General features: G+C 57.3%; 65 protein-coding genes and 1 tRNA gene. 36 read left to right on the top strand and 30 right to left on the bottom strand.

Annotated features, from left to right (window positions below; translation table 11 throughout):
* Positions 1 to 286: 286 nt before the first annotated feature.
* On the top strand, positions 287 to 1,081 hold the full coding sequence (locus AC2FLU_RS01815; protein WP_480519239.1) for an SDR family oxidoreductase: 795 nt from the start codon (positions 287 to 289) through the stop codon (positions 1,079 to 1,081).
* A 373-nt stretch (positions 1,082 to 1,454) separates the two neighbouring features.
* Here the strand turns inward: AC2FLU_RS01815 and AC2FLU_RS01810 are convergent, their stop codons facing one another.
* Positions 1,455 to 1,688 carry a hypothetical protein gene (locus AC2FLU_RS01810; protein WP_496809510.1) on the bottom strand — a complete coding sequence of 78 codons (234 nt, stop codon included), beginning with the start codon at positions 1,686 to 1,688 and terminating at the stop codon, positions 1,455 to 1,457.
* A 72-nt stretch (positions 1,689 to 1,760) separates the two neighbouring features.
* Positions 1,761 to 2,288 (bottom strand): efflux RND transporter periplasmic adaptor subunit, encoded by a 528-nt coding sequence (locus AC2FLU_RS01805; RefSeq protein WP_496809509.1) that lies wholly within the window; start codon positions 2,286 to 2,288, stop codon positions 1,761 to 1,763.
* A 133-nt stretch (positions 2,289 to 2,421) separates the two neighbouring features.
* Between AC2FLU_RS01805 and AC2FLU_RS01800 the strand changes: the two genes are divergently transcribed.
* Positions 2,422 to 3,990: a tannase/feruloyl esterase family alpha/beta hydrolase gene (locus tag AC2FLU_RS01800; RefSeq protein WP_496809508.1), complete on the top strand. Its 1,569-nt coding sequence runs from the start codon at positions 2,422 to 2,424 to the stop codon at positions 3,988 to 3,990.
* Between the two features lie 336 nt (positions 3,991 to 4,326).
* Here the strand turns inward: AC2FLU_RS01800 and AC2FLU_RS01795 are convergent.
* From AC2FLU_RS01795 to AC2FLU_RS01780, 4 genes are all read right to left on the bottom strand, one after another.
* Positions 4,327 to 4,403, bottom strand: a tRNA-Arg gene (locus AC2FLU_RS01795).
* Between the two features lie 64 nt (positions 4,404 to 4,467).
* Positions 4,468 to 5,850 (bottom strand): ATP-binding protein, encoded by a 1,383-nt coding sequence (locus tag AC2FLU_RS01790; protein WP_480607419.1) that lies wholly within the window; start codon positions 5,848 to 5,850, stop codon positions 4,468 to 4,470.
* Positions 5,851 to 5,868: 18 nt separating this feature from the next.
* Positions 5,869 to 7,287: a dihydrolipoyl dehydrogenase family protein gene (locus tag AC2FLU_RS01785; RefSeq protein ID WP_496809507.1), complete on the bottom strand. Its 1,419-nt coding sequence runs from the start codon at positions 7,285 to 7,287 to the stop codon at positions 5,869 to 5,871.
* A 3-nt stretch (positions 7,288 to 7,290) separates the two neighbouring features.
* Positions 7,291 to 8,022, bottom strand: a complete 732-nt coding sequence (locus AC2FLU_RS01780) for a TVP38/TMEM64 family protein (RefSeq protein ID WP_496715462.1) — start codon at positions 8,020 to 8,022, stop codon at positions 7,291 to 7,293.
* Between the two features lie 296 nt (positions 8,023 to 8,318).
* Here AC2FLU_RS01780 and rpmH point away from each other — a divergent pair, with 296 nt between their 5' ends.
* The 3 genes from rpmH to yidD are packed head-to-tail and all read left to right on the top strand — an operon-like array spanning position 8,319 to position 9,135.
* The gene (gene rpmH / locus AC2FLU_RS01775) at positions 8,319 to 8,453 is read left to right on the top strand and encodes a 50S ribosomal protein L34 (RefSeq protein WP_005980833.1); all 135 of its coding nucleotides are present in this window, start codon (positions 8,319 to 8,321) and stop codon (positions 8,451 to 8,453) included.
* A gap of 26 nt (positions 8,454 to 8,479) precedes the next feature.
* On the top strand, positions 8,480 to 8,905 hold the full coding sequence (gene rnpA, locus AC2FLU_RS01770) for a ribonuclease P protein component (protein WP_480554814.1): 426 nt from the start codon (positions 8,480 to 8,482) through the stop codon (positions 8,903 to 8,905).
* Positions 8,902 to 9,135: a membrane protein insertion efficiency factor YidD gene (gene yidD / locus AC2FLU_RS01765; protein WP_209505895.1), complete on the top strand. Its 234-nt coding sequence runs from the start codon at positions 8,902 to 8,904 to the stop codon at positions 9,133 to 9,135. The genes rnpA and yidD overlap by 4 nt, the downstream gene beginning before the upstream one ends.
* Here yidD and AC2FLU_RS01760 read toward each other — a convergent pair.
* Positions 9,132 to 10,067 carry an alpha/beta fold hydrolase gene (locus tag AC2FLU_RS01760; RefSeq protein WP_480623446.1) on the bottom strand — a complete coding sequence of 312 codons (936 nt, stop codon included), beginning with the start codon at positions 10,065 to 10,067 and terminating at the stop codon, positions 9,132 to 9,134. The two genes, yidD and AC2FLU_RS01760, sit on opposite strands and share 4 nt — an antisense overlap.
* Before the next feature lie 114 nt (positions 10,068 to 10,181).
* On the opposite strand from AC2FLU_RS01760, the gene ttcA reads away from it, so the two are divergent.
* From ttcA to AC2FLU_RS01720, 8 genes are all read left to right on the top strand, one after another.
* Positions 10,182 to 11,075, top strand: coding sequence for a tRNA 2-thiocytidine(32) synthetase TtcA (gene ttcA, locus AC2FLU_RS01755; RefSeq protein ID WP_480623445.1), 894 nt, complete (start codon positions 10,182 to 10,184; stop codon positions 11,073 to 11,075).
* A 316-nt stretch (positions 11,076 to 11,391) separates the two neighbouring features.
* The gene (locus tag AC2FLU_RS01750) at positions 11,392 to 12,675 is read left to right on the top strand and encodes a putative bifunctional diguanylate cyclase/phosphodiesterase (protein WP_496811773.1); all 1,284 of its coding nucleotides are present in this window, start codon (positions 11,392 to 11,394) and stop codon (positions 12,673 to 12,675) included.
* A 126-nt stretch (positions 12,676 to 12,801) separates the two neighbouring features.
* Positions 12,802 to 14,631 carry a membrane protein insertase YidC gene (gene yidC / locus AC2FLU_RS01745; RefSeq protein ID WP_496811772.1) on the top strand — a complete coding sequence of 610 codons (1,830 nt, stop codon included), beginning with the start codon at positions 12,802 to 12,804 and terminating at the stop codon, positions 14,629 to 14,631.
* Positions 14,628 to 15,365, top strand: a complete 738-nt coding sequence (locus AC2FLU_RS01740) for an MOSC domain-containing protein (RefSeq protein ID WP_496811771.1) — start codon at positions 14,628 to 14,630, stop codon at positions 15,363 to 15,365. Before yidC ends, AC2FLU_RS01740 begins: the two co-directional genes overlap by 4 nt.
* The gene (yihA, locus tag AC2FLU_RS01735) at positions 15,362 to 16,015 is read left to right on the top strand and encodes a ribosome biogenesis GTP-binding protein YihA/YsxC (protein ID WP_480474029.1); all 654 of its coding nucleotides are present in this window, start codon (positions 15,362 to 15,364) and stop codon (positions 16,013 to 16,015) included. Before AC2FLU_RS01740 ends, yihA begins: the two co-directional genes overlap by 4 nt.
* Before the next feature lie 60 nt (positions 16,016 to 16,075).
* On the top strand, positions 16,076 to 16,939 hold the full coding sequence (argB, locus tag AC2FLU_RS01730; protein ID WP_480474030.1) for an acetylglutamate kinase: 864 nt from the start codon (positions 16,076 to 16,078) through the stop codon (positions 16,937 to 16,939).
* A 22-nt stretch (positions 16,940 to 16,961) separates the two neighbouring features.
* Complete coding sequence (locus AC2FLU_RS01725; protein ID WP_496811770.1) at positions 16,962 to 17,648, top strand: ferredoxin; 687 nt, start codon at positions 16,962 to 16,964, stop codon at positions 17,646 to 17,648.
* Positions 17,645 to 18,142 (top strand): SixA phosphatase family protein, encoded by a 498-nt coding sequence (locus tag AC2FLU_RS01720; protein ID WP_480520349.1) that lies wholly within the window; start codon positions 17,645 to 17,647, stop codon positions 18,140 to 18,142. Before AC2FLU_RS01725 ends, AC2FLU_RS01720 begins: the two co-directional genes overlap by 4 nt.
* Positions 18,143 to 18,186: 44 nt before the next feature.
* On the opposite strand, the gene AC2FLU_RS01715 is transcribed toward AC2FLU_RS01720, so the two are convergent.
* From AC2FLU_RS01715 to rplO, 18 genes are all read right to left on the bottom strand, one after another.
* A complete protein-coding gene (locus tag AC2FLU_RS01715) occupies positions 18,187 to 18,978 on the bottom strand; it encodes an amino acid ABC transporter ATP-binding protein (RefSeq protein ID WP_480484762.1) in 792 nt (263 codons plus the stop codon).
* 12 nt (positions 18,979 to 18,990) lie between these two features.
* Positions 18,991 to 20,289, bottom strand: coding sequence for an amino acid ABC transporter permease (locus AC2FLU_RS01710; RefSeq protein ID WP_480607394.1), 1,299 nt, complete (start codon positions 20,287 to 20,289; stop codon positions 18,991 to 18,993).
* Positions 20,290 to 20,292: 3 nt separating this feature from the next.
* Positions 20,293 to 21,525 carry an amino acid ABC transporter permease gene (locus AC2FLU_RS01705; RefSeq protein WP_480624202.1) on the bottom strand — a complete coding sequence of 411 codons (1,233 nt, stop codon included), beginning with the start codon at positions 21,523 to 21,525 and terminating at the stop codon, positions 20,293 to 20,295.
* Between the two features lie 123 nt (positions 21,526 to 21,648).
* Positions 21,649 to 22,665 (bottom strand): amino acid ABC transporter substrate-binding protein, encoded by a 1,017-nt coding sequence (locus tag AC2FLU_RS01700; protein WP_480474036.1) that lies wholly within the window; start codon positions 22,663 to 22,665, stop codon positions 21,649 to 21,651.
* Positions 22,666 to 22,870: 205 nt separating this feature from the next.
* On the bottom strand, positions 22,871 to 23,578 hold the full coding sequence (locus tag AC2FLU_RS01695) for an ATP12 family chaperone protein (protein WP_480554828.1): 708 nt from the start codon (positions 23,576 to 23,578) through the stop codon (positions 22,871 to 22,873).
* Between the two features lie 3 nt (positions 23,579 to 23,581).
* Positions 23,582 to 24,253, bottom strand: a complete 672-nt coding sequence (locus tag AC2FLU_RS01690) for an HAD-IA family hydrolase (protein ID WP_496809504.1) — start codon at positions 24,251 to 24,253, stop codon at positions 23,582 to 23,584.
* Complete coding sequence (locus AC2FLU_RS01685; RefSeq protein ID WP_480554831.1) at positions 24,250 to 25,293, bottom strand: RluA family pseudouridine synthase; 1,044 nt, start codon at positions 25,291 to 25,293, stop codon at positions 24,250 to 24,252. Before AC2FLU_RS01685 ends, AC2FLU_RS01690 begins: the two co-directional genes overlap by 4 nt.
* Before the next feature lie 186 nt (positions 25,294 to 25,479).
* A complete protein-coding gene (locus tag AC2FLU_RS01680; protein ID WP_480554832.1) occupies positions 25,480 to 26,790 on the bottom strand; it encodes a replication-associated recombination protein A in 1,311 nt (436 codons plus the stop codon).
* A gap of 3 nt (positions 26,791 to 26,793) precedes the next feature.
* On the bottom strand, positions 26,794 to 28,179 hold the full coding sequence (locus AC2FLU_RS01675; protein ID WP_480496029.1) for a trypsin-like peptidase domain-containing protein: 1,386 nt from the start codon (positions 28,177 to 28,179) through the stop codon (positions 26,794 to 26,796).
* A 65-nt stretch (positions 28,180 to 28,244) separates the two neighbouring features.
* Positions 28,245 to 28,652: a hypothetical protein gene (locus tag AC2FLU_RS01670; RefSeq protein WP_480554834.1), complete on the bottom strand. Its 408-nt coding sequence runs from the start codon at positions 28,650 to 28,652 to the stop codon at positions 28,245 to 28,247.
* A gap of 109 nt (positions 28,653 to 28,761) precedes the next feature.
* Positions 28,762 to 29,184 (bottom strand): 50S ribosomal protein L17, encoded by a 423-nt coding sequence (gene rplQ / locus AC2FLU_RS01665; RefSeq protein ID WP_480474043.1) that lies wholly within the window; start codon positions 29,182 to 29,184, stop codon positions 28,762 to 28,764.
* A gap of 175 nt (positions 29,185 to 29,359) precedes the next feature.
* Positions 29,360 to 30,376: a DNA-directed RNA polymerase subunit alpha gene (locus tag AC2FLU_RS01660; protein WP_480474044.1), complete on the bottom strand. Its 1,017-nt coding sequence runs from the start codon at positions 30,374 to 30,376 to the stop codon at positions 29,360 to 29,362.
* Positions 30,377 to 30,490: 114 nt separating this feature from the next.
* A complete protein-coding gene (rpsK, locus tag AC2FLU_RS01655; protein WP_170462414.1) occupies positions 30,491 to 30,880 on the bottom strand; it encodes a 30S ribosomal protein S11 in 390 nt (129 codons plus the stop codon).
* Between the two features lie 15 nt (positions 30,881 to 30,895).
* Entirely contained in the window at positions 30,896 to 31,264 is a 369-nt protein-coding gene (rpsM, locus tag AC2FLU_RS01650; protein ID WP_209505862.1) for a 30S ribosomal protein S13, read from the bottom strand.
* A gap of 264 nt (positions 31,265 to 31,528) precedes the next feature.
* A complete protein-coding gene (locus AC2FLU_RS01645; RefSeq protein WP_480901035.1) occupies positions 31,529 to 31,888 on the bottom strand; it encodes a hypothetical protein in 360 nt (119 codons plus the stop codon).
* Between the two features lie 16 nt (positions 31,889 to 31,904).
* Entirely contained in the window at positions 31,905 to 32,549 is a 645-nt protein-coding gene (locus AC2FLU_RS01640) for an adenylate kinase (protein ID WP_267363761.1), read from the bottom strand.
* Positions 32,546 to 33,910, bottom strand: a complete 1,365-nt coding sequence (secY, locus tag AC2FLU_RS01635) for a preprotein translocase subunit SecY (RefSeq protein WP_480474046.1) — start codon at positions 33,908 to 33,910, stop codon at positions 32,546 to 32,548. The genes AC2FLU_RS01640 and secY overlap by 4 nt, the downstream gene beginning before the upstream one ends.
* Before the next feature lie 110 nt (positions 33,911 to 34,020).
* Positions 34,021 to 34,494: a 50S ribosomal protein L15 gene (gene rplO, locus AC2FLU_RS01630; protein ID WP_480496037.1), complete on the bottom strand. Its 474-nt coding sequence runs from the start codon at positions 34,492 to 34,494 to the stop codon at positions 34,021 to 34,023.
* A gap of 320 nt (positions 34,495 to 34,814) precedes the next feature.
* Here rplO and AC2FLU_RS01625 point away from each other — a divergent pair, with 320 nt between their 5' ends.
* From AC2FLU_RS01625 to AC2FLU_RS01515, 23 genes are all read left to right on the top strand, one after another.
* The gene (locus tag AC2FLU_RS01625) at positions 34,815 to 35,849 is read left to right on the top strand and encodes a fatty acid desaturase (protein ID WP_480607377.1); all 1,035 of its coding nucleotides are present in this window, start codon (positions 34,815 to 34,817) and stop codon (positions 35,847 to 35,849) included.
* Between the two features lie 381 nt (positions 35,850 to 36,230).
* Positions 36,231 to 37,181: an FRG domain-containing protein gene (locus tag AC2FLU_RS01620; RefSeq protein ID WP_496809502.1), complete on the top strand. Its 951-nt coding sequence runs from the start codon at positions 36,231 to 36,233 to the stop codon at positions 37,179 to 37,181.
* Positions 37,182 to 37,373: 192 nt separating this feature from the next.
* Positions 37,374 to 38,216 (top strand): 50S ribosomal protein L2, encoded by an 843-nt coding sequence (gene rplB / locus AC2FLU_RS01615; protein ID WP_480474051.1) that lies wholly within the window; start codon positions 37,374 to 37,376, stop codon positions 38,214 to 38,216.
* A gap of 3 nt (positions 38,217 to 38,219) precedes the next feature.
* Positions 38,220 to 38,498 (top strand): 30S ribosomal protein S19, encoded by a 279-nt coding sequence (rpsS, locus tag AC2FLU_RS01610; RefSeq protein ID WP_005980699.1) that lies wholly within the window; start codon positions 38,220 to 38,222, stop codon positions 38,496 to 38,498.
* Between the two features lie 3 nt (positions 38,499 to 38,501).
* Positions 38,502 to 38,882, top strand: coding sequence for a 50S ribosomal protein L22 (gene rplV, locus AC2FLU_RS01605; RefSeq protein WP_209505855.1), 381 nt, complete (start codon positions 38,502 to 38,504; stop codon positions 38,880 to 38,882).
* Positions 38,882 to 39,592 (top strand): 30S ribosomal protein S3, encoded by a 711-nt coding sequence (gene rpsC, locus AC2FLU_RS01600; protein WP_209505853.1) that lies wholly within the window; start codon positions 38,882 to 38,884, stop codon positions 39,590 to 39,592. The genes rplV and rpsC overlap by 1 nt, the downstream gene beginning before the upstream one ends.
* A 12-nt stretch (positions 39,593 to 39,604) precedes the next feature.
* Positions 39,605 to 40,018 (top strand): 50S ribosomal protein L16, encoded by a 414-nt coding sequence (rplP, locus tag AC2FLU_RS01595; protein ID WP_267364819.1) that lies wholly within the window; start codon positions 39,605 to 39,607, stop codon positions 40,016 to 40,018.
* A 236-nt stretch (positions 40,019 to 40,254) separates the two neighbouring features.
* Positions 40,255 to 40,875 carry a 2OG-Fe(II) oxygenase family protein gene (locus tag AC2FLU_RS01590; protein WP_496811769.1) on the top strand — a complete coding sequence of 207 codons (621 nt, stop codon included), beginning with the start codon at positions 40,255 to 40,257 and terminating at the stop codon, positions 40,873 to 40,875.
* 253 nt (positions 40,876 to 41,128) lie between these two features.
* A complete protein-coding gene (locus AC2FLU_RS01585) occupies positions 41,129 to 41,335 on the top strand; it encodes a cold-shock protein (RefSeq protein WP_480474053.1) in 207 nt (68 codons plus the stop codon).
* A gap of 184 nt (positions 41,336 to 41,519) precedes the next feature.
* Positions 41,520 to 42,023 carry a hypothetical protein gene (locus tag AC2FLU_RS01580; protein ID WP_480496043.1) on the top strand — a complete coding sequence of 168 codons (504 nt, stop codon included), beginning with the start codon at positions 41,520 to 41,522 and terminating at the stop codon, positions 42,021 to 42,023.
* Positions 42,024 to 42,225: 202 nt separating this feature from the next.
* Entirely contained in the window at positions 42,226 to 42,432 is a 207-nt protein-coding gene (gene rpmC, locus AC2FLU_RS01575; RefSeq protein ID WP_209505847.1) for a 50S ribosomal protein L29, read from the top strand.
* 4 nt (positions 42,433 to 42,436) lie between these two features.
* Complete coding sequence (rpsQ, locus tag AC2FLU_RS01570; protein WP_209505845.1) at positions 42,437 to 42,667, top strand: 30S ribosomal protein S17; 231 nt, start codon at positions 42,437 to 42,439, stop codon at positions 42,665 to 42,667.
* Positions 42,668 to 42,742: 75 nt separating this feature from the next.
* Entirely contained in the window at positions 42,743 to 43,111 is a 369-nt protein-coding gene (gene rplN / locus AC2FLU_RS01565) for a 50S ribosomal protein L14 (protein ID WP_005621870.1), read from the top strand.
* A gap of 2 nt (positions 43,112 to 43,113) precedes the next feature.
* The gene (gene rplX / locus AC2FLU_RS01560) at positions 43,114 to 43,425 is read left to right on the top strand and encodes a 50S ribosomal protein L24 (RefSeq protein WP_480484776.1); all 312 of its coding nucleotides are present in this window, start codon (positions 43,114 to 43,116) and stop codon (positions 43,423 to 43,425) included.
* Positions 43,418 to 43,978 carry a 50S ribosomal protein L5 gene (rplE, locus tag AC2FLU_RS01555; protein WP_480484777.1) on the top strand — a complete coding sequence of 187 codons (561 nt, stop codon included), beginning with the start codon at positions 43,418 to 43,420 and terminating at the stop codon, positions 43,976 to 43,978. Before rplX ends, rplE begins: the two co-directional genes overlap by 8 nt.
* Positions 43,979 to 43,997: 19 nt before the next feature.
* A complete protein-coding gene (gene rpsN / locus AC2FLU_RS01550; RefSeq protein ID WP_142639784.1) occupies positions 43,998 to 44,303 on the top strand; it encodes a 30S ribosomal protein S14 in 306 nt (101 codons plus the stop codon).
* A gap of 13 nt (positions 44,304 to 44,316) precedes the next feature.
* Positions 44,317 to 44,709 (top strand): 30S ribosomal protein S8, encoded by a 393-nt coding sequence (gene rpsH / locus AC2FLU_RS01545; protein WP_209505841.1) that lies wholly within the window; start codon positions 44,317 to 44,319, stop codon positions 44,707 to 44,709.
* 11 nt (positions 44,710 to 44,720) lie between these two features.
* On the top strand, positions 44,721 to 45,254 hold the full coding sequence (rplF, locus tag AC2FLU_RS01540; protein ID WP_039523384.1) for a 50S ribosomal protein L6: 534 nt from the start codon (positions 44,721 to 44,723) through the stop codon (positions 45,252 to 45,254).
* Between the two features lie 11 nt (positions 45,255 to 45,265).
* The gene (rplR, locus tag AC2FLU_RS01535) at positions 45,266 to 45,625 is read left to right on the top strand and encodes a 50S ribosomal protein L18 (protein WP_010437103.1); all 360 of its coding nucleotides are present in this window, start codon (positions 45,266 to 45,268) and stop codon (positions 45,623 to 45,625) included.
* 186 nt (positions 45,626 to 45,811) lie between these two features.
* Positions 45,812 to 46,381: a 30S ribosomal protein S5 gene (gene rpsE, locus AC2FLU_RS01530; RefSeq protein ID WP_480474056.1), complete on the top strand. Its 570-nt coding sequence runs from the start codon at positions 45,812 to 45,814 to the stop codon at positions 46,379 to 46,381.
* Positions 46,382 to 46,393: 12 nt separating this feature from the next.
* Positions 46,394 to 46,582: a 50S ribosomal protein L30 gene (gene rpmD, locus AC2FLU_RS01525; RefSeq protein WP_480496045.1), complete on the top strand. Its 189-nt coding sequence runs from the start codon at positions 46,394 to 46,396 to the stop codon at positions 46,580 to 46,582.
* Positions 46,583 to 46,716: 134 nt separating this feature from the next.
* Positions 46,717 to 47,544 (top strand): VOC family protein, encoded by an 828-nt coding sequence (locus tag AC2FLU_RS01520; RefSeq protein WP_480520327.1) that lies wholly within the window; start codon positions 46,717 to 46,719, stop codon positions 47,542 to 47,544.
* A 247-nt stretch (positions 47,545 to 47,791) separates the two neighbouring features.
* Positions 47,792 to 48,004 (top strand): DUF1127 domain-containing protein, encoded by a 213-nt coding sequence (locus AC2FLU_RS01515; protein ID WP_209505835.1) that lies wholly within the window; start codon positions 47,792 to 47,794, stop codon positions 48,002 to 48,004.
* A gap of 281 nt (positions 48,005 to 48,285) precedes the next feature.
* Here the strand turns inward: AC2FLU_RS01515 and AC2FLU_RS01510 are convergent, their stop codons facing one another.
* From AC2FLU_RS01510 to AC2FLU_RS01490, 5 genes are all read right to left on the bottom strand, one after another.
* Complete coding sequence (locus AC2FLU_RS01510; protein WP_170609990.1) at positions 48,286 to 48,582, bottom strand: 50S ribosomal protein L23; 297 nt, start codon at positions 48,580 to 48,582, stop codon at positions 48,286 to 48,288.
* Positions 48,579 to 49,196 carry a 50S ribosomal protein L4 gene (rplD, locus tag AC2FLU_RS01505; protein WP_480474058.1) on the bottom strand — a complete coding sequence of 206 codons (618 nt, stop codon included), beginning with the start codon at positions 49,194 to 49,196 and terminating at the stop codon, positions 48,579 to 48,581. Before rplD ends, AC2FLU_RS01510 begins: the two co-directional genes overlap by 4 nt.
* Positions 49,193 to 49,918, bottom strand: coding sequence for a 50S ribosomal protein L3 (gene rplC, locus AC2FLU_RS01500; protein WP_171638102.1), 726 nt, complete (start codon positions 49,916 to 49,918; stop codon positions 49,193 to 49,195). The genes rplD and rplC overlap by 4 nt, the downstream gene beginning before the upstream one ends.
* A gap of 18 nt (positions 49,919 to 49,936) precedes the next feature.
* On the bottom strand, positions 49,937 to 50,251 hold the full coding sequence (gene rpsJ, locus AC2FLU_RS01495; protein WP_008756422.1) for a 30S ribosomal protein S10: 315 nt from the start codon (positions 50,249 to 50,251) through the stop codon (positions 49,937 to 49,939).
* 175 nt (positions 50,252 to 50,426) lie between these two features.
* Positions 50,427 to 52,154 carry an amidohydrolase gene (locus AC2FLU_RS01490; RefSeq protein ID WP_480484782.1) on the bottom strand — a complete coding sequence of 576 codons (1,728 nt, stop codon included), beginning with the start codon at positions 52,152 to 52,154 and terminating at the stop codon, positions 50,427 to 50,429.
* Positions 52,155 to 52,455 lie beyond the last annotated feature (301 nt).

Raw genomic sequence — 52,455 nt, 5'->3', positions numbered from 1 at the left:
TTAGGGCCGTCCTCATCGGAGCCAGCCAGCCGGGCGATCAGATGCTGCGTTTGCTCCGAGGTCGGCAGTGATCCCATAATGAACGATGCTGCAAAGTCTATGAACGGCTGCTGCTATCAGCTTGATCATTGGGGTGCCGCTTTCTATTATGTAATTATCCGAAGAAGAGGAGAGAACTACGATGGACAAACGGCACCGGTAACCCGGAAACCCGCCTACTAGGCGGAACTGCGCCTCTGGCGACCAACGCTCGGACTCCATCGAATTCATACCTTACGGAGCTTTCATGCCCAGATTAAAGAAAAAGACAGCCCTCATAACTGGGGGTGCCCGCGGCATTGGTGCCGCCATCGCAAGCGCCTTCCGCGACGAAGGTGCCGACGTCATCCTGACAGATATCGACGCTAAGACCGGGCAGGCCATGGCCGACCAGATCGGTGCAACTTTCGCGCGCCTTGATGTGGCTTCCGAAGCGGCGTGGGATACGGTTGCAGAACGCTTTCCCGCCCTTGACGTTCTGGTGAACAACGCTGGTATCACAGGGTTTGAAGGGCCGTTCGACGGTGCGCCACCTGCTCATGATCCCGAAAATGCTGCTTTGGCTGACTGGCGGAAGGTCCATACGGTGAACACCGATGGCACATTTCTCGGCTGCCGTTATGCGATCCGAGCTATGCGCGCGAAGGGTGCAGGCAGCATCGTGAACATCTCATCCCGTTCCGGTCTCATCGGCATCCCGATGGCCGCTGCCTACGCGGCCTCGAAAGCCGCTATACGCAACCACACGAAGTCAGTCGCGCTTTACTGCGCCGCGCAAGGGCTGAACATCCGGTGTAACTCTATCCATCCAGCGGCAATCATGACGCCGATGTGGGAACCAATGCTAGGCAACGGTCCGGACAGGGCTGAACGCGAAGCTGCAATGGTGGCAGACACACCCATGCGGCGGTTTGGCGAAGCGAAAGAGGTTGCAGCCCTTGCCGTGCTGCTCGCTTCAGACGAGGCGGCCTACATGACCGGAACAGAACTAACGATTGATGGCGGCATCCTCGCGGGTACTGCTGCAACACCCGGCGATTGATTATAAGGCGGGGCGGGCGATCTTTCGTCCGTTCCCGTGCCTATATTGGGGACATTGCCTCAATCGCAGCGAAATCACGGTTTGTCCCGCAGAACGTGAGTTCGAATCGACGGAAACTTCGCAGTTGCAGCGAACGTCCGGAATGCGGGCTGCGGCTGCAGCATCGGAGCTGGACAGTCAAGGGCAGCTCTGGGGCCGTTCTCGCCGGTGGAAGTTGTTTCTATTGCCCTGATGCTGCGTTGCGCCCGAGGCCAGCTATGAGCCCATCTTCGACATTTGGGCGGGCCGCAGTTTCAGCCGCGAAGGATCGACTTTTCCTGATGTTTCGAAGTGAAGTTGGCCGGTAAAACCGCAATGGGAAACGTTGCACGATTTATTTTTTTAGCTCGATGCTGACACTCACCTGCAATCCCGGGATAAGTATGACCTCAGGATTTGGTATTTCCGCCCAAACCTGCAACGCGCCATCGGAATTCAACTCTGTTCCAACGAAGGCCACTTTTCCGGTCTGCTCATAGCGTTCTCCTGTCGGCAACGCCACGTGAACAGCGAAACGATCCAGATACTCTTCGATGCGCTCCGGGGCGACATGGTGCAACTCCAGCAAAGAGTCATATGGGTGCGCAAACGAAACCAGAGCTGGGTCAACCTGAACAATTTCCGCAAGCGGCTTTCCAGTCTAGGTTTTGAGGTACGCTCCGCGGCTCAAGCGCGGCGAGTCGATGTATCCCGTAATAGGTGCGGTAATCGTTGTGCTGGCCAACTCTAGCTTTCTCAGATCCAGCCCGATCCTCGCCTCGTCAACGGCGACCTTTGCAAGCGCGAGCCTTGCCGACGCATCCTCTAGCTGCACTTGCGTCGCGGTTCCCCTGTCTTCGAGCTTGCTGACACGCGCTACATTTGCCTCGGCTTGGGCCAATTCAATCTGCCGCCTGTCCAAGAGAGCCTGGGCGGCATTCACCTGATGCTCATACACCACACTGCTCAACGAGAAGAGTAATTGGCCAGCCTCGACGCGGTCTCCCTTTGTGAAATGGATATCGGTCAGAAAGCCATTCACCGAATTGGCGACCTGAGATCGCATGCTGGCTTCAATACGCCCCTCAAATCGCAGGTCGGCCAACTTGTCACCAAGTTTATCCACGCTTTGAGCGAGAACCGACGCGGGGAAAATCACAAATAAGGCTAGCAAAATACGGACGGTCAAAATTCTAAGTCTCCTAACGAATGTGGGTATGGAGGTGGGTATACGGTAACCAGTCTATAGCCTAACATAAATCGGATGTTACTCATAAGCCAGGTTCGGGCAAAATTCGGTATTCCATTGAGGGGGAAGCGTAGTGAACACAAAGGTTATAAAAACATACCAACTCCTGGCTTGTGCAGTATTGGGCGCGTCAGCAATTGGCAGCCCGTCCTATGCCCGGCCAATATGTGCGAACCAGACCCTGCCTGAGCTCCCCGATGTTTCAATTGCTTCGGTCACAGAAGTGTCCGCTCCTGCGCCACATTGCAAAGTTTCCGGTGTGATTGGTGGCAAGATCAATTTCGAACTCCTGCTACCGGAAAATTGGAACGGCAAATTTGTTATGGGCGGTGGAGGCGGATTCGTCGGTTCCGTGATGAATACCTCCCTTATCGATGGCTCACTTCAATTGGGTTACGCCACTGTCGGCACTGACACAGGACATCAGGGGCATCCAGCCGACGCCAGTTGGGCCCTCAACGACCTCGAGGCGCTGGTCAATTTCGGACATCTGGCAGTTCATCGAACAGCAGTCACAGCCAAGGCCCTGACCAAGGCTTTTTATGAAAAACCAATTGCTCGCAGCTACTTTACCGGGTGCTCCCGGGGCGGTGGACAGGCAATAATGTCCGCTATGCGTTACCCAGAAGATTTTGACGCGGTTGCGGCTGGCGCCTATGCGGTTGACTGGACGGGAATTGCCGTGCAGGCAACTCAGATCAACCAGGCGATGTACCCAGACCTAAACAATATCGAAGAGGCTGTCATTGGGCCAGAAGCTCAGGCGCTGGTCGAGAGTTCATATCTGGCCGTCTGCGATGGGCTGGATGGGCTCGAGGATGGCATCCTCAATGACCCCCGGAAGTGCGGGTTTGACGTGGCCAGCCTGCAATGCGAAGGCGACAATTCCGAAGACTGTCTGAGCGCCAGAGAAGTTGCTGCGTTCAAGGCGGTCTATGACGGTCCCAAGAACTCCGATGGCGACAGCATGTATTACGGTTTCCCATTTGGCGGCGAAACAGCCGAGGGAGGTTGGAGCCGCTGGTTGACAGGTGGCATGAAGTATCAGGACGACGATGGGAGCTTCCAGGAGGGCGTCGGATCAGGTGGATTTGATGAACCTGTGTCGCCGAGCGCTTTTTTCAGCTTTGGCAACGGCATTATGCAGAATTTCGTCTATCACGATCCCAATTGGACCTATGAGAACTTCGATTTCGGCACCTATGCACAGGATTCTGCCGCGGCTGCGGAGACTCTGAATGCGATAAACCCGGATTTGTCCGCCTACCGCGCTCGTGGTGGCAAGATGCTGCTGTATTCCGGCTGGTCCGACAACGCGCAATCGGGCCTTGCAATGGTCGGGTATTACGAAGACGTTCTGGCTCATGATCCAAGTGCAGCCGACGATATTCGCCTGTTCATGATGCCCGGCGTAGAGCACTGCTTTGGCGGTCCCGGGCCCTCCTGGGTCAATTTTCTGGTTGAGATCGACAAGTGGGCGGAAACCGGAGAAGCGCCTGATCACATTACGGCCCTTTGGCTGGATGACAGCGCTCAGCCAGCCGGTGGCCGACCCGTTTGCGCCTATCCAAGTGTTGCCCAATATGACGGTCGTGGCGACCCCCGGGACCCTGCGAGTTTCAACTGTGGCGCAGGCAACTGAGGTGATACAGGTAAACACCGAAAGTCGGCTTCGTCCCGCGGTCTGTGAGTTCGATCTAATCAAAACTGTGCGCCTGCAGCGAATGGCCGGTAAGCGGACTGCGACCGCAGCATCGGAACTGGATGATGAATGTCTCTTATGGGCCGGAAACAGCAAACCGACACCCAAAAAGAGGAATTAAGCTCTAGCTCCCGCAACTGATCTGCAACTCAGGATCTATTATCGTTTCAAATATGAGAAATTTTTGGGGTGCCTTCCAGTGTCGAACGTTCACCTAGTTTCTGGTCCAACTATGACGGTTGGGTCAGGTTCGTGTGACGTTCAACAATTACCAAGTGGCGGACCGAGGAGGATTCGAACCCCCGACCCCTTGATTCGTAGTCAAGTACTCTATCCAGCTGAGCTATCGGTCCGCGTTGGTGAGGCGCTGTTTAGACCTGTGGTCAAAGACGTGCAAGCCGATTCTTCAAAAAAAAATCAAAAAGTCATGTCTCCGCGCGGAAGCCTTATTTCAAAGATCGTTCCTTCGGGCCCGGTCTCTTTCAGTGTCAGGTTACCGCCATGCCCGCGCACCAGTTCCTGAGAGATTGCAAGGCCCAGGCCAGAGCCTCCTTTGCGGACCCCACCCTGAAACGGTGTGAACAGGTTTTCACGTGCTTTTGGCGGAAGACCCGGCCCGGTGTCGCGAATTTCAAGACACCAGGCGTCCTGATATTCACACCCGTCGATGGTGATATGACCCGGCTTACCCGAAGCTTCCAACGCCTGTCTTGCGTTACGCACGAGGTTCATGATGACACGAAACAACTGCTCGGGGTCGGCGCGGGCGATCAGATCTTCAGGCACTTCGTTCACGATCTCGACGCAGCCCCCTGCGACTGCCAGCTGTTCGCTGGTGGCGACGTCAGCCGCAATTGTCCGTAGGGGCACCATCGTCAAGGTCGGCGCAGGTTCTTCTGCACGGCCGAATGCCAATGTGCTTTCACACAGCGATACAGCACGGGTGATCGAATTCACCAACTTCGGAGCCATTCGCCGGACCAGCGGGTCATCACTGGATTCGATCCTGTCCGTGAACAGCTGCGCCGATGTCAGGATGTTACGCAGGTCATGACTGACCTTTGCAACCGCCCCACCCAGTTGCGCCAGCCGCTCGCGCTGTTTGAGCGCCTGCGTCAGTTCCGTTTGCAACATCTTCAGCGCTTCTTCGGCCTCGCGCAATTCCGTCACTCTGGAATTCGGCGAGATGATGCCGCGCGCATCCTCGGGTGCGCTGGCATAGCGCTGCATATATCCCACTACGCTTTTGATTGGGCGAACAAGAACCACGCGCACCGCAAGGAACAGTAAGGACGCCGTGATGATTGAGATGACAAAGGACAGCCCCAGAATGCGCAGGCCGTAGTCAACCATCGCCATACGCAGGGGGGCGCTGTCGATCGTGACCTCAATCAGCAACCCCGCGCCCTTGACCGGCTCGCCAATGATACGGATGACTTCATTTTCGGGTATGAATATCCGGCTCACCGCATCCCGGATCAAAATCCACGGACCGGCATCCCGTAGATCGAATGTTTTGGTGATTGCCTCGGGAATTGGTGACGACAGCATGAGTTGGCGGACTTCATCCCGACGCAACACAACGTTGTAGACACCGGCATTCGCCAGCAGTTCTGCCTCAAGATCTTCGGCCAGCATATCGTCAGCCAGCAACGCCAGCGATGCGATCTGGGCGCGTTCCAGACGGTTTAGCAGGAAATCCTCGCGGAACCGGGCAATCGACGGGACAAAGATCAAGATTTCGGCCAACATAACGAAGACCGTCGTCAGGATCAGAAATCGGCCCGACAGCGAGTTCAATTTACGCTCCTTTACAGGTCAGGGAATCCAACGCTGAACAAACCTGACCACACGTTTAACTGTCTGATTCTCAAACAGCCTTGGAGAGAAATAAGCGCCAGCAACGCGTTTGTTAAGCTCTCCGATTGTCGGATAGGGTGAAACCATAGCAGCTATCTGCCCCATCTTCAGATTATTGGCCAAAGCCAGCGACCACATGTTTATCAACTCGCCCGCCTGATGGCCCACAATCGTGGCGCCGACGGGCCTGCCCTTCACCACCATGACCTTGATGAACCCTTTGGTTTTGCGCTCGGCCAAAGCGCGGTCATTGTGGTGATAATCAAAGCGCGCAACCTCCAGCCTGTCGCCATGCCGGTCGCGGGCCTGAGCTTCGGTCAGACCTACCTGTGCCAGTTCAGGATCGGTGAACGTTGCCCACGGGATATGCGCCGTTTTCGCCCTGGAGGGCAGGCCGAACAAGGCGGATCGAATGATGATACCCGCATGATACCCGGCAACATGGGTGAATTGCAGCCCCCCCACGACATCGCCAATCGCATAGACCCGGCGGTTTGACGTCCGCAAGCTGTCATCCGTCTTGATTCCGGTTCTGGTGCGGTCAATTCCCGCCGCAGTCAGGTTCAGACGCTCGATATTGGCCTTGCGCCCTACGGCGATCAAAAGGTGAGAGCCCCGGTGAATATCGCCATTCTCGGTCACGATTTCCACAACGCCTTCCCTTCCGCGAATCTGGGCCACCACGGCATTTTCATGGACCATGACACCTTCGCCGCGCAAAGCCTCCAGCACCACGGACGCGGCCTCGGGGTCGCCTTTGCCCAATGCCTTCTGCCCTTCAACAACTGTTACCTTGCTGCCCAACCGGACATGAGCCTGCGCCATTTCCATACCCACCGGACCACCGCCAATGATCAGCAGGTGTTCCGGACGCTCGCGCAGGTCGAAGATGGTTTCGTTTGTTTGATAAGGCACTGTGTCCAGTCCCGGGATCGGCGGAACCATTGGCGACGACCCGGTTGCAATCACGATCCGGCGCGCGGTGATGACATGATCTCCGGCCTGCACCTTGGTCGGGGAGATAAAGCTGCCAAACTCGCGGATCACCTTGACACCCAAACCTTCGAAGCGTTGCTGGCTGTCCATTGGTTCGATCTGGGCAATCACATCCCGCACATGATCCTTCGCCGCCGCATAGTCGATCTGAGGGTTTACATCGGCCACGCCAAACGCGGCGGAATGCGCCTGACCAAAGGCCGCTTTGCCGCTTGCGATCAGCGCTTTCGACGGGACGCAGCCGAAGTTCAGGCAGTCGCCGCCCATCTTGTGCCCTTCCAGAAGGATCACCTTCGCACCCATCTGGCTGGCACCGGCCGCAACCGACAACCCTCCGGACCCGGCCCCAATGACCAGGATATCTGTCTTGAGGTGTTGCATGGGTCAGGCGTCCTTTCCGCCACGCAGGGACTTGATGACAATCGGCAAAGCAGCCAGCACACACAAGCCGACAATGGGGCCAATAACGAAGGGTTCCCACAATAAAGAAACGTCCGGTGTTTCGCCACGGTCGAACACACCGCCCAGCCCAACGCCGATCCAGGTGTAAACGATACCCCCCGGGATAATGCCCAGCGCCGTCGTGATCAGAAAATTGCGAAATTTGACGCCCACCAGCGCAGGCACCAGATTGGCCACAAAGAACGGCACAACCGGGACAAGCCGCAGCAGGAACAGCACCGAGATTTCGTTCTCGCGCAACCTGTCCTTCAGCTTCCCAATCGTCCCCTTTGAGGCATTCAGCCGGGCCGTCAAAGCATTGCCCAACCCCCAGCGGGCGGCCAAAAAGATGGCCGATGCGCCTATAGTGGCCGAAAATACATTGAACACCGTTCCGGCAAACAGTCCAAACAGGAACCCACCGGTCATCGAGGCGACAGCTGCCCCGGGCAGCGAAAACGCGACGATCACGATATAGACGGCAACGAACCCGGCCACCATGGCCCAATAGTTTGCGTCCCGCCACGCCAGCAACGCTTCGCGGTTGTCTCGCAGGGTTTCGAAAGTCAGGTAATCACCCAGCGTGAAAAACCCCACCGCGGCGACACCGAGAATCACCAGCAAGGGGATATGACGCGCCAACCCGTTTCGTGGAGCCTGGCTTGTTTCGGACATCTGGCCTTCCGGTTCTTCTTGTTTCATCTTACGCCCAACATGCGCTGCTTGCGCTTTTGGCAACAGGGGGTTCACGGGGCCTTGATCTATGTGGCCGCGAACGTGACAGTTTCAGACGATAATCGACCGATTTGAAATCTTTTCAGCAATCGGTTTACAGAATTGTTGCAAAAGCCGCGAAAACCGGGCCGTTGGGGTTTGACTTACACTTCGCTTGGCAGTAGAGGACGGGCTTCGAACACTAGGGCCAGGCGAATCCGCGCCGCACCCGACCGCTATAGATTGGAGACGGAGCGATGAAACGCACCTATCAGCCTTCGAACCTGGTTCGCAAACGCCGCCACGGTTTCCGCGCGCGCATGGCCACAAAAGCCGGCCGCAAGATCCTGAATGCGCGCCGCGCCCGCGGCCGCAAATCGCTGAGCGCGTAAAACCGCCCACTGATCAGGGTATGAACATGATGCCGCCGGAGGCCCCTGAGGATGGTAAGAACCACCCCGGGAATACGCCCCCGGCGGCTTCTGTTTGTCTACCCACATCTCTGACGATCCTAAAAAAAAGAGCCGATTTCCTGAAAGCCGCGCGCGCGCGCAGACAGGGAACGTCTTCGATGATGGTGCAGGCCCGCCGACGCGCTCCGGATGAAGCGGTCGGGCTGCGCGTTGGCTTTACCTGCTCAAAGAAAGTCGGCAATGCCGTGGCCCGCAATCGTGCCAAGCGCCGTCTGAGAGAAGTCGCACGGGCGGTCTTGCCTGTGTTCGGTCTTGAGGGATGGGACTATGTGCTGATCGGGCGGGCTGATGTAACCGCCGATCTCCCTTATGACGTCCTGCTGAGCGACTTGCGGTATGCGCTTCGCAAAGTGCATGCGGATCGCAAATGACCTTTCTGTCCCATATCGTCGCCCTGCCCGTTCGCGCGTACCGGCTGATTTTCAGCCCCTGGGTTGGTTTCAATTGCCGCTATCAGCCCACATGCTCGGCCTATGCGCTGGAAGCATTGGAAAAACATGGCGCGATCCGGGGATCATGGCTGGCTGCGCACCGGATATGCCGCTGCCATCCCTGGGGCGGTGACGGTTACGATCCGGTGCCCGACAATACAGACCCTTAAATCAACGCCAGATTGCCGCGGTCGGTGAAGCTGCGGGTCGGAATGACCTCTCGGTCCAGTTTTCCCATCAATGTATGGTGCAGGTCTTCGAAAAACCGGGGCGAATCAAAATACCAGTTGTGTGTCGCAGATGGCCCATCCCCGTATTCATCGCGGGTGTTTTTGAAATAGGACCCGCAATACAGATTAACCGCTTTTTCAGGCCGGTCGTTTGGCATTCCGACACGGCCCAGTCGGCGCGATACTCCGACACGCTTGACCTCTGAGATCGACAAAACCTCGTCAAACGGGCTGTAATAGCATGTCAGCCTTGTACAACGTCGCATCAGAGAGGACGTCTTGGAACTGCCATCGCGGAACGATTTCGCGGATACATCCGCCGCGACAAACGCGATCTGGCTGGTCATCCAGCTGTGTTGCGCGGTTTCGTGGTCGTCATCGGCATAATCCATGGCTTCTCGCACCAAGAACGTGCCCATGGAATGTGCCAGAACATGGACGTTGTACCGGCAATCCGCAGTCTGCATCCGGGACAGCCGCGTGATCCCGTGACTGAACAATTTCTCTGCCGCACGCCGCGCGTCAGCCCGGTCAACGTTATAGCCCAGAACAGATCCATCGCTTGGCCAGTCATAGCTGATGACCACACCGTTAAAGCCATGCATCTCAAGACCGGTGCGAATTTTGCGGTGACGTTCCAGCATCTGGTATTGCTCGGTATTGAACCCGTGCACGAAGACAACAATATGCCCGTTCTCGGTAGCCGTCGCCCCGGCTTCGGCCTGAATCCGGCTTATCCATTGAGATTGCGGTATTTCATGCTGCCGTGCCGGTTGCCCGACATTCCCCGGAATAACCAGATATCGCGCGGTGCCCATCTTATTTGAATAGTGTTCGCCGCTGCGGGCGCGGACGGAAAAGAAATAGTCCATAATATACCTCCTGAAAAATACGCGCAGGGTAACACGGGTGTAACTACTCTCCAAATGCGGTTGATCCTGCTTCTACGCCTTGCCCGGGCCTTCTGTCCGCTGTAACCACGGCGCATGTTTGATGATGCAGACGATATCCACCCGCTGTTTGCCGGCGCGCCCTCGACAACCGAGTTCAAGAAGCTGCGTAAACGCATTGTGCGCCAGACCCGTGAAGCGATCGAGCAATACGGGATGGTGGATCCGTCCGCCCACAAAAAGGATGGTAAGCCACCCCGCTGGCTGGTGTGCCTTTCGGGTGGCAAGGACAGCTATACATTGCTGGCCGTTCTCTACGAGCTCAAGTGGCGGGGCCTGTTGCCTGTCGATCTGCTGGCCTGCAATCTGGATCAGGGCCAGCCGGGCTTTCCGGCGACGGTCCTGCCCGAGTTTCTGGGTCGAATGGACGTGCCGCATCGGATCGAATATCAGGACACATATTCCGTTGTGATGGACAAGGTTCCGCAGGGCCGGACCTATTGCGCCCTGTGTTCCCGTTTGCGCCGTGGCAACCTCTATCGCATCGCGCGCGAGGAAGGGTGCTCGGCGGTCGTCCTGGGGCATCACCGCGACGATATCCTTGAGACGTTTTTCATGAACCTGTTCCACGGCGGACGCCTGGCCACGATGCCGCCGAAACTGGTGAACGAAGAAGGCGATCTTTTTGTATTCCGCCCGCTCGCCCATGTCGCCGAAGCCGATTGCGAGAAATTTGCCAAGGCGATGCAATACCCGATCATTCCCTGTGACCTGTGCGGCAGTCAGGATGGGTTGCAGCGCCAGCAGGTCAAACAGATTCTGGATCAATGGGAAAAGAACAGCCCGGGTCGGCGACAGGTTATGTTCCGAGCGTTAACAAACGCGCGGCCATCGCACCTTCTGGATGGAAAGCTGTTTGATTTCATTAACCTTTCACGAAATTCCGACGAAAAATCTGGGAACTTAGAAGAGATTCCGCTTCTGCGTTAACGACTGACTTAGACTGGTTTCATAGGCTTTGCCTTGTGCAGATCATGCCCAAGGCCAGAAAGCTGATGCGGAACCATCCCCTTACCGACCGTTTTGTCCATTCGTTGAAAACCGTTCTGGGCGGCCCAGCCGCGCTGGCCTTTGTTCCTGCGCTTTGTCTGAGTGCGTTTTGGATTGGGGGTGAACAGGCCCTGGTTGCACTGGCCCTGATTTTGCCTCTGATCGTCGCAGGCATCAATGCATTCGCAGCCGATCCGTCGCGTAAGGGGCTTTGGCGCCCGGCGGTCTGCTGTCAAAGGACCAGTTTGAAACAGTTTTGGAGAAGGTATTTGCCGACGCCCGCCTGAAGGGGGAAAACTCGGCCTGTTTCGCGGTGGTTCTGGATGACTTCACGCAATTGCTTGATCTGCACGGACAGGCGGCGGCAAACCACGTTGCACAGCAATTCTGCTCGAGCGTTTTGTCCATGATCCGCTCCAATGATTGCGCAACCCGGATGGGTGGAAACAGGATGATGGTTGTTCTGCACCCGGCACGGCAACTGGATCTGGAAGCATGTATTCAGATGTCGGGCCGTATGCAAAACGCCGTTGAAGACCCCATCATGTTGAATGGCACCGGCGTGTATATGTCCTGTTCCATTGGCTTTTGCCTGAGCAGCAATATCACTGACGGCTCGGCAATCGAATGGCAGGAAGCCGCAAATAACGCCCTTTTGGAGGCGCAACAAAATGGGCCTTCCACGATTCGCGCTTTTTCCTCTCAGACGCGCAGACGGGCGCAGGTCAGGATCAACTTGCGCAAAGAGTTCGAGGCGGCGCTGGACAGCGGTGAAATCCGCCCGTGGTTTCAACCCCAGATCTCAACCGATACTGGGCGTATCAGTGGGTTTGAGGCTCTGGCCCGCTGGGAACATCCGAAAAAAGGGGTTCTTGCTCCCAATGTGTTCCTGCCCTTTGCCGAACAGGCCGAACTGATGGACCGGCTGGGGCAGGCCATGCGGCATCATTCCTTCTCTGCAATGCGCGAATGGGATCGGTCCATGCTGTCGGTGCCGCGCATCGGGATCAATTTCTCATCTGACGAACTGCGCAATCCGGGCCTGATCGACCGTCTGAAATGGGAACTGGATCAATTCGATCTGACCCCTGACAGGTTGGCGGTCGAGGTGTTGGAGACCGTGTTCTCCAGACGGCCCGACGATGTCATAACCCGCAACGTCACCGGGCTTGCCGCAATGGGGTGCTGTATTGATCTGGACGATTTCGGGACAGGACATGCCTCGATCGGTTCTATCAAACGGTTCAACGTATCGCGCATCAAGATCGACAGGTCTTTTGTTGCCAAAGCGGATCTGGACCCAAGCCAGCAACAGCTTGCCAGCGCCATTCTGATGATGGCAGAACGTTTGCATCTGGAAACTCTGGCCGAAGGTGTCGAAACGCCGGGTGAGCACGCTTTGATGGCCCAACTGGGTTGCGATCATGTTCAGGGATTTGGCATCGGCAAGCCCATGCCATTCGAAAAAACCAAGGATTGGATCACGTCTTACCGCAACAAGGTCGACGGTGTTCCCAAAATCGGGCGGAAAACGCGGTAGGGAACCGGAAATCGCGGTAAAGAAGACCCCTCCGTGACGAAATGACGGGCGATTCCGCTTGACCTTTGGGTCTGCACTCTGTTGAACCCTGCGGGTGTCTTTCACTGCTCAAGGTGGCTGTCCCCGATGGACGATCAGAACAAGAACCTTATCCTCGCAACCGCGCTCAGCTTTCTCGTGATCCTGGTCTGGTTCGTGCTGTTCCCCCCTCCGGAACAGACGACAACCCCGGATCAGGCTGAAGTAACCAGCGTCGAAGGCAGTGAGGTTCAGACGCCCAGTGCGGCCGACACCAGTACTGTCGGAGAGGCAACTGCGGCAGCTGCCGAAGCTGAACCCGAGGCCGAAGCGCCCCGCATCAATATCGACACGCCCCGCCTGACCGGTAGCCTGTCGCTTGCTGGCGGTCGGATCGACGAGCTGTCATTGAAAGACTACAAGGTCTCGCTGGCCGAGGATTCTCCGATTGTCGAGTTGTTGTCGCCAGTCGGATCGCAATCCGCCTATTACGCCCTCTATGGCTGGGCTCCTGGCGCGGGCCTGACCGGTGCAGATGTTCCCGGACCAAATACCATCTGGACGCTTGAGCAGGGCGAAACCCTGGGTGTTGACACACCTGTGACGCTGGCCTGGGAAAACGGCAATGGACTGACGTTCCGCCGCACCATCGCGGTTGACGAGAACTACATGTTCACGGTCACGCAATCTGTCGAAAACGCCACCGGGGTTGAAATTGGATTGGCACCTTATGGCATTCTTGCGCGCCACGGCATTGGCGAAGACGGGGACCTGCCGGACCTGAAGAACTTCTTCATTCTGCATGAGGGTGTGATCGGTATGGCCGACGGCACTCTGACCGAAGTGGACTATGGCGACGTTCGTGATTTCGATATCGACCCGGACGAGCGCGCTCAGGCCGAGGTGTTTCAGGTCAAGGAAAACGGCTGGATCGGGTTCACTGATCACTTCTGGATGACCACGCTGATCCCGGAACCCGGTTCTGCGTTCAAGGCGGCTGCCAAATACGACTCGCGTCGCAAGATTTACCAGACAGAAACGGTACTTCCGACGCTGACCGTGGCGCCGGGAACGACCGAGCAGGTGACAACCCAGCTGTTTGCCGGTGCAAAAGAGTGGGAGACCATCCGCGAATACCAGGCTGACGGTGTGCAGAAATTCATCGACAGCATCGACTGGGGCTGGTTCTTCTTCCTGACCAAGCCGATTTTCTGGCTGCTGCACAACATTCATGCGCTGATCGGCAATATGGGTTGGTCCATTATCGGCCTGACGCTGATCATCAAGGCAATCCTGTTCCCGCTGGCCTTCAAGTCCTACGTCTCGATGGCGAAGATGAAGGAACTGCAGCCGCAGATGGAAGCCCTGAAGGAAGCCGCGGGCGACGACCGTCAGAAGATGCAGCAGGGCATGATGGAGCTGTACAAGAAGGAAAAGGTGAACCCCGCTGCCGGTTGTTTGCCGATCCTGTTACAGATCCCGATCTTCTTTTCACTGTACAAGGTGATCTTCGTCACGATCGAACTGCGTCAGGCACCGTGGTTCGGCCCCTTCCAGGACCTGAGCGCACCTGACCCGACCTCGATCATGAACCTCTTTGGCTTGCTACCCTGGGCCGGCCCGCAGCCGGACACCCTGATGGCGCTTATCTTTATCGGTATTCTGCCGCTGCTGCTGGGAATCTCGATGTGGCTGCAACAGAAATTGAACCCGGCACCAACCGATGCCACACAAGCGATGATCTTCGCGTGGATGCCGTGGGTCTTCATGTTCATGCTGGGCGGTTTTGCCAGCGGTCTGGTCGTGTACTGGATTGCGAACAACACGATCACCTTTACCCAACAGTATCTGATCATGCGCAGTCAGGGCTATACGCCGGACGTGTTCGGAAACATCAAATCCGGATTTAAGCGATTGCCGAACACGGACAAGAAATGAGCGGAACAGTTTCAGGCCTTTGGCGTCACCCGATCAAAAGCCATGGGCGTGAAGCCCTGAGCCAGATTACCCTCAACCCCGGGCAGACCATGCCCGGGGATCGCGTTTGGGCCGTTGCCCATGAAGCGGCCAAGACCGACGGAACGGAATGGGCCCCGTGTGTGAATTTCAGCCGCGGTTCAAAAGCCCCCAAGCTGATGGCGATTTGGGCGAAACTGGACGGCGAGCAGGTCACGTTGCGCCACCCGGACCGCCCGGATCTGAGCTTTCATCCGGACACAGAGGAATCGGTTTTCCTGGATTGGGTAAAGCCGCTTATGCCTATAGACCGCGCTGCGTCTGCCCGAATTGTCCGGGTGCCCGGGCGCGGCATGACCGATACCGATTTCCCGTCAATCAGCCTGTGCAACATGGCCTCTCATCGCGCTGTTGAACAAAAGCTGGGACAGTCTTTGTCTGCGGCGCGGTGGCGCGGAAACATCTGGTTCGAAGGCCTGCCTGAGTGGGATGAATTTGACTGGCTGGGCCGTGACCTTCGCATTGGCGAAACCGTACTCCGGGTTCGCGAGCGTATCACCCGCTGTCTGGCCACGACCGCAAATCCGGAAACCGGCGAACGCGACGCGGATACTTTGGGCGCGCTGAACAGCTGGGATCATCAGGATTTCGGTGTTTATGCAGAAGTTGTTCAGGGTGGTGAAATCCGTCTGAATGATACGCTGGAGTTGCTATGACCACGCTTCCGTTTCCGCTGGCTGAAGAGCCGGATGACTTCGCCAAAGAACGCGGTCGCAAACTGTTTGCCGGCCCGTCTGAATTTATCAAAGGCGTGGTCGCCATGACGGGCCTGCCCGCCCCTGACCGGTTAGAGGTTTGCTTTGCCGGACGCTCGAATGTCGGCAAATCCAGCCTGATCAACGCGCTAACCGGAACCAAGGGTCTGGCGCGAGCCTCGAACACACCTGGCCGCACGCAAGAAATCAACTTCTTCACGCAAGGCCCCGACCTCTATCTGGTGGACCTGCCGGGCTATGGGTATGCGAATGCACCGGTTAACGTGGTGGAAAAATGGCAGAAGCTTCTCAAGCAATACCTGAGCGGTCGTCAGACACTGCGCCGTGCCTTTGTCCTGATCGACGCACGACACGGGGTAAAACCGGTCGACGCTGAAATCATGAAATTGCTGGATACCAGTGCCGTGACCTTTCAATGCGTTCTCACCAAGGCTGACAAGGTCAAGGCCAACGAGCGCGAAAAGGTTCTGGAGCAAACCCGCGCGGCCTTGTCCAAACATCCCGCAGCATTCCCGGAAATCGTCCTGACTTCGTCCGAAAAAGGCGACGGGATTCCGACCCTGCGCTCGATCATTGCACATCTGGAATAGCTTCGCCCTTGGCAGCGCGGTGCAAAGGCCCTAACACGGACGGTCAGAGGGACCTTAGCAATGAAGACACGAGACATGAACCGGGACTGGATCGCCACCGCAGCAACCCTGAACAGCGCATTGCCCTATCTGCAGCGCTATGATGGAGCCATCGTCGTCATCAAGCTGGGCGGGCACGCCATGGGCAGTGACGAGGCGATGGAGAGCTTTGCGCGCGATGTCGTCTTGATGCGTCAGGTCGGCGTGAACCCCGTCGTTGTGCATGGCGGTGGTCCGATGATCAACGCGATGCTGGACAAGCTGAATATCCAGTCCGACTTTGTGAACGGCAAGCGCGTGACTGACACGGCAACCGTCGAAGTTGTCGAGATGGTTCTGTCTGGCCTGGTGAACAAGCGCATCGTTCAGGCGATCAATGGTCAGGGCGGTTCGGCCGTGGGTTTGTCGGGCAAGGATGCAAACCTGATGATCTGCGACCAGACGGATGCGTCGCTGGGTTATGTCGGCACCCCTGCCGAGATGAACCCGAAAATCCTGCATGATCTGTTCTCACATGATGTGATCCCGGTAATCGCCCCGCTGGGTGCGGGCCGTGAGGGTGAAACGTTCAACGTGAACGGCGATACGGCAGCCGGGGCGATTGCCTCGGCATTGAAAGCTGACCGCCTTCTGCTGCTGACTGATGTCTCGGGCGTCAAGAACGCGGCTGGTGAAGTGGTGACCGAGCTGAAAGCCGGCCAGATCCGCGAGATGACCCGCGAAGGCACCATCGCAGGCGGCATGATCCCCAAGACCGAAACTGCCCTGGACGCCCTGCGCAGCGGCGTTCGGGCCGTCGTGATACTTGACGGGCGTGCGCCAAATGCGGTTCTGCTTGAACTGTTCACAGAACATGGCGCCGGGTCTCTGATACGGCCAGACTGATCACTGCAACAGCCGAGGGAAGATGACAGATCTCGCGCGACCTTCCTCTGGCGCGGATGCGGGAACTTATGGCCGCGTTGAACACGCGGCGCGTCAGGCGGGGTTGATTGTCATGGGCGCGCTGCATCCCCATCGCGTGGCAGCCCGGCAACTCGACACAGGCACGCTGATCTTGCTGGGCGCGGGTTCTGATTTTTGGCCTGCTCTGAAAGCCTCGCCCGAATGGCGGGGGCCTGATCCAGTAGACCGCTGGTCAACCAGAGTCGTCGGCCAGATGGCACATACGTTCGGTGCACAGGCCTATTTCCCCTTTGGTGATCCACCCTATGCGCCTTTCATCGACTGGGCCCTGAAATCGGGACGCACCTTCAGCAGCCCGGTGGGGGCCTTGGTACATGACACGGTCGGCATGATGATCTCATATCGCGGCGCACTGCATTTCGCCCATGAGCTTACCATCCCTGAGGCGCCCGGCGTTTCCCCCTGTGACACCTGCGCCGCCCCGTGCACGACAGCTTGCCCTGTCGGCGCACTGAACGCGCAAAACTTCTATGACCTTGTTGCCTGCCACGACCATCTTGAAACTGCTGAGGGTCAGACCTGCATGACAGGCGGCTGTCTGGCCCGTCTCGCCTGCCCGCTCAGCGTGGGCGCAGGGCGCAACCCCGAACAATCAGCCCATCATATGAAGGCTTTTCATCCGTCATGACCCGCACCCTGATCCTGACGCGACACGCAAAATCCAGCTGGGATAACCCAGGACTTGCCGATCATGAACGCCCCCTGAACAAGCGCGGGCGCAGGTCGGCCCCGGCCATTGGTGCATGGCTGCGCGAAAACGGCTGGATGCCGGATGAAGTGCTCAGCTCGACGTCTAACCGCACCCGCGAGACATGGGATGGAATGGGGTTAAAGGCCGATAAGGTCCGCTTTCACAAAGCGCTCTACCACGCCGACGCAGAAGACATGTTGCGTGAATTGGCAGGCGCTACGGAACCCGTAATATTGATGCTGGGCCATAACCCCGGCATCGCCGAGTTCGCCAGCCAACTTGTGCGACAGTCGCCGGATCACATGCGCTTTTTAGACTATCCGACTTGTGCAACAACTGTGATGACATTTGACGCCGACAGCTGGTCGGACGTGCGCTGGCATACGGGCACTGTGCTGGGTTTCACCACCGCGCGTGAGTTGCTGGAATAGAAAAAGGCGGGACAAAACCCCGCCTTTCCACCATCTTGAAACGTTCAGTGTCCCAGAATCTGGCTGAGGAACAGTTTGGTCCGCTCACTTTGCGGGTTGTTGAAGAACTCTTCCGGTTCGTTCTGTTCCACGATCTGGCCCGCATCCATGAAGATCACGCGGTTGGCAACCTGACGGGCAAAGCCCATCTCGTGCGTCACGCACAGCATGGTCATGCCTTCCTCGGCCAGTTCGATCATGGTGTCGAGCACCTCTTTGATCATCTCCGGGTCCAACGCCGATGTCGGTTCGTCGAACAACATGATCCGCGGCATCATGCACAGTGAGCGGGCGATCGCCACACGCTGCTGCTGACCACCCGAAAGCTGACCAGGATACTTGTCGGCCTGCTCGGGGATTTTCACCTTCTCCAGGAAATGCATCGCGCGCTCTTCGGCCTCTTTCTTGGGCGTCTTGCGCACCCAGATCGGCGCCAGCGTGCAGTTCTCCAGAATGGTCAGGTGCGGGAACAGGTTGAAGTGCTGGAACACCATGCCAACCTCGGACCGGATCTTGTCGATGTTCTTGAGGTCATTCGACAACTCGGTCCCATCCACGATGATCGTGCCCTGCTGGTGTTCCTCCAGCGCGTTCAGGCAGCGGATTAGGGTGGATTTCCCCGATCCAGACGGGCCCGCGATAACAATCCGCTCGCCTTGGTTGACGGTCAGATTGATGTCGCGCAGCACGTGAAAGGACCCGTACCACTTGTTCATGTTGGTTATTTCGATGGCAACCTCGTCGCTCACCTGCATTTTGGAACGGTCGATTTCGCGGTCAATTGCAAGTTCAGACATGTGTTGAACTCCTTAACGATGATCCGTGGCAAGGCGACGCTCGAGCCACTGAGAATATTGAGAGATGCCGTAGCAGACGACGAAGAACAGAAGCGCGGCAAAGCCCAGAAGCTCCCAATAGACGCCGTTCCACTCGGTCGACGCCAGGATGGGTCCCCTGATCATACCCACCAGATCGAACATCGAAATGACCGAAACCAGTGTGGTGTCCTTGAACAGGCCAACGGCCACATTCACGATACCAGGGATCGAGATCTTCAGAGCCTGCGGCAGGATGATCAGACGCATCGCCTGAGGGTAATCCAGACCAAGGCTGTCTGCTGCCTCATACTGTCCACGTGGAAGCGCTGCCAAACCGCCGCGGATCACCTCGGCGATATAGGCGGCCGAGAACATTGTGATCATGATCACAACGCGCAGGAACAGATCAACTGTGCTTTCAGGTGGGAAGAAGTACGACAGCATCACCGAAGCCACGAACAGCAGCGTGATCAGAGGCACGCCACGGATGAATTCGATGAAGATGACGCTAACCCACTTGATCAGCGGCATGTCGGACTGACGGCCCAGCGCAAGGGCGATGCCAAGCGGAACTGACAGCGACACACAGGTGACTCCCAGCATCATGTTCAGCATGAAGCCACCCAGATCACGGCTGGGAACGGCGGAGAGCATTGCGTTCTCTGACGCCCCTTCAGGGATCAGCGCCCCACCGATCTTCCAGACGACAAGCGCGACGATGATGGCGCCAAAGAAACCTGCCGCAAAGCTGTTCTTGCCGAATTTCTGGAACACGGCACCACCGGCCACGCAACCCAGCAGAGCCGCAAACGGAACTAGAATGGTACCACCCCAGATCAGCCAGAACGCAATGAACGGGTAGAGCGCTGTGAAGATAAGCATCTTGCGCGGCAGGTCGAAGAACAGCACCGGCGCAAATGCCACCAGCATCAGCACAAAGGCCAGATTCGGGCGCCAGTATTCTTCGGCCGGGTACTTGAAGCCGTAGATCAGTTGCGGCCAACGTTCGGTCAGGACGGCGAAACAGGCACCAGTCTTTCCTGCCAGAATTTCGCGGCATTCCGCCAGCGAGTTCGCATTCCAAACTCCATTCAGAATCCACGGTAGCGTGTTATTCAAAATGAGGTAGATCAGGATCAGCGAGATCACCGTCAGGATCGTGTTGGCCACACCCGAGAACAAGTTCTCGCGCATCCACTTGGCCACACCGACCTCGTTTGCCGGGGGCGGTGAGGGGGGGATTGTGCCTTCGGCCACGAAGGCGATCGAATTCGTCGTTTGATCACTCATGGCTCAGCGCTCCTTCAACTTGACGGATGCGTTGTAGATGTTCATCACCGTCGAAATCAGCAGCGAGGCTGTCAGGTAGAACAGCATCAGCAGCAAAACACATTCGATTGCACGACCTGTCTGGTTAAGCGTGATACCACCCAGCGTTGCGGTGATATCCGCATAGCCCACGGCAATCGCCAGCGACGAGTTTTTGGTGATGTTCAGGTACTGCGAGATCAGTGGCGGGATAATCACCCGCAACGCCTGCGGCAGGACCACGAGGTTCATGATCCGTCCAGGGCGAAGACCCAGCGCCGCGGCAGCCTCGGTCTGACCTTTGTTGATCGCTTGAATACCCGCACGTACGTTTTCGGCAATGAAGGCACCGGTGTAAATCGACAGGGCGAACCACAATGCGATTAGTGGTGCACCGATTTGAAGACCCCCGCGCAGATTAAAACGGTTGGCCAAAGGATCAGGCAGGTCCCATGACAGTCCCAACAAAAACAGAACAACGATAACCGGCAAGAACCAAATCGCAGCGTTCAACAGCAAGGTGTTCGGTCTGACGCCTGTTTCCTCTTGCTTGATCTGGGCGTTTTTTTTCACTAACCGCGTAGAGAAATAGGACGCGACCAATACTGCAATTACAAGCAACCAGTTCGCAACGCCGCCAAAACCACCTGTAAAGTAGGGAAGCGGTACGTAAATTCCCCGGTTGGTGAAGGCAAAGAGTCCGAGCACCATTTCACGATCGGCATCCTCACCCAAATAGGCCCTTGGTGCGGGCATCGTAGCGGTGATGATGAAGAAGATGATAAGGATCCAGATCAGAACCGGAATATTCCGGAAGATCTCGACATAAAACGCCATCAGCTTTGAGATTAGCCAGTTGTTGGACAAGCGCAGAACCCCCGCGAGAACACCAAAGATGGTCGCGGTTATGCAAGCCAGAAAGGCGACCAGCAGCGTATTAAGAATACCCACAATCGCCGCCCGCCCATGAGAGGCCTGGCTGTCATATTCAATGAGGCGTTGGTTGATATCGTACCCAGACGGATCGCCAAGGAATGAATAGGAAATGTTAAGGCCAGCGGCCCTGAGGTTCTGGATCAGGTTGTTGCCCAGATACCAGATGCTAAGCGCAATAACGATTGCCGCAATCACCTGAAATGTCATCGAGCGATAGCGGGTATCGTTTATGAGCATCGACAGCCGAAAATCAGCTTTCGGCGGGTCAGTCATAGTCGACATATTTTGGAATCCCCGTGGCTTGCGGACTTTGTTTTTGTGGCGAGGTTGTCCTCGCTCTGCGTCCGTTCGCGTAAGTTTTAGTGAAAAAGGGCGCAGGTTGCCCTGCGCCCTTTTCCGTCGATATTAGCGGAACGGCGGCGAGTACAGCAGGCCACCTTCGGTCCACTGTGCGTTCAGGCCACGTGCCAGACCGATCGGAGTTTCTTCACCGATGTTCTTGGCAAACACTTCGCCATAGTTGCCGCCGGCTTTGATCGCCTTGGCTGCCCAGTCAGCGTTCAGACCCAGCATCTCGCCCAAGGTGCCTTCGGTACCCAGCAGGCGGTTGATTTCAGGGTTTTCGGTGCCAGCGGCCAGTTCATCGATATTGGCCGAGGTTACGCCCAGCTCTTCAGCCGAGATCAGCGCGTTCAGAGTCCAGCGCACAACGTCGCCCCACTCGTGGTCGCCGTGACGGACCAGCGGGCCCAGCGGCTCTTTCGAGATGATTTCGGGCAGCAGGATGTGATCACCGGGGTTTTCGAATGTGGCGCGGGTTGCCGCCAGACCCGAAGCGTCGGTGGTGTAAACGTCACATGCGCCAGCCAGATACTGCTGCTGTGCTTCGGCGTTGGTTTCGATCGGAACCGGTTCGTAGCTGATGTTGTTCGAACGGAAGAAGTCCGCCAAGTTCAGCTCGGTTGTGGTGCCGGTCTGGATGCAAACGGTTGCGCCGTCCAGTTCCTTGGCCGAGCTTACGCCCAGTGCCTTGGGAACCATAAAGCCCTGACCGTCATAGTAGTTCACGCCAGTGAATTCGAACTTCAGGTCGACGTCGCGGCTGAAGGTCCAGGTGGTGTTACGCGCCAGCATGTCGATCTCGCCCGAAGCCAGAGCGGTAAAACGTGTCTTACCAGTGGTCGGAACGAATTCTACCGCGCTTGCGTCGCCCAGAACAGCAGCAGCAACGGCGCGGCACAGCGATACGTCAAAGCCCTGCCATTCGCCATTGGCATCGGGAGCAGCAAAGCCAACCAGACCGGTGGTCACACCACAGTTCAGCTTGCCGCGCGCTTTAACGTCGTCAACGGTCCCTGCCACGGCTGCGCCAGCAGCAAGACCGGCAATCGTTGCCGCGCCCAAGATTACGGATTTTTTCATTTTTACCTCTTCCTGATTTCCCGCCCCATCAGAGGCGGCTCTGCCCGGCAAGTGGATGCCGGATAGGTTACTCCAAAGGTGTCTCCCCTTTAGTGGCACTGAGTTTGGGCGTATTCATAAACAAACGTCAAGGGTCGGATCATCGAAAACGATGGATCAGACCCCAACCAATTTGAACATTTGGCCAAAAATCGGAAAATAAGGATCAAACCGACATATCAAAGAAGCGTTTAGCATGCAGAAACGCGGCTTTCTTCGTTTCGGCGACCACATGGGCCTCGTCATCGTGACCCCATTGTTCGACCTGCCAGGTTTCGTCCAGCCGCGAAATGCGCCAAATTTCGGCTGGTTCGCGCCAATCCATGGCCGCCGCAAACCCGAGAATCAATGACCCCGACAAGCTGACCAGATCGTGGAACGCCGCCAGTTGAAACGCATCCAGCGCGTGGACGCGAGCACTCAGCGCCGACAGGGCAGCATCAGATTGCGGCTTGTGCAGCACACCGATAACTGGCTGCAATCGAGCAGACAGCGCGGCCTCGGCCCAGTCCAGCGCCGGGTCCCATTCGGCGCTTTGACGTTCCTGCAACTCTGACGGGTGTGTCGCCCGATAACATAGCAGGTCGGAATCGCCATAATCCGCAAGCATATCGGCAACTTCCCCGTGCTGGAACCGAACCTTGTCGATTGCCGCATTCGCTGAACGGGTGCATGGCATTGTCGACGGATCTACCTCTTTCTGCTGGGCATCCCATTCTGCCGCAACCGCTTCGGCCATTGCGCGGGTCGGCAGGATCAACGCCGCTTTGGCAGGGGTCTTGACGCGGCGGCCATCCAGTTCAACCGTAAACCCGCCGTCGACTTCGGTGATCCGGCTTTCTTTCCAGAAGCGTTTCGGTTTCCAGTCGCTCATGTTTCAGTTCCATATCCCGGCCAGCGCATTGGGTAACTGGTCAAAGGTCTCAATCACGCAGGTGGCCGAGGTCAAAGCAGACCGATCATGGTACCCCCATGCCACGCCGATGCCGCGCACTCCGGCAGCGGCAGCCATGTCCATGTCATAGCTTGTATCGCCGACCATCACCGCGCAGTCGGGTTCGACACCAGTCTCGGCCAACGCAGTCTGCACCATGGATGGATGCGGTTTCGACGGATGGTGGTCGGCAACCTGTCGGGTGACGAAGTAGGGCTCAAGCCCATGCACTTCGATCAACGCATCAAGCCCGCGCTGGGATTTGCCGGTTGCCACCCCAAGAAGCACTTCGGGCACGGCGTGCAAGGCTTCAATCGCCTCTCTTGCACCGGGATAGAGCGGAGAGCTGGCCGCGCCCAAATCCAAGCGATGCGCGTGATAGGCTTCCTTATACCCTTCAACGAGATCGTTCTGGACCGAGGAAGATTGGTCCGGCACCAACCGTGCGATGGCATGTGGCAGGGACAGCCCGACGATGGACAGGATCACCTCTCGCGTCGGTACAGGTACCGAAGCGGCCTGAAAGCTGGTGGTCATGGCGTGAACGATACTGCCCTGACTGTCGACCAGAGTGCCATCTACATCAAACAGAACCAACCGCAGGGGTGCGCTCATTGCAGCGCCTCAAACGGGTCGTCGGCGGCCAGATCCTCGGTCCAGCCGAAGGTGTCCCAGCTGTGTTTCATATGTTCCGGCAAGGGCGCTGTCACGATCACAGGTTTGCGCGTTGTCGGATGCAGGAATGACAGTCGCCGCGCGTGCAGATGCAGCTTTTTGCTGATAATCCCACCCAGTTGCGCGCCCCAGCCATCACCCAGGTTTTCCTGCCCCGAGCCACCGTATTTGCCGTCGCCGATGATCGGATGCCCGATCGCTGCCATATGCGCGCGCAGTTGGTGGGTGCGGCCCGTGATCGGCTCCATCGCCACCCAAGCGGCGCGCCCGGCCACGCGGTAGAGGGTCGCATAATGTGTATGTGCCCGTTTCGCACCGGGGGTGCTGTCGATCTCGTTCATATGGACGGGGATCATCTTTTCACCCTCGCCGTGCGCGCCATGACCAGCTGCTTTCACAAGACCCGTCTTGATTTCTCCCAGATATGGCGTCGGGACACCCGCAACCAGCGCCCAGTAAATCTTGCGCGTGTCGCGGTGACGGAAAGCGGCTGTCAGCCCCTTTGCGGCTTCGCGCGTGCGGGCCAGCAGCAGAACACCTGACGTGTCCTTGTCCAGGCGGTGAACCAGACGCGGGTTTTCGTCATACCCAAACCGCAACGCCTCGGACAGGCTGTCGACATGCCGGGTCTGCCCGCTGCCGCCCTGAACCGGCAGGCCCTGCGGCTTGTTCAGGGCCAGAATGTGATCATCACGGTAGATCACGCAGGACTGGATCATCTTGGCATCCGCATCCGAGATACGATGCCTGACCTCAACCGGTTTGTGATCTGGCCCCGGCAACGGCGGCACACGAACCACCTGCCCGACCTCCAATCGAGTCGAGGCCTTGGCCCGGCTGCCATCCACGCGCAGTTCCCCCTTGCGGCACATCTTTTCGATGCGGCCCTGGCTGACATGCGGGAACAGGCGGCGCAACCAGCGGTCCACACGCTGATCGCCGTCCCCTTCAGCGACTGTAATCATCTGTACGCCACTCATGCCATTGCCCCTTGCGCCGCGCGGGTGATCCGCCCGGATTGCGTCTTTGTCCGTATCCCAGAAATCATGGGGGTCTCTCGCGCGCAACGCGGCAAGAGTCAAGGTATCAGACAGGAACCTTTGGCGTTCGCGAGGGCTCAGCGCCGCCCGCCACTTCTCGGCACGATCAGTGCATTCCCAGCCAGCCTAGCTGTTGCGCTGGGTCCGAAGCTTGGCGAAGTAATCGAGGCGCTTTTTCAGCTCACGCTCGAACCCACGCTCGACCGGTTGATACAGAACCGGGCGTTTCATCGTTTCGGGGAAATAGTTCTGACCGGAAAACCCGTCTTCGGCGTCATGGTCATACGCGTAGCCGGCACCATATCCCTGATCCTTCATCAGTGATGTGGGGGCATTCAGGATATGTTTGGGCGGTGGCTCGCTTCCCGATTGCTTGGCCAGCCGCATCGCTGCCTTATAGCCGACATAGGCGCCGTTGGATTTCGGGGCCAGGGCCAGATAGACCAGCGCCTGCGCCAGCGCCAGCTCACCTTCGGGGGAGCCGAGCCGCTCATACGTTTCCCAGGATTGCAGGCATATGGCCTGCGCCTGCGGGTCGGCCAGACCGATATCCTCGACCGCCATCCGTGTGATCCGACGCGCCAGATAGCGCGGGTCTTCGCCCCCTGTCAGCATTCGCGCGAACCAGTACAGCGCCGCGTCCGGGTCGGACCCGCGTACCGATTTGTGCAGGGCTGAAATCAGGTTGTAATGTTCATCGCCCGACTTGTCATATTTCGCCGCCCGCCGCATCAGACGCGTCGACAGCGCGTCCGTGTCCAACGGCGCATCAACCTTCCAAGCCGAAACCTGTTCGATCAGGTTCAACAACGCCCGTCCGTCCCCATCGGCCATTTCCTGCAACGCATCGCGGGCTGCGGGTGTCAACGGCAACGCGCGGCCCAGCTCTTTTTCGGCACGCTGGGTCAGGCGTTCAAGATCGGAAAGGCCAAGCCGTTCCAGCACCAGAACCTGCGACCGGCTGAGAACAGCGGCGTTCAGCTCAAAGGACGGGTTCTCGGTCGTTGCCCCGACAAGAAGGATCGTGCCGTCCTCCATATGCGGCAGAAAACCGTCCTGCTGTGCCTTGTTGAAGCGGTGAATCTCGTCCACGAACAGCAAGGTCCCCTGCCCATTCTGACGCCTGATCTTGGCCGCTTCGAAAACCTTCTTCAAATCCGGCACACCGGTGAAAATCGCACTGATCTGAACGAAATGCAGATCGGTTTCCTGCGCCAGCAACCGTGCGATCGTCGTCTTTCCGACACCGGGCGGCCCCCAGAAGATCAGGCTGGACAGACTGCCCGACGCCAGCATGACCCCCAGCGGCGCATTCGGGCCAAGAACCTGTTCCTGACCGATGACCTCGGCAAGAGTCTGCGGGCGCAACCGGTCCGCCAGGGGACGGTGTGGCGCAGCGGTGGGTTCCGTTGGCCCGGTATCGAACAGATCGCTCACGGGTTACAGCCGGAACCGCAATGAGACTGACCGGCCACCGCGCAGAAGACCCATCTGCACACGACGACCCGGATCTGTCAGCGCATTCTCTACATCCCCAGGACGTTCGATGTCATTGGAATTGATGCTTTCAAGAATATCCCCCGATCGCAAACCCGCGCGTCCACCATAGGGACCGGGATCAACAACAACGACACCTGTCTGGGACAGTGGCAAGCCCATATCAGAGATCACCGCAGGGTTGACGCGGGACACCACCAGCCCCGGCAGGACAGTGTCTTCATCCAATGTCGTCTCTTCAGCCGCCGGGACTTCGGGCGCTTTGATCAGTGCCACCTCAACCTCTTCGCTCTGGGTGCCACGCAGCCGTGTCAGAACCGATGTTCCCCCAACCCCTGCGACAGACATGCGAAACTTCATCTCGGCAGGTGAGTTCACTTCGTCCCCGTCCACATGGGTCACGACATCCCCCACCTTAAGCCCCGCCTCGCGCAGCGGGCTAAGGTCATGCAGGTCCGAGATGACAACACCCAGTGGGATGGCAAGACCAAGGGATTCAGCAATATCCGCGCTCATATGCTGACCGGTCATGCCTGCCCAAGGGCTGACAAAACTGTCATTGCCCTGCTGTGCCTGTTTCAGGAACTCGGCCACAAGATTTGCGGGGATGGCAAAACCGATGCCATTCGACCCGCCCGAGCGTGTCAGAATAGACGTGTTGATCCCGATCAGGTCCCCGTTCATATCAATCAGCGCACCGCCGGAATTCCCCGGATTGATCGCTGCATCTGTCTGAATGAAATACCCGCGCGCATTGCCCGTCGCCGTACCTGTACGCGCCAAGCCCGAGATGATGCCAGAGGACACCGTCTGCCCCACCCCGAACGGGTTGCCGATGGCAAGGGCCAGTTCGCCAACCTCGACCTGATCGGAATCGCGCAGGGTCAGGTAGGGCAGATCTTGCGCCTCTTCCAGACGCAGGATCGCAATATCGCTTTCTTCGTGCCCCAGTACGACCGTGGCAGAAAACTCGCGCCGATCGGTTGTCACGACCCTGATCTCGGTCGCCGAGCCTACAACATGGTAGTTGGACACAACGTAACCATCTTCAGACAGGATGACCCCGGAGCCCAGCGAATTCTGAACCCGCGGCTGCGGTGTTCCCAGGCTGCCGCCGAAGAAATCCCGAAAGAACGGGTCCGAATAAAACGGGCTGGCCCGCCCCTGCCGCACGATCTTGGCGTAGATATTCACCACCGCAGGCGAGGCCTTTTTGACCACCGGAGCAAAGCCCAGAGAGATTTCGGACTGTGATTGCGGGACGCGGGTTTCGGCAAATGCTGGCAGGGCCATGACAAGCATAAGAGAAATAATGGATGCGCGGATCATGGGGGCTCCGGATTAGATCATCCTTGGGATATGCGGGGCAAAGGCGATAAATGCAAGCCGCGCGCTCAGCTTCGGCGGCGCAGGAACTTGAGCCCGGACCAATCGGCGTCACCCGCGCAAACCTGCACGTCGACCCAGCCCAGCGGCAGGATTTCACTGCGCAGCATATCCTCGGTCACACCTGCGTGCAGTGGCGAAGATTTCTTGGCCCAGGACACCCACAGCATTCCTCCGGGCCGTATGTGGGCGATTTGCTCAGCGGCCATTTCGGCGATCTGGTTCGGGTGGTTCAGGAACATGTGAACCGCATCCGCGAGATCGGCTACGGGGTCGAACAGAACACCGTCGGCACCCGCTGTCAGGTTTGCATAATGGGCAAGGGCGTTGAGCGTACGGACCATGTATCCGGGTTTGAATCCCAGTTTCGCCCAGAGCGGTTTGCCCGAGTATCCTGCTGTGGGTTCACTTGCCATAACAGCCTGAACTTATGGCGCAAATCGAATGAAGGCAATTGGTTGGCTGAGGCACAAAAAAGCCCGCCCGATTGCTCGGGCAGGCGCATCAGGTCGATGACCGTCGTGCTTATTCTTCGGCTGCGGCCTCTTCGGCGGCAGCGCGGGCTTTGTCCGCGGCGCCTTTGGCATCGATGTCGCGATCGACGAATTCGATGATCGCCATCGGAGCCATGTCACCATAGCGGAATCCGGCTTTCAGGATGCGGACATAACCGCCCTGACGCTCAGCATAGCGGGGGCCCAGAACTTCGAACAGCTTGGCGACGTCTTTGTCTTCTTTCAGCTGTGCTGCGGCCTGACGGCGGGCGTGCAGGTCGCCGCGCTTGCCCAGGGTGATCAGCTTTTCGATGATCGGGCGCAGTTCTTTTGCCTTGGGCAGAGTTGTCTTGATCTGCTCATGTTCGATGAGCGAGCCAGCCATGTTTGCAAACAGAGCCTTGCGGTGCTCATGAGTACGGTTCAGGCGGCGGTAACCACGTGCGTGACGCATTTTTCAATTCCTTCTTTCGCGTTTTGCTTTGTCCGGCCTCCGATGCGTGTCAGAGGCTCACCTTGGGGCGGGATTGCCCGGATTGTACGTTTTGTACCGGCTTTCAGACCCCATTGGTCCGAAATGTACAAAACCTGCGACGGCAGGTTGGACCCGCCGCCACAGCCGAAGATGCTTAGAATGCGTCTTCGAATTTCTTTGCCAGATCTTCGATGTTGTCGGGCGGCCAATCCTCGACATCCATGCCGAGGTGCAGACCCATGCCGGACAGCACTTCCTTGATCTCGTTCAGCGACTTGCGGCCGAAGTTCGGGGTGCGCAGCATCTCGGCTTCGGTCTTCTGGATCAGGTCGCCGATATAGACGATGTTGTCGTTCTTCAGGCAGTTTGCCGAACGGACCGACAGCTCCAGCTCGTCCACTTTCTTCAGCAGCAGCGGGTTGAACTCCAGACCATCGTCTTCGTCCTGACGGTTTGCCGATTCCGGCTCGTCGAAGTTGACGAAGATCGAAAGCTGATCCTGCAGGATGCGCGCGGCGTAGGCCAGTGCGTCATCGGGAGTGATCGAACCGTCGGTATCGATCTTCAGGGTCAGCTTGTCATAGTCCAGAACCTGACCTTCGCGGGTCGGCTGCACGTCATAGGCGACTTTCTTGACCGGCGAATAGATCGCGTCGATCGGGATCAGGCCGATGGGCGCATCTTCCGGCTTGTTCTTTTCAGCCGAAACGTAACCCTTACCGGTGTTGACGGTCAGCTCCATGAACAGGTCGGCGCCGTCGTCCAGGTGACAGATGACGTGATCGCGGTTCAGAACCTCGATACCTGCGCTTTCGCTGATGTCACCTGCGGTAACGATTGCCGGACCTTTGGCATTGATCGACAGGCGCTTGGGGCCTTCGACTTCCATGCGCAGGGCAACCTGCTTGAGGTTCAGGATGATGTCGGTGACGTCTTCACGCACGCCCGCAACCGAGGAGAACTCGTGAAGGACGTTGTCGATCTGGACGCTGGTGATGGCCGCGCCTTGCAGCGAGCTCATCAGGACGCGACGCAGGGCGTTGCCCAGGGTCAGACCAAAACCACGCTCCAGCGGTTCGGCAACCAGGGTCGCCTGACGCGCAGGGTCATTGCCCGGCTTGGCTTCCAGCTGGGTCGGCTTGATCAATTCTGCCCAATTCTTGTGGATCATGTAATCCCTCCATTCCTGCCCGCGCCCCATGACCAACAAGGTGCAGACGCCCGAGGTTCAAAATGACGTGCTGGGGCCGTGTAAAAACACAGCCCCAGCTTAATTTCAGATCGCTTAGACGCGACGACGCTTCGGCGGACGGCAGCCGTTGTGAGCAATAGGGGTCACGTCACGGATCGACGTGATGTTGAAGCCCACGGCAGCCAGTGCGCGCAGAGCCGACTCACGACCCGAACCGGGGCCTTGAACTTCGACTTCCAGCGTCTTGACGCCATGTTCCTGCGCTTTCTTGCCTGCGTCTTCCGCAGCCATCTGCGCGGCATACGGGGTAGATTTCCGCGATCCCTTGAAGCCCATGGTACCGGCAGACGACCACGAGATGGCGTTGCCCTGTACGTCCGAGATCAGGATCTTGGTGTTGTTGAAGGTCGAGTTCACATGGGCAACGCCCGATGCGATGTTCTTGCGCTCTTTGCGCTTGATGCGAGTCTTATCGCGTGCCATCGGTCAGACCCTCCCTTATTTCTTCTTACCGGCAATGGCCTTTGCGGGGCCTTTGCGGGTACGAGCGTTGGTGTGGGTACGCTGACCGCGAACCGGCAGGTTGCGGCGGTGACGCAGACCGCGATAGCAGCCCAGGTCCATCAGACGCTTGACGTTCATCTGAACTTCGCGACGCAGGTCACCTTCGACGGTGTAGTTGGCGTCGATATGTTCGCGGATGGCCAGAACTTCGGCATCCGACAGTTCATTGACGCGGCGGTGCGCTTCAATGCCCACGGCTTCGCAGATCGCGTTGGCCGAGGTGTTGCCGATACCGGTGATATATGTAAGGGCGATTGGAACCCGCTTTGCAGTCGGGATGTTTACGCCGGCAATACGTGCCACGTGTCACTTTCCTTTTTGTTGCGGTTCCGTAACTCCGGAACCTTTTTTCACAACACTTTACCGTGGCAGTGACGCCAGAGGGTCCAGTATTATTCGAGGTGGTCGGGGCAATTGGGACGAATCCCGCATGCGGTCTTGATTCCCTTTAGGGATGGGGGTCGATATGGGCTTTTGGCGCTGGCGTCAAGTCCGAAACGAGGACCATCAATCTCGATGGTAATTACAGAGAACTCAAAAGCCTAGATATCGCGAACTTTGGAGCAGTTAAGACCACTTATCAACGCTGATGTTTGACCCTGGATCGTGAGCGATGCTCAATCCCATTCGTTGAAACTCATACTGAATAGCTAAAATCTGGTTTTGCAAAGCATCACGCTTACGACGGATGTCCCACGTGATCAAAGCAGGTAGACCAAATACAGTAAGGAGGTAAAACAGAGACACGCTGATATGCTGCAAAATGTACTCTGCCAAGAACAGCCACAATGCAACGATGGGTAATCCAAGCAAGAACCATCGCTTCGTAGACTTTATGAAAAGGCTGCGCCCCTCTTCCAAAAGATCTCTATAAAGATCAATCTTTGGCTCCAATTCAGGAGGCACAGCTGCGTTTCGATAAATCATACGAAGTCCCGGCGGACTAACCCAGTATCGCCTCGATCGACGCGGTGACTTCCTTGATATCCGCCAGCCCATTCACCGGACGCAGATCGCCCTTGGCGTAGTAATAACCGATCAGCGGCGAGGTCTTTTTATAGTACTCCATCAACCGTGTGCGCAGGCTGTCTTCGTTGTCATCGGCGCGGCGCTGGAAGTCATTTTCCTTGCCGCAATTGGTGCATTTGCCATCCGCCGGAATTGGCTTGGTGTTGTCGTTATAGACTTCACCACATCCGCCACAGGTTGAGCGTGCGGTGATCCGGCCCACCAGCGCGTCGTCATCAACGCGCATCTCGATCACGGTGTGCAGCGACTGGCCCAGCTTGGCCAGCAAAGCGGCCAGAGCATCGGCCTGCGCCAGCGTGCGGGGAAAGCCGTCAAAGATGAAACCGGCCCCTGTTTCGGTGGTCAGTTTCTCTTCGATCAGGCCGATCACGATTTCATCGGTGACCAGCTTGCCCGCATCCATGATCGCCGCAACCTTCCGGCCCATCTCGGTGCCCGAGGTCTTGGCTTCGCGCAGCATGTCGCCCGTGCTGAGCTGCACCATGCCGCGTGTTTCCACCAGGTGACGGGCCTGCGTTCCTTTCCCAGCCCCCGGGGGGCCCAACAGAATGATATTCATCGACGAGAGGGTCCCTTCCTGCCGCGTTTCTTGCTTTTGCCGCGCAGTTGAGACTTTTCGATAAGCCCTTCGTATTGATGCGCCAGAAGATGGCTCTGAACCTGCTGGATCGTATCCATGGTCACGGAGACGATAATCAGAACCGAGGTGCCGCCGAAATAGAACGGGATGGCAAACTGGTTGCGCAGAATCTCGGGCAGCAGGCAGACCAGTGCCAGATAGGCCGACCCCAGAACCAGCACGCGGTTGACCACGTATTCCAGATACTCGGCGGTTTTCTTACCCGGGCGGATACCGGGCACGAACCCGTTCTGCTTTTTCAGGTTGTCCGCCACATCATCCGGTTTGAACGACACGTTGAACGTGTAGAAATACGCAAAGAACACGATCATCGACGCGAAGAACAGCAGATACAGCGGCTGTCCGGGGCCGAAATTGGCCAGCAGCCACGACATGACCGGCCCATTTGCCGCGCCCGACGAGAAGGTCGAGATCGTCACCGGCAGCAGCAGCAGCGAGCTGGCAAAGATCGCCGGGATCACGCCCGCGGGGTTGACCTTGACCGGCAAGTGGCTGGAGCCGCCTTCGTAGATTTTCATCCCGGCCTGACGGCGCGGGTACTGAATATGAATCTTTCGCAGCGCCCGTTCCATGAAGACCACGAACATGATGACGGCAATCACCATCACGATCACGCCAACGATCACGGCGGGGCTGATTGCGCCCGAACGGCCCGACGCGAAGAACTGCGCCAGGGCGGCGGGGACCTCGGCGATGATGCCGACGAAAATGATCAGAGAGATACCGTTGCCGATGCCGCGCGCGGTGATCTGCTCACCCAGCCACATCAGGAACATGGTGCCGCCGACCAGTGTGATCATGGTCGACATGCGGAAATACAGCCCCGGATCGGTCGCCAGATCGCCCGATTCCAGCGAAACGGCCAGACCATAGGCCTGGACGGTGGCCAGCGCCACGGTGCCGAAACGGGTGTATTGGTTGATCTTCTTGCGGCCCTGCTCGCCCTCTTTCTTGAGCTGTTCGAGCGCGGGAACCATCGACGTCAGCAGCTGCACGATGATCGAGGCCGAGATATAGGGCATGATGCCAAGGGCAAAGATGCCCATTCGGCCAAGCGCCCCGCCTGTAAACATCGAAACCATACCGCCGATGCCCTGCCCCGCCTGCTCCATGAACTCGCGCAATGCTGCTCCGTCGATCCCCGGCACCGGAATGAAGGTGCCCAGACGATAGACGATCAGCAAACCCAGCGTGAACAGGATGCGGTTGCGCAGATCGGTGGCCTTGCCAAGGGCAGCCCAGCTTGTGTTGGCTGCCATTTGTTCTGCTGCTGATACCATAAAGTCGGTCTCTCTTATGCAAACGCCGCCCGGAACCGTTTTCCGGCTCGGACGGCGTCTTGGAAAACTCTGAAGTCTATGTAAGCGGGTCTTTGCCCGCTCACAAGCGCTTACTCTGCCGCAGCGGCTTTTGTGACTTTCAGTGAACCGCCCGCTTTTTCAACTGCCTCGACAGCAGCTTTCGACGCACCGGTCACTTCCAGATCAACCTTGGCGCTGATCTCGCCTTTGGCCAGAACGCGGATACCGTCCAGCTTGCGGCGGACCAGACCGGACGCAACCAGAGCGTCTTCGGTGATCGCGGCCTTGGCGTCCAGCTTGCCGGCTTCGACGAATTTCTGGATCAGGCCCAGGTTGATGACGGCGAATTCCTTGCGGTTTGGCTTGTTGAAGCCACGCTTGGGCAGACGCTGGTACAAGGGCATCTGACCGCCTTCATAGCCATTGATGGCCACACCCGAGCGGGATTTCTGGCCTTTGATACCACGGCCACCCATTTTACCTTTGCCGGAACCCGGACCACGGCCAACGCGGGTGCGTTTTGGGGCGGCGCCAGGATTGTCGCGCAATTCGTTCAGTTTCATTTCGCTTCTCCTAAGCCGGATATGACCCCCGAAGCGTGATGGGCCAAACACGGCATTTCTTGGTTTTGATTCTCGCGGCCAAAAAGCCACCGCAGGCGTATAGGCCCGATGGCAGGGCTTGGCAAGACTGTAGATCGCCAGCCGCTTGTCATGACCGGCAAAAGCCCCGGGACCGGCCCCGCAAGGTGAACCCAAAAGGACACCTTCACCGGGGTCTGACCGAAAATCGAGCACGAAATATGGCGATTTTGGCAATTATCGCTTGCCATGACCGGGCGGTAGTCTATCCGGATTGCCACAAACAAGAACTTGGCAGGCGCATGACTGAAACCACTCTCTCGACCCGGAAACAGCCGGAGACTACCGCTGCACGTGACTGGGTAACAACGCTTGCCAAATATCGCGAACCCGACCAGCTGCGCAGCGCGTTTGAGCTGGGCGTCAGTGTCATCCCCTTCTTCGCGCTCTGGGCTTTGTCCTGGATGTCGCTGTCGGTCAGCTATTGGCTTGCTTTTGCGATTTCCGTTCTCAACGCGGCCTTTCTGTTGCGCCTGTTTGCCATCCAGCATGATTGCGGGCACGGCGCGTTCTTCAAGAACCGGACGGTCAGTGACTGGGTTGGACGCTCAATCGGAGTTCTGACGCTGACACCTTATGATGTCTGGCGCCGCACGCATTCCACACATCACAACAGTTCCGGCAATCTGGGCAAACGCGGGATGGGCGATATCCACACCCTGACCGTGGCCGAATATCAGGCGAAAACCCCGATGAACCGGTTCTGGTATCGTGTGTATCGAAACCCGATCACCCTGTTCGTCTTTGGCCCCGGATATCTGTTCCTGTTTCAAAACCGCCTTCCGCTGGGTCTGACCGACAGCGTCCGGTTCTGGGTCAGCGCGATGGCCACCAATCTTGCCATTCTGGTTGCGCTTGTGGCCATCTACTATTTTGGCGGGCTGATGCCGATGGTTCTGATCTTCCTGCCCTCGACCCTGATTGCCGCCACCGCCGGGGTATGGCTGTTCTATGTGCAACACCAGTTCGAGGACACGCATTGGGACGCCGATGAAGACTGGCAGTTGCACGAAGCGGCGCTGCACGGAAGCTCTCATTATATATTGCCGTCCGTGTTGCAGTGGTTCACCGCCAATATCGGCATCCACCACGTGCATCACCTGTACAGCCGCATTCCATTCTATCGCCTGACCGAAGTGCTGCGCGACCATGATGAGCTGGCAAACAGCAACCGGATGACCATCCGCGAGAGCCTCGCCAACGCGCGCCTGCACCTTTGGGATGAGCAAAGCCGCCGACTGCTGTCCTTCGCCGAGGCCCGCGCGCTTTATGGGTGAGGTCCTCCGCGGCGTCGAGCGCAGGCGGAGTTTTCAGAGTTACCGGTCCGTGAGCCGCGCCAGCGACTGCCCGTGGGGTGGCGCTGCAACAGCTGATCAGCGCGCTTTATGGTACCAGATACATCCGAATTCCTAGCGAGGCGCTAACGCCCCCAAAGCGCCAGCCCGCCGGGACGGGCAGTCGCTGGCGCGGCGGCCTTCGGCCTTGTCCCGCGCTTGGGGCAACGTACTACTTGTTCATTTTGCTGTCTGACTTTTCACTTCATTCGCGCTGAAAACAAATTGCAGTGGGTGAAATTTGTTTGAACTGAAAGACTTTTGCCCTTTTGATAACTGTTGAGAAGGCCTTTGTTACAGTAAATTCAAAGTTGTTAATCGATTATGCCCTATATAAAAAACCTATCTGAGTACATCGAACAGATCTCCGAGCGAAACTCTGAATGGAACAGCGGTGAGCTACTGTTCAGAGGTCATGAAGACAGGGCCTATAAAGCTGAACCGTCAGTTTTGCGATCTGAAGATTGGAAACAGCGCGAACACGAGATGATCCGTGAATTGTTGGCCGAGCATCCAGAAGATTTCTCTCGTGATCTAAGTACCTTTGAGTGGCTGGCTCGAGCGCAACATTACGGCCTCCCCACACGATTGTTAGACGTTACCAAAAATCCTTTGGTCGCTTTGTATTTTGCGTGTCGTAGCGCTTCCAGCTCTTCTTCTGAGACCCTTCCCAGGCGTCCAGCGGGCGAAGTTATAGTCTTCAACCCCATTTCGCTAAGAAAGCGCTTCTTTGATAGCGAGAGCGTGGCCGTCCTTTGCAACTTAGCATATTTGCCGTTCGAAAAGAAAAACTCATTAAGAAAACACTTGTTGCGGTGCCGTGAGGATGCGCTGCGAGAAACAACGGACGGGTCGGAAGAAGATTTCAACAAAGCCTATGTCTCTAAATTCAATGCAAATTCAGAAATTAGAGAAATCTTGAGATTGGCTAACCGGGACAACCCAAGTGTAGGTGATACTCTCCATCCCGATGATCTTTCTCAGATAGTAGCGGTTTTGCCAAGAAAGCTAGATGTGCGTATCGCCTCGCAAAGTGGTGCGTTCCTAATATTCGGTTTGTTCAACCCAGAAAGAGAGGGTATTTTTGCAGAACGTAAACGTAGTCGTTTGCCAACGCGTCATTTCCTTAAGAATTTTGATACGTATGAAATATACGTCGCACCAAAAAACAAGAATGGTATTTTGAGTGAGCTAGATAGTTTGGGTATTAATGAAGAGGCGCTCTTCCCAAGCTTGGAGAGAACAGCCGCAAAGATAAAAAGACGAGGTGCTTGAAACGCACTAACCCCCCTTGCCACCCTCCGCCAACACTGCTAAACGCTCCCAATCTTGCGGCCTCGGATTCGTTCCGGGGCCTTAGATATTTTGCAACCGGGGACCTTCGGGGCCCTATACCTTTGGCACCTACGGGGGCCTATCACATAGCGGGGGACCTCCCCTGCACTTGCTAAACGGAAGACAGAAAGCATGGCACTCAAGTCGTACAAGCCGACGACGCCGGGCCAGCGCGGGCTGGTGCTGATCGACCGTTCGGAGCTTTGGAAAGGACGTCCGGTCAAGTCTCTCACAGAGGGTTTGACCAAATCGGGCGGCCGGAACAACACCGGACGGATCACTTCACGCCGCCGCGGCGGTGGCGCAAAGCGTCTCTACCGGATCGTTGACTTCAAACGGAACAAATTTGATGTCGCGGCAACCGTCGAGCGGATCGAATATGACCCGAACCGGACCGCGTTCATCGCACTGGTAAAATACGAAGACGGCGAGCAGGCGTATATCCTGGCTCCGCAGCGTCTGGCTGTTGGTGACAAGGTCATCGCGTCGGCAAAGGCCGATATCAAGCCGGGCAACGCAATGCCGTTCTCGGGCATGCCCATCGGTACCATTGTCCACAACATCGAGATGAAGCCTGGCAAAGGCGGTCAGATCGCACGTGCGGCCGGTACTTACGCTCAGTTTGTTGGCCGCGATGGCGGTTACGCTCAGATCCGTCTGAGCTCGGGCGAGCTGCGCATGGTCCGTCAGGAATGCATGGCCACCATCGGTGCCGTGTCCAACCCCGACAACAGCAACCAGAACATCGGTAAAGCCGGTCGTATGCGCCACAAGGGCGTGCGTCCGTCGGTTCGTGGTGTTGCTATGAACCCGATCGATCACCCGCATGGTGGTGGTGAGGGTCGTACCTCGGGTGGCCGTACGCCGGTTACGCCGTGGGGTAAGGACACCAAGGGTAAGCGTACCCGCAACAAGAACAAAGCGTCCCAGAAGCTGATCATCCGCTCGCGGCACGCCAAGAAGAAGGGACGTTAATCCATGTCTCGCTCTGTTTGGAAGGGTCCTTTCGTCGATGCTTACGTGCTGAAAAAAGCCGAAGCAGCGCGCGAGTCGGGCCGCAACGAAGTCATCAAGATCTGGTCGCGTCGTTCCACCATCCTGCCCCAGTTCGTGGGTCTGACCTTTGGTGTGTACAACGGCCAGAAGCATATCCCGGTAAACGTCTCGGAAGACATGATCGGTCAGAAGTTCGGTGAATATTCGCCGACCCGGACCTATTATGGCCACGCCGCAGACAAAAAAGCGAAGCGGAAGTAAGTCATGGGCAAGGAAAAGAACCCCCGCCGCGTGGCTGAAAACGAAGCAATGGCGAAAACGCGCATGCTTCGCACCAGCCCGCAGAAACTGAACCTGGTAGCAGCTATGATCCGCGGCAAGAAAGTCGAGAAGGCCCTGACCGACCTGACTTTCTCGAACAAGCGTGTCGCGCAGGACGTCAAGAAGTGCCTGCAGTCCGCAATCGCGAATGCCGAAAACAACCACAACCTGGACGTTGACGAGCTGATCGTCGCCGAAGCCTGGGTTGGCAAGAACCTGGTCATGAAGCGCGGTCGCCCGCGTGCCCGTGGCCGTTTCGGCAAGATCATGAAGCCGTTCTCGGAGATCACCATCAAGGTGCGTCAAGTTGAGGAGCAAGCCTAATGGGACATAAAGTCAATCCGATCGGCATGCGCCTTCAGGTCAACCGCACCTGGGACAGCCGCTGGTACGCAGATACCAAGGACTACGGTGATCTTCTGCTGGAAGACCTCAAGATCCGTGAGTTCATCCAGAAAGAGTGCAAGCAGGCCGGTGTTGCCCGTGTGATCATCGAACGTCCGCACAAGAAGTGCCGCGTTACGATCCACACGGCACGTCCGGGTGTCATCATCGGCAAGAAAGGTGCGGACATCGAAGTCCTGCGCAAGAAGCTGGCTGCGATGACCGACAGCGAACTGCACCTGAACATCGTCGAAGTGCGCAAGCCCGAACTTGACGGCCAACTGGTTGCCGAGTCGATCGCTCAGCAGCTGGAACGCCGTGTTTCGTTCCGCCGCGCGATGAAGCGCGCCGTACAGAACGCCATGCGCATGGGCGCCCTGGGTATCCGGGTGAACGTCGCTGGCCGTCTGGGTGGTGCCGAAATCGCACGGACCGAATGGTACCGCGAAGGCCGTGTGCCGCTGCACACGCTGCGCGCCGACATCGATTACGCACATGCCGAAGCGATGACCCCCTACGGGATCATCGGGATCAAGGTCTGGATCTTCAAAGGGGAGATCATGGAGCACGATCCGCAGGCACGTGACCGTAAAGCACAGGAACTCCAGGACGGCCCTGCACCTCGTGGTGCTGGTGGCGGTCGTCGCTAAGGAGGGAAAGATATGCTTCAACCAAAGCGTACAAAATTCCGCAAGTTGCACAAAGGCCGGATCAAGGGCGAAGCCAAGGGCGGCTCTGATCTGAACTTTGGCACCTACGGCCTGAAAGCGATTGAGCCTGAGCGTGTAACCGCACGCCAGATCGAGGCTGCACGTCGTGCCATGACGCGTCACATGAAGCGTCAGGGCCGTGTCTGGATCCGCATCTTCCCCGACACTCCGGTCACGGCAAAGCCGATCGAAGTTCGTATGGGTAAAGGTAAGGGTTCGGTCGACCGCTGGGTTTGCAAGGTCAAGCCCGGTCGCGTGATGTTCGAGATCGACGGCGTCAATGACGACATCGCCCGCGAGGCCCTGCGCCTGGCTGCGATGAAGCTGCCGATCAAGACCCGCGTCGTGGTTCGCGAAGACTGGTAAGCGATCCGGGGGCACCCCCGCTCGTGACAAGATTGACCCCCGTCGGAACACCGGCGGGGGTTTTTCTTTAGGGGGCTCTGCCCCCGCCGCGCGTGCCGCGCGCCTCCCCCGGGATATTTTGGGCCAGATGAAGCAGGGGATCCGTTCTTCATCTGGCTGCAAATATCCCGGAGCGCGAGGCAGAGCCTCGCAAAACAGCCATCGCCTTCACCGCGCGGCTGGTTTAAGACAGCGCCATGCCACAGATTGAATCACTCTTCGTCACCCGCCTCTATCGTGCCTCTTTGTCCGAGTTCGGTCCCCCGATCGATGCGGAGGAGTTGGAAAGCTCGTGCCTTGTCATCGCCGAGGATGACGAGGCCGGTCAGGACTGGTGCGAAGAAAACGGCTATCCCGGTTACACCAGCTATGCTTCGCTGACCGACCTGCCCTGGCGGTTTCCGATATTCGCCGATCTGGTCAAAGCGCTGGACAGCCATGTGGCGGCTTTTGCCAAGGATCTGGAGTTTGATCTGGGTGAGGGTGAGCTGAAGCTGGAAGACCTGTGGATCAACATCCTGCCCGAGGGTGGCATGCATTCCAGCCATCTGCACCCGCACAGTGTGATTTCCGGCACCACCTATGTGGCGATGCCCGAAGGCGCGAGCGCGCTGAAGCTGGAAGACCCCCGCTCAGGCCGCATGATGGCCGCGCCGATGCGGCTGAAAGGCGGGCGACGCGATTTGCAGCCCTTCATCTATGTGAAGCCGCAGGTGGGCGATGTTCTGCTGTGGGAAAGCTGGCTGCGCCACGAGGTGCCGATGAACATGGCCGAGGAAGAGCGGATTTCAGTGAGTTTCAACTATAAGTGGGAGTGAGCATCAGCTCATTGCACGGTAGTTGTTCAGTGTAGCGTTTGCGAGACGAACGGGCGGCCCCCTACCAATCACGATTCACCAAGAGTTTTCGATAACACTTGCAATATGTGCCGACATGGACCATGTGAGGCACGCTTACGTTTTTCTTTTTCGACCACTGTCTCCCGATATTCGGCGTTCAGTCTCTCGATCCAGACCGACCACGCCGCGCTGTCGCAATTCCGCGGACAGCAATTATTTGGAGAATACGGATATGGCCAATGGCACCGTAAAATGGTTCAACACAACTAAAGGTTTTGGCTTCATCGCACCGGAGACCGGTGGCAAAGACGTGTTTGTACACATCTCTGCTGTCGAACGCTCGGGTCTGACCGGTCTGGCCGACAACCAGAAAGTAACATTCGACATCGAGCCCGGCCGTGACGGCCGCGAGTCGGCTGTGAACATCGCTCTGGCGTAAGTCGCCCAGACTTAGACAGTTGCAGACGCGGTCTCGTGCAAACGGGGCCGCGTTTTTCGTAAAAGCGAAATTGAGCCATCTGATCTCAATCATTCCATTGGGTTCAGACACACGATAGAATCCAAACTATGCACCCGCCCGTCATGTTGAGGTGTATTGTTCAGGATTTGGTCAGGCATTTACGATGCAAGCCCTATTCTCATTCGTTCTGGTTGCGACAATTGCCTGCACGACAAGTGCTGTGGGGCAAGTTGCGAACCCGCACCGCATATACGAAGACAGCTGTGCCGGATGCCACGCCCCCCATTCCGGTGATTTCGTTTGGGATGAGCTTGGTGTATCAGATGGCGTGCTGGTCGGAGCCCGGTCCGGACGGGCGGTCGAAAATTACCTGCGCTCCGGTCATGGCGGGGTGACTACGGACAAGGCCGAGGTTCTGCTTGCTCATTTCCGGATTATCCGGGACTCGGGCGGTGTCTTCATCGAGAAATGCCGTATTTGCCATGTGACCGCCGTGGAGCTTGCGCGAAACAATCTGATCCTTGACGAAGGGAAGCTGACGGGGCGATATACCGGGCGTGACATCGGAGCGTTCCTGGACGGTCATGGCCGTCTTTCGCCGGAAGAGGTTTCCGAGATGCTGTCCGTATTGACCAGAGTGGCAAATAGCCAGGGTCTGACACGGTGACACAAGCGGGTTTTTGATTTCGGGAAATTCCCTGTTCCCGCATGGCAAACTTTCCCTTGCCACCCCACCCCTAACCCCCTATAGAGCGGCATCTTGCGGTCTCCCGGCGTTGTCGGGCGATTCGTATGTCTATCATTCATCCACCAGGTCAAAGGTGACCCGAGTACGGGGCCTTCTGGTGTTTTGAGCAAAGGAAAAGGCGATGAACGCCCAAGAACTGCGTGACAAGACCCCTGATCAGCTCCGCGAGGAACTGGTCAACCTGAAGAAAGAAAGCTTTAACCTGCGCTTTCAACAGGCAACCGGTCAGCTGGAAAACACTGCTGGCATCAAAGCGGCCCGCCGCAACGCTGCCCGCGTCAAAACCATCCTGAACGAAAAGGCCGCTGCTGCGGCATCCGAGGAGTAATCAGATGCCCAAGCGTATCCTGCAAGGCACCGTGACCAGCGACGCCAACGAACAGACCATCACCGTGCTGGTCGAGCGCCGTTTCAAGCACCCGCTGCTGCACAAAACCGTTCGTAAGTCCAAGAAATACCGGGCTCATGACGAAAAGAACGCCTTCAAGGTCGGCGACTCTGTACGCATCATCGAATGCGCGCCGAAATCGAAGACGAAACGTTGGGAAGTTCTGGAAGCGTAAGCTTCCGGGATTTTTCATTTGTCGAAACCCTGGGGGATTTAATCAGACCAGCCCCCACAGGTCGGGAGAAACCACATGATCCAGATGCAGACCAATCTGGATGTCGCTGACAACTCTGGCGCACGCCGAGTTCAGTGCATCAAGGTCCTGGGTGGTTCCAAGCGTAAATACGCCTCCGTTGGCGACATCATTGTCGTCTCGGTGAAGGAAGCCATCCCGCGCGGCCGCGTTAAGAAAGGTGACGTCCGTAAGGCCGTCGTCGTACGCACCGCCAAGGAAGTCCGTCGCGAAGACGGCACCGCGATCCGTTTCGATCGCAACGCCGCCGTCATCCTGAACAACAACAACGAGCCCGTAGGTACCCGTATCTTTGGCCCCGTTGTTCGTGAACTGCGCGCGAAGAACTTCATGAAAATCATCTCGCTGGCTCCGGAGGTGCTGTAATCATGGCTGCTAAACTCCGCAAAGGCGACAAGGTCGTCGTGCTGTCCGGCAAGGACAAGGGCAAAGAGGGAACTATCACCTCGGTTGACCCCAAAGCCGGTAAAGCTGTGGTCGATGGCATCAACATCGCCATCCGCCACACCCGCCAGTCGCAAACCTCGCAAGGCGGCCGCCTGCCCAAAGCTCTGCCGGTCGATCTTTCGAACCTGGCACTGCTGGACAAGAACGGCAAAGCAACCCGCGTTGGCTTCCGCGTGGAAGGCGACAAGAAAGTTCGCTTCGCCAAGACCACAGGGGACGTGATCGATGCTTGATAACGCAACCTACACCCCGCGTCTGAAAGCGCAGTACGCCGAGACCATCCGTGCCGCTCTGAAAGAAGAGTTCGGCTACAAGAACGACATGCAGCTGCCCAAGCTGGAAAAAATCGTTCTGAACATCGGCTGTGGTGCCGAGGCCGTCAAAGACTCGAAGAAAGCGAAAGCTGCTGTCGAGGATCTGACTGCAATTGCCGGTCAACAGGCCGTTTCAACCAAGGCGAAGAAGTCGATCGCGGGTTTCCGCGTCCGGGAAGACATGCCGCTGGGTGCGAAAGTGACCCTGCGCGGTGACCGGATGTACGAATTCCTGGATCGTCTGATCACGATCGCAATGCCGCGTATTCGTGACTTCCGCGGTGTTAAGCCTTCTTTCGACGGTCGTGGCAACTTTGCCATGGGCATGAAAGAGCACATCGTGTTCCCGGAAATCGACTTCGACAAGGTCGACGAGGTCTGGGGCCTGGATATCGTAATTGCCACCACAGCGAAAACCGACGCTGAAGCAAAGGCATTGTTGAAAGCATTCAACATGCCGTTCAACGCGTAAGCGCCGGGAGGATTGAGACATGGCTAAAAAAGCAATGATCGAACGCGAAAAGAAGCGCGAACGCCTGGTGGCCAAATATGCCGCAAAGCGTGCCGAGCTGAAAGAAATCGCGAATGACGAGAGCAAGCCGATGGAAGAGCGTTTCAAAGCGCGTCTGAAACTGGCGAAACTGCCGCGCAACAGCTCGGCTACCCGTCTGCACAACCGTTGTCAGCTGACCGGTCGTCCCCACGCTTACTACCGTAAGCTGAAGGTCAGCCGTATCATGCTGCGCGAGCTGGGTTCTGCTGGTCAGATCCCCGGCATGGTGAAATCGAGCTGGTAAGGGAGACATAGATATGAATGATCCTATCGGCGATATGCTCACCCGTATCCGCAACGCGCAAATGCGCGGCAAATCCACCGTATCCACTCCGGCGTCAAAGCTGCGTGTTTGGGTTCTGGACGTGCTGGCGGACGAAGGCTACATCCGTGGCTATGAAAAGACGACCGGCGAAAACGGTCATCCGGCCATCGAAATCAGCCTGAAATACTACGAAGGCACTCCTGTCATTCGCGAACTGAAGCGGGTTTCGAAACCCGGTCGCCGCGTATACATGGGCGTCAATGACATCCCGCAGGTCCGTCAGGGTCTGGGCGTGTCGATTGTCAGCACTCCGAAAGGTGTGATGTCGGACGCAAACGCTCGCTCCAACAATGTTGGCGGCGAAGTGCTCTGCACCGTCTTCTAAGGAGGTCTGCAATGTCTCGTATTGGTAAAAAACCGGTCGAGCTGCCCAGCGGCGTAACCGCCTCTGTGTCGGGTCAGACCATCGAAGTCAAAGGTCCGAAAGGCACCCGCAGCTTCACCGCCACCGACGACGTAACGCTGTCGGTTGAAGACAACGTGGTCAAGATCGACCCTCGCGGCATGTCCAAGCGTGCCCGCCAGCAGTGGGGCATGAGCCGCACCATGGTTGCCAACCTGGTAACCGGTGTGACTGAAGGCTTCAAAAAAGAGCTGGAGATCCAGGGTGTTGGTTACAGGGCGCAGATGCAGGGCAACACCCTGAAGCTGAACCTGGGCTATAGCCACGATGTTGATTTCACGGCTCCGGAAGGTGTTACCATCACCGCACCGAAGCAGACCGAAATCGTTGTGGAAGGTATCGACCAGCAGCTGGTGGGCGAAACCGCGGCCAAAATCCGCGAGTGGCGCCGCCCCGAGCCGTACAAAGGCAAGGGCATCCGCTATAAGGGCGAGTTCATCTTCCGCAAGGAAGGCAAGAAGAAGTAAGGACGCAGACAATGGCAAACAGCAAAAGAACCCTGTTTCTGAAGCGCCGCCTGCGCGTTCGGAACAAACTTCGCAAGGTCAACGCGGGTCGTCCGCGCCTGTCCGTACACCGTTCGAACAAGAACATCTCTGTTCAGCTGATCGACGACGTACGTGGCGTGACCCTGGCCTCGGCCTCGACCCTGGAAAAAGATCTGGGTGTTGTTGGCAAGAACAACGTCGAAGCGGCGACGAAAGTCGGCGCGGCCATCGCCGAGCGTGCCAAGAAGGCAGGCGTCGAAGAGGCCTATTTCGATCGTGGCGGCTTCCTGTTCCACGGCAAAGTGAAGGCTGTCGCCGACGCTGCGCGTGAAGGTGGCCTGAAGATCTGATGGTGTGCCGGGCTGAAGCCCGGCCTACCGGATACGACGCCGTAGGCCGGGCTTCAGCCCGGCACCGGCACTTTGAAGGCGGGTCCGCCCGCCTCGATGATCGGGGAGCCCCAGAATGTCATTCACGGGTTCACTTCGATTGAGTAATTGGCGCCGCAAGCGCCTCTAGAGGAAAAGGGATGCCAAATGGCAGAACGTGAAAACCGTCGGGGCCGTGGCCGCGACCGTGAAGAAACACCGGAATTTGCAGATCGCCTGGTCGCAATCAACCGCGTGTCGAAAACCGTAAAAGGTGGTAAGCGCTTTGGCTTCGCCGCTCTGGTGGTTGTCGGCGATCAGAAAGGCCGCGTCGGCTTTGGCAAGGGTAAAGCGAAAGAAGTACCTGAGGCCATCCGCAAGGCGACTGAGCAAGCCAAGCGTCAGATGATCCGCGTGCAGCTGCGCGAAGGTCGGACCCTGCACCACGACATCGAGGGCCGTCACGGCGCCGGTAAAGTGGTTATGCGCGCCGCGCCTGAAGGTACCGGTATCATCGCCGGTGGTCCGATGCGTGCCGTGTTCGAAATGCTGGGCGTCAAGGACGTTGTGTCCAAGTCGCTGGGCTCGCAGAACCCGTACAACATGATCCGCGCCACCATCGATGGCCTGCAGAAAGAGCAGAGCCCGCGTTCGGTTGCCGCACGTCGTGGCAAAAAGGTTGCTGACATCCTGCCCAAGCGGGACGAAGCACCGGCTGCTGCTGAAGCAGAAGCATAAGGAGAGCACGTCATGGCAAAAACCATCGTCGTCAAACAGGTCGGTTCGCCGATCCGTCGCCCCGCCGAACAGCGCGCAACCCTGATCGGCCTGGGCCTGAACAAGATGCACAGAACCCGTGAGCTGGAGGATACTCCTTCGGTGCGCGGCATGATCCGCAAGATCCCGCATCTGGTTGAGATCGTCGAAGAGCGCGGTTAAGCCCGCCTTCATCGGAAAGAACAAAAACGCCTCCGGTCAATTCGGGGGCGTTTTTTGTTGGCACTTCAGCTTCTTGGGGATTCCTTCCTCCAACCCGGATCTCAGGAGCGGCGTGTTCTGATTGATCTGTATCAATGACCAAATGGGTTGTGATGAACTACCCAGCGTGTTCCACGCAGGAGGTTCTTGAAGTGAGTGCGGATAAGACAGGACGGATCGTATGGCATGACCTCTTTACGCCTGATCTGAACGCTTCCGAGGCTTTCTATGGCCGTGTAGCGTTGTGGGATTTCATTAAGGAAAGCACCGAAGACTATGTCTGGGGTCGGGGAAAAGGGGAATTCACTCTTGCTCTTCTGAATGGGGAGGCCGGAAGTGGATTGACCAAAACTCCAGCGGGTTTTGATGCCGGCTGGCTTCCCTATTTCGAAGTTCCCGATGTTGACAAGTATTCAAAGCGTGCCGAGAAGCTGGGCGCGCACATCATTCGACGCCCCTTTGATGTGCCCGGCGTTGGGCGAAACTGCCTATTGTTGGACCCCTTGGGAGCCAGGTTTGGCATTTCCGTTTCACAACACGATTACCCGATACCTACACAACAGTTCACAACAGAGGTTTATCTGAGCGAAAGCCCGGAGTTTCCAGTCGAATTCTACCAATCGTTGTTTGACCGAACATCTTCGAAGACGGATGGCACGGGCGCGGCCGGGCCAGGTCAGTGGCTTACACATATTCCTGTGGTTGCTTCACCAGATATAAAGATACGTGAAAGATGCGCCTGGCTACCTGGAATTAAGGTCACCGCTATCGAGGATGCGGTACGTGATGCTTTGACGCTTGGAGCGTCCGAAGTGCGTGTTCGATCACGGCAAAGCGCGCAGCATGCACCGCGTGTGTTTCGTGATCCGACGGGACTTTATTTTGCATTTCAGCAGGTGGGTCCGGTATTGGGAACAAACTGAAAGTCGCTGCAAACCGCAGATGGCCATCGCGTCAATCTGCAGGTCAACTGCAAAATCCACGCCAATAGGAACAGGAACCAGGCTACGAGCAATCCAACCAGCGAAAGTTATTCGCCGCATGCATACCGGCTAGACCAAAATCTGCGTTGTTAGCGATAGCAAACGCTCCTATCTCTGCCTTGTCCAATGAAGGAACTCAAAAGGAAACGTCAGGGAATACGCCCTGATACGAGAAAGGAATACAGAGATGACAACTGCGACACTGACCCATACCGGCTTCAACTTCGGCACCCGGATCGCTGACATGATCACACGGATCAAAACAGCCCGCGCTCGTGCTGCTGAGTATCAGCGCACCTATACCGAGTTGCAGCGTCTGAGCAACCGTGAGCTGGACGATATCGGCATCCGCCGCTGCGACATCGCAGATATCGCGCACCGGCACGTATATTGCTCATAACCACGCACACAATTAAAACGACCCAAAGGCGCCTTAACGGCGCCTTTTCTATATCCGTTGCTGGCTCTGCCCCGCTTGCAGGCCGCTCAGAGGCCGCCAGAGGGTGCGATGGCTGTTGAGGCGGCCAATGAGCCCGAAACGTCAGAACCGCCCTGAGGCGACCGCTGGAGGGCGTGTGACCGCCCTGCCCTGACGCGCGTCCCCAGCTTCGACGCCTGAAACGAAATCGGCCCCGGCGGAGTGATCCACCGGGGCCGTAAAGTGTCGCTGTAAGCGTCGGATCAGAGACCGGTGCTTACGTCGATTGTGTTACCCTCTTCCAGGGTCACATATGCTTTCTTGACGTCCTTCCGACGGCCCAGCTGGCCGCGGAACCGCTTGACCTTGCCTTTGGTCACGGTGGTGTTCACCGCCTTGACCTTCACACCAAACAGCGCCTCAACGGCCTCTTTGATCTGCGGCTTGTTGCTTTCGATCGCCACTTCAAAGACAACCGCGCCATTTTCGGACGCCATGGTCGACTTTTCGGTGATGATCGGCTTGCGGATCACGTCGTAGTGTTCTGCCTTCGCGCTCATTTCAGACGAGCCTCCAGTGCTTCGACAGCCGCTTTGGTGAGCACCAGGGTGTCACGCTTGAGGATGTCATAAACGTTTGCACCCATCGACGGCAGGATATCCAGACCTTCGATGTTGCGCGACGCCTTCAGGAACCCTTCGTTCACGGTCGCGCCGTCGATGACCAGAGCGCGTTTCCAGCCCAGGTTTGCAACCTGTTTGGCCAGTGCGGCGGTCTTGCCTTCTGCTTCGGCGTTCTCGATCACAACCAGTTCACCTGCTTTGGCTTTTGCCGACAGAGCATGGCGCAGGCCAAGCTTACGGAACTTCTTCGGCAGGTCGTGGCCGTGCGAACGAGGGGTCGGGCCCTTGTAAACACCACCCTTGCGGAAGATCGGCGCGTTACGGTCACCATGGCGTGCGCCACCGGTGCCTTTCTGGCGATAGATCTTCTTGGTCGAGTAGCTGGTTTCCGAGCGGGTCTTGACCTTGTGGGTGCCGGCCTGCGCATTGTTGCGCTGCCAACGGACCACACGGTGCAGGATGTCCGCGCGCGGCTCGAGGCCGAACAGGTCTGCATCCAGCTCGATGTCGCCGGCCTTGCCGCCGTCCAGTTTGATTACATCAAGTTTCATGCTTCACCACCTTCCGCGGATACTTCTTCCGCAGGTGCTTCGGTTGCAGCCGATTTCACAGCAGCCGGGAAAGGCAGGCCTTCCGGTGCTTTCTTCTTCACGGCGTCCTTGACGGTGACCCAGCCCGATTTCGGTCCGGGAACGGCGCCTTTGATGAAGACCAGACCACGGTCGGCGTCGGTTTTGACAACCTCGAGGTTCTGGGTGGTAACACGGGCAGCACCCATGTGACCGGCCATCTTCTTGCCTTTGAACACCTTACCCGGATCCTGACACTGACCGGTCGAGCCGTGCGAACGGTGGCTGATCGACACACCGTGCGAGGCGCGCAGACCACCGAAGTTGTGGCGCTTCATCGCACCGGCAAAGCCTTTACCGATCGAGGTGCCCGAAACGTCAACCTTCTGACCAGCCAGGAAGTGCTCGGCCGAGATTTCGGCTCCCACTTCGATCAGGCCATCTTCGGAGACGCGGAACTCGGCCAGCTTGCGCTTGGGCTCGACCTTGGCAGCGGCGTAGTGGCCGCGCATGGCCTTCGAGGTGCGTTTTGCCTTGGCAGCACCAGCGCCCAGCTGAACGGCGGTGTAGCCGTCTTTTTCAGCGGTCCGCTGTGCAACAACCTGCAGGTTGTCCAGGTGAAGAACGGTCACAGGGATCTGCTTGCCGTCTTCCATGAACAGGCGGGTCATGCCAACTTTTTTTGCGATAATACCAGAGCGCATAATCTATACCCTCCGATCTTACGACTGCAGCTTGATCTCGACATCCACACCAGCAGCCAGGTCGAGCTTCATCAGCGCGTCCACAGTCTGGGGGGTCGGATCAACGATGTCGAGCAGACGCTTGTGCGTGCGGATCTCGAACTGGTCGCGGGATTTCTTGTCAACGTGAGGGCCACGGAGAACCGTGAACTTCTCGATCTTGTTCGGCAGCGGGATCGGGCCGCGCACGTTCGCGCCGGTCCGCTTGGCAGTGTTGACGATCTCTTGCGTGCTGGCATCCAGAACGCGATAGTCAAATGCCTTCAGCCGAATACGGATATTTTGGCTTTGCATAGTAACAGCCTTTTATCAGGCGTTGAGGTTGAGAGGAGGACAGACGCGCATCGCCAACCCTCATCGAACCCAAAAGGCGGGAATCATCCCGCCTTGATGTTCTTGTTGAGAACCTGCGCGTATTAGTGGGGTTGGCGGGGTTTGACAAGGGGCAAACGTCACAAAGAACACCGTTTTATTCGCCGCCAGACACGCCATTGGTTAGCCATGCGTCTTCTACCTTCATCCCTTGGTAAACCGCATGCAGATACAGATGGGCAATCACAGGATCATTTGAGAACGGCGAGTAATCCAATTTGCCCTCTCGGACACCCACTTCGGCTTCATAAACAATCTCGTCGCCCTTCACGGTTACAAGCACTTCTAGTTCCGCCAGTGTTTCTGGGTCAACGGATGTGGGGTCGTCTGACAGGATCACGAAATCCGCAACTTTGCCAACCTCAATGGACCCCTTTTCATCTTCCTCGAAATGCTGCCAAGCGGGCCAGATTGTCATGGCTTTCAAGGCAGTCATAACATCGACCCTTTGATGCGGCCCCAAAATATCTCCAGAGCGTGTGCGTCTAGTAACCGTCGCAGCAAGAACACGCATGCTATCTGGAAAGGCCACCGGGGCATCGTGGTGTGTGCCAAACATCATGTCCCGCTCGAGCAGCCATCCTGTGGGTGAGATATTGTCTGCATTGACCGGCCCAACGGTGTGATCACGATGCCAATCCCCCCAGTAAAACGTGTGCATCGGGAAAAGCGATGGGAATACGCCGAGGCGTTTAAAACTCGCAACCTGATCCTCTCTTAGAAACTGACCGTGGATCAGAACCGGACGATTCCCCGGGTCGCCATACTTCATCTGTGCCTCTTCGAGAGCTGCTATCAGCATGTCAGAAGCCCCTTCCCCGTTAGAGTGCACAAGGATTTGGAACCCATTTTCGTAACACCAATTAACGGCGTCCTGTAGCTGCTCCATCGTAATAGCAGCATACCCTGAATAACCGGCGGAGTAGCTTCCGACTGGATCATAATAGGGCCGATCCCTCAAAGCCGTGAAACCCTGAGGCGAGCCGTCAATCGTTAGCTTGCAGCCCCCGACCCGAACCCGGTCGTCGTAGTTCTTGGAGGTGTTTGCACCTATATATTCCCTGGCCTCAAGAACATCCGGGAAGGCTACCACGTCAATTGGGAGCCCATCTTCGGCGGCAACTTTCTTGAGAACGTCAACAATTTCTCCTGAGGTTCGGCCTTCTTGTCCGGTCGTGTATCCAAACTGTGCCCAAAGTTCGGTTCCAGCTTTGGCAAATGCCGCCAGGCCTTCTTCACCCAGATTTCCTAACATGGGCACAAGGACCGAAAAGAACGCATACTCTTCCAGAACACCGTTTGGCTCACCGGCGTCATCGCGTTGAATCACTCCGCCCGGAGGGGCTTTTGAAGCGGCTGTGATGCCTGCCAACTCTAGAGCTTTCGAGTTTGCTACTCCCAAATGCCCGGACTGATGAACGATAACGACCGGCAAGTCCTCAGACACAATGTCCAGTTCTTGTCGCGTAGGGTGGCGCAGTTCCTTTAATTGAGCATTGTCGTAACCAAAGCCGATGATCATTTTGACCTGTTCAACGGCTTGCGCATTTTCGTCGGCCCAGTCAGTCAACGTGGCTTGCAGACTGGCGATATCAACGACTTTCCCATCAGGCGGCGCAAGAAGGTTGGCGGACAATGCCTGCAACCCCCCCATGACCACATGACCGTGGCTATCTACAAAACCCGGAAGCATCGCGCGGCCTTCCAGGTCAAACGTTTCGGTTTCTTCACCGCGATGCATCGACAAATCAGACAACGACCCCACAGCAAGAACGCGTCCGTCTTTGACTGCGACCGCTTCAGCGGACGGAGCCTTATCGTTCATCGTTAACACAGGCCCTCCGAGATAAATCCTGTCCGCGATCTGCTGTGCGGACGCTGAAGTGGATAAATAAACAAGTGCAGCAACTAGACCAACTGAACGCGCCAATAAGTGCATGCTGTGACCTCTTTCTAATTGTGATGCCTCAATATGAGAGAAGTAGCATTACAATCAGCTTAGGCAAAAACGAAAAAAGGGCGTCCCGAGGGAAGCCCTTTTCGTTGGTTCATTCGCTTGTGCGAATTATTCAGTAATCTTCGACACGACGCCGGCGCCGACGGTGCGGCCGCCTTCGCGGATGGCG

The organism is Ruegeria sp. SAZD013 (genome assembly GCF_059612525.1).
Note: the sequence above shows the minus strand (reverse complement) of the source record. Positions and strands in the feature narration are given on the sequence as shown.

Bases quoted from the DNA above. Each gene is read 5' to 3' on its own strand.
- AC2FLU_RS01760 (WP_480623446.1), bottom strand. From the start codon at position 10,067: ATGGACTATTTCTTTTCCGTCCGCGCCCGCAGCGGCGAACACTATTCA.
- rpsE (WP_480474056.1), top strand. From the start codon at position 45,812: ATGGCAGAACGTGAAAACCGTCGGGGCCGTGGCCGCGACCGTGAAGAA.
- rplR (WP_010437103.1), top strand. From the start codon at position 45,266: ATGGCAAACAGCAAAAGAACCCTGTTTCTGAAGCGCCGCCTGCGCGTT.
- AC2FLU_RS01675 (WP_480496029.1), bottom strand. From the start codon at position 28,179: ATGATCCGCGCATCCATTATTTCTCTTATGCTTGTCATGGCCCTGCCA.
- AC2FLU_RS01580 (WP_480496043.1), top strand. From the start codon at position 41,520: ATGCAAGCCCTATTCTCATTCGTTCTGGTTGCGACAATTGCCTGCACG.
- rplV (WP_209505855.1), top strand. From the start codon at position 38,502: ATGGGCAAGGAAAAGAACCCCCGCCGCGTGGCTGAAAACGAAGCAATG.
- rpsJ (WP_008756422.1), bottom strand. From the start codon at position 50,251: ATGCAAAGCCAAAATATCCGTATTCGGCTGAAGGCATTTGACTATCGC.
- AC2FLU_RS01515 (WP_209505835.1), top strand. From the start codon at position 47,792: ATGACAACTGCGACACTGACCCATACCGGCTTCAACTTCGGCACCCGG.
- AC2FLU_RS01725 (WP_496811770.1), top strand. From the start codon at position 16,962: ATGACAGATCTCGCGCGACCTTCCTCTGGCGCGGATGCGGGAACTTAT.
- AC2FLU_RS01625 (WP_480607377.1), top strand. From the start codon at position 34,815: ATGACTGAAACCACTCTCTCGACCCGGAAACAGCCGGAGACTACCGCT.
- AC2FLU_RS01705 (WP_480624202.1), bottom strand. From the start codon at position 21,525: ATGTCGACTATGACTGACCCGCCGAAAGCTGATTTTCGGCTGTCGATG.
- yihA (WP_480474029.1), top strand. From the start codon at position 15,362: ATGACCACGCTTCCGTTTCCGCTGGCTGAAGAGCCGGATGACTTCGCC.
- rpmH (WP_005980833.1), top strand. From the start codon at position 8,319: ATGAAACGCACCTATCAGCCTTCGAACCTGGTTCGCAAACGCCGCCAC.
- AC2FLU_RS01685 (WP_480554831.1), bottom strand. From the start codon at position 25,293: ATGAGTGGCGTACAGATGATTACAGTCGCTGAAGGGGACGGCGATCAG.
- rplQ (WP_480474043.1), bottom strand. From the start codon at position 29,184: ATGCGTCACGCACGTGGTTACCGCCGCCTGAACCGTACTCATGAGCAC.
- AC2FLU_RS01785 (WP_496809507.1), bottom strand. From the start codon at position 7,287: ATGCAACACCTCAAGACAGATATCCTGGTCATTGGGGCCGGGTCCGGA.
- AC2FLU_RS01720 (WP_480520349.1), top strand. From the start codon at position 17,645: ATGACCCGCACCCTGATCCTGACGCGACACGCAAAATCCAGCTGGGAT.
- AC2FLU_RS01620 (WP_496809502.1), top strand. From the start codon at position 36,231: ATGCCCTATATAAAAAACCTATCTGAGTACATCGAACAGATCTCCGAG.
- AC2FLU_RS01815 (WP_480519239.1), top strand. From the start codon at position 287: ATGCCCAGATTAAAGAAAAAGACAGCCCTCATAACTGGGGGTGCCCGC.
- AC2FLU_RS01780 (WP_496715462.1), bottom strand. From the start codon at position 8,022: ATGTCCGAAACAAGCCAGGCTCCACGAAACGGGTTGGCGCGTCATATC.
- rplF (WP_039523384.1), top strand. From the start codon at position 44,721: ATGTCTCGTATTGGTAAAAAACCGGTCGAGCTGCCCAGCGGCGTAACC.
- yidC (WP_496811772.1), top strand. From the start codon at position 12,802: ATGGACGATCAGAACAAGAACCTTATCCTCGCAACCGCGCTCAGCTTT.
- AC2FLU_RS01690 (WP_496809504.1), bottom strand. From the start codon at position 24,253: ATGAGCGCACCCCTGCGGTTGGTTCTGTTTGATGTAGATGGCACTCTG.
- AC2FLU_RS01700 (WP_480474036.1), bottom strand. From the start codon at position 22,665: ATGAAAAAATCCGTAATCTTGGGCGCGGCAACGATTGCCGGTCTTGCT.
- AC2FLU_RS01695 (WP_480554828.1), bottom strand. From the start codon at position 23,578: ATGAGCGACTGGAAACCGAAACGCTTCTGGAAAGAAAGCCGGATCACC.
- rpsN (WP_142639784.1), top strand. From the start codon at position 43,998: ATGGCTAAAAAAGCAATGATCGAACGCGAAAAGAAGCGCGAACGCCTG.
- yidD (WP_209505895.1), top strand. From the start codon at position 8,902: ATGACCTTTCTGTCCCATATCGTCGCCCTGCCCGTTCGCGCGTACCGG.
- secY (WP_480474046.1), bottom strand. From the start codon at position 33,910: ATGGTATCAGCAGCAGAACAAATGGCAGCCAACACAAGCTGGGCTGCC.
- AC2FLU_RS01640 (WP_267363761.1), bottom strand. From the start codon at position 32,549: ATGAATATCATTCTGTTGGGCCCCCCGGGGGCTGGGAAAGGAACGCAG.
- rplE (WP_480484777.1), top strand. From the start codon at position 43,418: ATGCTTGATAACGCAACCTACACCCCGCGTCTGAAAGCGCAGTACGCC.
- AC2FLU_RS01510 (WP_170609990.1), bottom strand. From the start codon at position 48,582: ATGAGCGCGAAGGCAGAACACTACGACGTGATCCGCAAGCCGATCATC.
- AC2FLU_RS01710 (WP_480607394.1), bottom strand. From the start codon at position 20,289: ATGAGTGATCAAACGACGAATTCGATCGCCTTCGTGGCCGAAGGCACA.
- AC2FLU_RS01590 (WP_496811769.1), top strand. From the start codon at position 40,255: ATGCCACAGATTGAATCACTCTTCGTCACCCGCCTCTATCGTGCCTCT.
- rpsQ (WP_209505845.1), top strand. From the start codon at position 42,437: ATGCCCAAGCGTATCCTGCAAGGCACCGTGACCAGCGACGCCAACGAA.
- rplB (WP_480474051.1), top strand. From the start codon at position 37,374: ATGGCACTCAAGTCGTACAAGCCGACGACGCCGGGCCAGCGCGGGCTG.
- argB (WP_480474030.1), top strand. From the start codon at position 16,076: ATGAAGACACGAGACATGAACCGGGACTGGATCGCCACCGCAGCAACC.
- AC2FLU_RS01740 (WP_496811771.1), top strand. From the start codon at position 14,628: ATGAGCGGAACAGTTTCAGGCCTTTGGCGTCACCCGATCAAAAGCCAT.
- rplO (WP_480496037.1), bottom strand. From the start codon at position 34,494: ATGAAACTGAACGAATTGCGCGACAATCCTGGCGCCGCCCCAAAACGC.
- rpsK (WP_170462414.1), bottom strand. From the start codon at position 30,880: ATGGCACGCGATAAGACTCGCATCAAGCGCAAAGAGCGCAAGAACATC.
- ttcA (WP_480623445.1), top strand. From the start codon at position 10,182: ATGTTTGATGATGCAGACGATATCCACCCGCTGTTTGCCGGCGCGCCC.
- rplN (WP_005621870.1), top strand. From the start codon at position 42,743: ATGATCCAGATGCAGACCAATCTGGATGTCGCTGACAACTCTGGCGCA.
- AC2FLU_RS01670 (WP_480554834.1), bottom strand. From the start codon at position 28,652: ATGGCAAGTGAACCCACAGCAGGATACTCGGGCAAACCGCTCTGGGCG.
- AC2FLU_RS01585 (WP_480474053.1), top strand. From the start codon at position 41,129: ATGGCCAATGGCACCGTAAAATGGTTCAACACAACTAAAGGTTTTGGC.
- rnpA (WP_480554814.1), top strand. From the start codon at position 8,480: ATGATGCCGCCGGAGGCCCCTGAGGATGGTAAGAACCACCCCGGGAAT.
- rplD (WP_480474058.1), bottom strand. From the start codon at position 49,196: ATGAAACTTGATGTAATCAAACTGGACGGCGGCAAGGCCGGCGACATC.
- AC2FLU_RS01520 (WP_480520327.1), top strand. From the start codon at position 46,717: ATGACCAAATGGGTTGTGATGAACTACCCAGCGTGTTCCACGCAGGAG.
- rplP (WP_267364819.1), top strand. From the start codon at position 39,605: ATGCTTCAACCAAAGCGTACAAAATTCCGCAAGTTGCACAAAGGCCGG.
- rpsH (WP_209505841.1), top strand. From the start codon at position 44,317: ATGAATGATCCTATCGGCGATATGCTCACCCGTATCCGCAACGCGCAA.
- AC2FLU_RS01490 (WP_480484782.1), bottom strand. From the start codon at position 52,154: ATGAACGATAAGGCTCCGTCCGCTGAAGCGGTCGCAGTCAAAGACGGA.
- rpmD (WP_480496045.1), top strand. From the start codon at position 46,394: ATGGCAAAAACCATCGTCGTCAAACAGGTCGGTTCGCCGATCCGTCGC.
- rplX (WP_480484776.1), top strand. From the start codon at position 43,114: ATGGCTGCTAAACTCCGCAAAGGCGACAAGGTCGTCGTGCTGTCCGGC.
- rpsC (WP_209505853.1), top strand. From the start codon at position 38,882: ATGGGACATAAAGTCAATCCGATCGGCATGCGCCTTCAGGTCAACCGC.
- AC2FLU_RS01715 (WP_480484762.1), bottom strand. From the start codon at position 18,978: ATGTCTGAACTTGCAATTGACCGCGAAATCGACCGTTCCAAAATGCAG.
- AC2FLU_RS01660 (WP_480474044.1), bottom strand. From the start codon at position 30,376: ATGATCCACAAGAATTGGGCAGAATTGATCAAGCCGACCCAGCTGGAA.
- rpmC (WP_209505847.1), top strand. From the start codon at position 42,226: ATGAACGCCCAAGAACTGCGTGACAAGACCCCTGATCAGCTCCGCGAG.
- rplC (WP_171638102.1), bottom strand. From the start codon at position 49,918: ATGCGCTCTGGTATTATCGCAAAAAAAGTTGGCATGACCCGCCTGTTC.
- rpsS (WP_005980699.1), top strand. From the start codon at position 38,220: ATGTCTCGCTCTGTTTGGAAGGGTCCTTTCGTCGATGCTTACGTGCTG.
- AC2FLU_RS01645 (WP_480901035.1), bottom strand. From the start codon at position 31,888: ATGATTTATCGAAACGCAGCTGTGCCTCCTGAATTGGAGCCAAAGATT.